The 56,870-nt window shown below is 64.5% G+C and carries 50 protein-coding genes (1 of these 50 running past the window's edge); 22 read left to right on the forward strand and 28 right to left on the reverse strand.

From position 1 onward, the window contains the following. Window positions 1-164 precede the first annotated feature (164 nt). Window positions 165-1,262: an alkene reductase gene (locus IAE37_RS00005; protein WP_201166927.1), complete on the forward strand. Its 1,098-nt coding sequence runs from the start codon at window positions 165-167 to the stop codon at window positions 1,260-1,262. A gap of 43 nt (window positions 1,263-1,305) precedes the next feature. Here IAE37_RS00005 and IAE37_RS00010 read toward each other — a convergent pair whose 3' ends face one another. The 16 genes from IAE37_RS00010 to IAE37_RS00085 all read right to left on the reverse strand — a co-directional run bounded on the left by IAE37_RS00010 (window position 1,306) and on the right by IAE37_RS00085 (window position 19,075). Continuing rightward, a complete protein-coding gene (locus tag IAE37_RS00010) occupies window positions 1,306-2,286 on the reverse strand; it encodes an LLM class flavin-dependent oxidoreductase (protein WP_201166929.1) in 981 nt (326 codons plus the stop codon). Between the two features lie 99 nt (window positions 2,287-2,385). Then, entirely contained in the window at window positions 2,386-3,297 is a 912-nt protein-coding gene (locus IAE37_RS00015) for a LysR family transcriptional regulator (RefSeq protein WP_201166931.1), read from the reverse strand. 126 nt (window positions 3,298-3,423) lie between these two features. Continuing rightward, window positions 3,424-4,518, reverse strand: coding sequence for a metal-dependent hydrolase (locus tag IAE37_RS00020; RefSeq protein ID WP_201166933.1), 1,095 nt, complete (start codon window positions 4,516-4,518; stop codon window positions 3,424-3,426). A gap of 89 nt (window positions 4,519-4,607) precedes the next feature. Next, complete coding sequence (locus IAE37_RS00025; protein WP_201166935.1) at window positions 4,608-5,858, reverse strand: OprD family porin; 1,251 nt, start codon at window positions 5,856-5,858, stop codon at window positions 4,608-4,610. A gap of 55 nt (window positions 5,859-5,913) precedes the next feature. Next, window positions 5,914-7,113, reverse strand: a complete 1,200-nt coding sequence (locus IAE37_RS00030; protein WP_201166936.1) for a benzoate/H(+) symporter BenE family transporter — start codon at window positions 7,111-7,113, stop codon at window positions 5,914-5,916. Window positions 7,114-7,243: 130 nt separating this feature from the next. After that, window positions 7,244-8,158 (reverse strand): catechol 1,2-dioxygenase, encoded by a 915-nt coding sequence (gene catA / locus IAE37_RS00035; protein ID WP_201166938.1) that lies wholly within the window; start codon window positions 8,156-8,158, stop codon window positions 7,244-7,246. Window positions 8,159-8,191: 33 nt separating this feature from the next. Then, complete coding sequence (locus tag IAE37_RS00040) at window positions 8,192-9,514, reverse strand: MFS transporter (protein WP_201166940.1); 1,323 nt, start codon at window positions 9,512-9,514, stop codon at window positions 8,192-8,194. A gap of 53 nt (window positions 9,515-9,567) precedes the next feature. Beyond that, complete coding sequence (locus IAE37_RS00045; RefSeq protein ID WP_201166942.1) at window positions 9,568-10,329, reverse strand: 1,6-dihydroxycyclohexa-2,4-diene-1-carboxylate dehydrogenase; 762 nt, start codon at window positions 10,327-10,329, stop codon at window positions 9,568-9,570. A 183-nt stretch (window positions 10,330-10,512) separates the two neighbouring features. Next, window positions 10,513-11,523, reverse strand: coding sequence for a benzoate 1,2-dioxygenase electron transfer component BenC (gene benC, locus IAE37_RS00050; RefSeq protein WP_201166944.1), 1,011 nt, complete (start codon window positions 11,521-11,523; stop codon window positions 10,513-10,515). A 70-nt stretch (window positions 11,524-11,593) separates the two neighbouring features. Next, complete coding sequence (gene benB, locus IAE37_RS00055) at window positions 11,594-12,079, reverse strand: benzoate 1,2-dioxygenase small subunit (protein ID WP_201166946.1); 486 nt, start codon at window positions 12,077-12,079, stop codon at window positions 11,594-11,596. Further along, window positions 12,076-13,440: a benzoate 1,2-dioxygenase large subunit gene (gene benA, locus IAE37_RS00060; RefSeq protein ID WP_201166948.1), complete on the reverse strand. Its 1,365-nt coding sequence runs from the start codon at window positions 13,438-13,440 to the stop codon at window positions 12,076-12,078. The genes benB and benA overlap by 4 nt, the downstream gene beginning before the upstream one ends. A gap of 103 nt (window positions 13,441-13,543) precedes the next feature. After that, on the reverse strand, window positions 13,544-14,500 hold the full coding sequence (locus tag IAE37_RS00065) for an AraC family transcriptional regulator (protein ID WP_201166950.1): 957 nt from the start codon (window positions 14,498-14,500) through the stop codon (window positions 13,544-13,546). Between the two features lie 163 nt (window positions 14,501-14,663). Then, window positions 14,664-15,716, reverse strand: coding sequence for a GlxA family transcriptional regulator (locus IAE37_RS00070; protein WP_201166952.1), 1,053 nt, complete (start codon window positions 15,714-15,716; stop codon window positions 14,664-14,666). Window positions 15,717-15,829: 113 nt separating this feature from the next. Then, a complete protein-coding gene (proX, locus tag IAE37_RS00075) occupies window positions 15,830-16,858 on the reverse strand; it encodes a glycine betaine/L-proline ABC transporter substrate-binding protein ProX (protein WP_201166954.1) in 1,029 nt (342 codons plus the stop codon). Between the two features lie 64 nt (window positions 16,859-16,922). Beyond that, window positions 16,923-17,876 carry a glycine betaine/L-proline ABC transporter permease ProW gene (gene proW, locus IAE37_RS00080; RefSeq protein WP_201166956.1) on the reverse strand — a complete coding sequence of 318 codons (954 nt, stop codon included), beginning with the start codon at window positions 17,874-17,876 and terminating at the stop codon, window positions 16,923-16,925. A gap of 38 nt (window positions 17,877-17,914) precedes the next feature. After that, window positions 17,915-19,075 (reverse strand): quaternary amine ABC transporter ATP-binding protein, encoded by a 1,161-nt coding sequence (locus IAE37_RS00085; RefSeq protein WP_201166958.1) that lies wholly within the window; start codon window positions 19,073-19,075, stop codon window positions 17,915-17,917. A gap of 356 nt (window positions 19,076-19,431) precedes the next feature. Between IAE37_RS00085 and IAE37_RS00090 the strand changes: the two genes are divergently transcribed. Further along, the gene (locus tag IAE37_RS00090) at window positions 19,432-20,439 is read left to right on the forward strand and encodes a LysR family transcriptional regulator (RefSeq protein ID WP_201166960.1); all 1,008 of its coding nucleotides are present in this window, start codon (window positions 19,432-19,434) and stop codon (window positions 20,437-20,439) included. A 38-nt stretch (window positions 20,440-20,477) separates the two neighbouring features. On the opposite strand, the gene IAE37_RS00095 is transcribed toward IAE37_RS00090, so the two are convergent. Continuing rightward, window positions 20,478-21,209, reverse strand: coding sequence for a hypothetical protein (locus IAE37_RS00095; RefSeq protein ID WP_201166962.1), 732 nt, complete (start codon window positions 21,207-21,209; stop codon window positions 20,478-20,480). Between the two features lie 222 nt (window positions 21,210-21,431). Next, complete coding sequence (gene hisN, locus IAE37_RS00100) at window positions 21,432-22,223, reverse strand: histidinol-phosphatase (RefSeq protein WP_201166970.1); 792 nt, start codon at window positions 22,221-22,223, stop codon at window positions 21,432-21,434. A 161-nt stretch (window positions 22,224-22,384) separates the two neighbouring features. Here hisN and IAE37_RS00105 point away from each other — a divergent pair, with 161 nt between their 5' ends. After that, a complete protein-coding gene (locus IAE37_RS00105) occupies window positions 22,385-23,698 on the forward strand; it encodes a hypothetical protein (RefSeq protein ID WP_201166972.1) in 1,314 nt (437 codons plus the stop codon). A gap of 90 nt (window positions 23,699-23,788) precedes the next feature. Next, window positions 23,789-24,679: a universal stress protein gene (locus IAE37_RS00110; RefSeq protein ID WP_201166973.1), complete on the forward strand. Its 891-nt coding sequence runs from the start codon at window positions 23,789-23,791 to the stop codon at window positions 24,677-24,679. A gap of 18 nt (window positions 24,680-24,697) precedes the next feature. On the opposite strand, the gene IAE37_RS00115 is transcribed toward IAE37_RS00110, so the two are convergent. The 3 genes from IAE37_RS00115 to ptrR all read right to left on the reverse strand — a co-directional run bounded on the left by IAE37_RS00115 (window position 24,698) and on the right by ptrR (window position 27,171). Beyond that, window positions 24,698-25,219, reverse strand: coding sequence for an acyloxyacyl hydrolase (locus IAE37_RS00115; protein ID WP_201166975.1), 522 nt, complete (start codon window positions 25,217-25,219; stop codon window positions 24,698-24,700). 204 nt (window positions 25,220-25,423) lie between these two features. Next, window positions 25,424-26,170: a phytanoyl-CoA dioxygenase family protein gene (locus tag IAE37_RS00120; protein ID WP_201166984.1), complete on the reverse strand. Its 747-nt coding sequence runs from the start codon at window positions 26,168-26,170 to the stop codon at window positions 25,424-25,426. 134 nt (window positions 26,171-26,304) lie between these two features. Then, complete coding sequence (ptrR, locus tag IAE37_RS00125) at window positions 26,305-27,171, reverse strand: putrescine utilization regulator PtrR (RefSeq protein WP_201166986.1); 867 nt, start codon at window positions 27,169-27,171, stop codon at window positions 26,305-26,307. 105 nt (window positions 27,172-27,276) lie between these two features. Between ptrR and IAE37_RS00130 the strand changes: the two genes are divergently transcribed. Beyond that, on the forward strand, window positions 27,277-28,662 hold the full coding sequence (locus IAE37_RS00130; protein WP_201166988.1) for an aldehyde dehydrogenase family protein: 1,386 nt from the start codon (window positions 27,277-27,279) through the stop codon (window positions 28,660-28,662). Window positions 28,663-28,775: 113 nt separating this feature from the next. Here IAE37_RS00130 and IAE37_RS00135 read toward each other — a convergent pair whose 3' ends face one another. Next, a complete protein-coding gene (locus IAE37_RS00135) occupies window positions 28,776-30,689 on the reverse strand; it encodes an AAA family ATPase (protein WP_201166990.1) in 1,914 nt (637 codons plus the stop codon). A gap of 146 nt (window positions 30,690-30,835) precedes the next feature. Then, on the reverse strand, window positions 30,836-31,732 hold the full coding sequence (locus IAE37_RS00140) for a helix-turn-helix domain-containing protein (RefSeq protein ID WP_201166992.1): 897 nt from the start codon (window positions 31,730-31,732) through the stop codon (window positions 30,836-30,838). A gap of 151 nt (window positions 31,733-31,883) precedes the next feature. On the opposite strand from IAE37_RS00140, the gene IAE37_RS00145 reads away from it, so the two are divergent. From IAE37_RS00145 to IAE37_RS00155, 3 genes are read left to right on the forward strand one after another with little or no spacing between them, the layout of a single operon-like run. Next, window positions 31,884-33,242: a glutamine synthetase family protein gene (locus IAE37_RS00145; RefSeq protein ID WP_201166995.1), complete on the forward strand. Its 1,359-nt coding sequence runs from the start codon at window positions 31,884-31,886 to the stop codon at window positions 33,240-33,242. A gap of 52 nt (window positions 33,243-33,294) precedes the next feature. Continuing rightward, a complete protein-coding gene (locus IAE37_RS00150; RefSeq protein WP_201166997.1) occupies window positions 33,295-34,383 on the forward strand; it encodes a polyamine ABC transporter substrate-binding protein in 1,089 nt (362 codons plus the stop codon). 15 nt (window positions 34,384-34,398) lie between these two features. Then, window positions 34,399-35,694, forward strand: a complete 1,296-nt coding sequence (locus tag IAE37_RS00155; protein ID WP_201166998.1) for an NAD(P)/FAD-dependent oxidoreductase — start codon at window positions 34,399-34,401, stop codon at window positions 35,692-35,694. 104 nt (window positions 35,695-35,798) lie between these two features. On the opposite strand, the gene IAE37_RS00160 is transcribed toward IAE37_RS00155, so the two are convergent. The 3 genes from IAE37_RS00160 to IAE37_RS00170 all read right to left on the reverse strand — a co-directional run bounded on the left by IAE37_RS00160 (window position 35,799) and on the right by IAE37_RS00170 (window position 38,473). After that, window positions 35,799-36,104, reverse strand: coding sequence for a helix-turn-helix domain-containing protein (locus IAE37_RS00160; RefSeq protein ID WP_201167000.1), 306 nt, complete (start codon window positions 36,102-36,104; stop codon window positions 35,799-35,801). After that, complete coding sequence (locus tag IAE37_RS00165) at window positions 36,101-36,469, reverse strand: type II toxin-antitoxin system RelE/ParE family toxin (protein WP_442967747.1); 369 nt, start codon at window positions 36,467-36,469, stop codon at window positions 36,101-36,103. Before IAE37_RS00165 ends, IAE37_RS00160 begins: the two co-directional genes overlap by 4 nt. A gap of 72 nt (window positions 36,470-36,541) precedes the next feature. Continuing rightward, the gene (locus IAE37_RS00170) at window positions 36,542-38,473 is read right to left on the reverse strand and encodes an acyltransferase family protein (protein WP_201167002.1); all 1,932 of its coding nucleotides are present in this window, start codon (window positions 38,471-38,473) and stop codon (window positions 36,542-36,544) included. Window positions 38,474-38,701: 228 nt separating this feature from the next. Between IAE37_RS00170 and IAE37_RS00175 the strand changes: the two genes are divergently transcribed. Beyond that, window positions 38,702-39,382: a DUF3313 domain-containing protein gene (locus tag IAE37_RS00175; RefSeq protein WP_201167004.1), complete on the forward strand. Its 681-nt coding sequence runs from the start codon at window positions 38,702-38,704 to the stop codon at window positions 39,380-39,382. 54 nt (window positions 39,383-39,436) lie between these two features. Here IAE37_RS00175 and IAE37_RS00180 read toward each other — a convergent pair whose 3' ends face one another. Beyond that, window positions 39,437-40,813 carry an L-serine ammonia-lyase gene (locus IAE37_RS00180; protein ID WP_201167006.1) on the reverse strand — a complete coding sequence of 459 codons (1,377 nt, stop codon included), beginning with the start codon at window positions 40,811-40,813 and terminating at the stop codon, window positions 39,437-39,439. A gap of 146 nt (window positions 40,814-40,959) precedes the next feature. On the opposite strand from IAE37_RS00180, the gene IAE37_RS00185 reads away from it, so the two are divergent. Beyond that, on the forward strand, window positions 40,960-41,892 hold the full coding sequence (locus IAE37_RS00185; protein ID WP_201167007.1) for a LysR substrate-binding domain-containing protein: 933 nt from the start codon (window positions 40,960-40,962) through the stop codon (window positions 41,890-41,892). A gap of 107 nt (window positions 41,893-41,999) precedes the next feature. On the opposite strand, the gene IAE37_RS00190 is transcribed toward IAE37_RS00185, so the two are convergent. Next, window positions 42,000-43,694 (reverse strand): sulfatase-like hydrolase/transferase, encoded by a 1,695-nt coding sequence (locus IAE37_RS00190; protein ID WP_201167009.1) that lies wholly within the window; start codon window positions 43,692-43,694, stop codon window positions 42,000-42,002. A gap of 382 nt (window positions 43,695-44,076) precedes the next feature. Between IAE37_RS00190 and IAE37_RS00195 the strand changes: the two genes are divergently transcribed. The 12 genes in view from IAE37_RS00195 to IAE37_RS00250 are tightly spaced (at most 19 nt apart) and all read left to right on the forward strand, a layout consistent with a single transcriptional unit that may run on beyond the window. Then, window positions 44,077-45,429: a UDP-glucose dehydrogenase family protein gene (locus tag IAE37_RS00195; protein WP_201167011.1), complete on the forward strand. Its 1,353-nt coding sequence runs from the start codon at window positions 44,077-44,079 to the stop codon at window positions 45,427-45,429. Beyond that, complete coding sequence (locus IAE37_RS00200) at window positions 45,426-46,490, forward strand: NAD-dependent epimerase (RefSeq protein WP_201167013.1); 1,065 nt, start codon at window positions 45,426-45,428, stop codon at window positions 46,488-46,490. Before IAE37_RS00195 ends, IAE37_RS00200 begins: the two co-directional genes overlap by 4 nt. Beyond that, window positions 46,487-47,233: a sugar transferase gene (locus tag IAE37_RS00205; protein WP_201167015.1), complete on the forward strand. Its 747-nt coding sequence runs from the start codon at window positions 46,487-46,489 to the stop codon at window positions 47,231-47,233. Before IAE37_RS00200 ends, IAE37_RS00205 begins: the two co-directional genes overlap by 4 nt. 1 nt (window position 47,234) lies before the next feature. Continuing rightward, on the forward strand, window positions 47,235-47,882 hold the full coding sequence (locus IAE37_RS00210; RefSeq protein WP_201167017.1) for a CpsD/CapB family tyrosine-protein kinase: 648 nt from the start codon (window positions 47,235-47,237) through the stop codon (window positions 47,880-47,882). Between the two features lie 19 nt (window positions 47,883-47,901). Beyond that, window positions 47,902-48,921, forward strand: coding sequence for a polysaccharide biosynthesis/export family protein (locus IAE37_RS00215; RefSeq protein ID WP_201167019.1), 1,020 nt, complete (start codon window positions 47,902-47,904; stop codon window positions 48,919-48,921). Window positions 48,922-48,936: 15 nt separating this feature from the next. Further along, entirely contained in the window at window positions 48,937-50,511 is a 1,575-nt protein-coding gene (locus IAE37_RS00220) for a GumC family protein (RefSeq protein ID WP_201167021.1), read from the forward strand. Beyond that, on the forward strand, window positions 50,508-51,608 hold the full coding sequence (locus IAE37_RS00225; protein ID WP_236409708.1) for a glycosyltransferase family 4 protein: 1,101 nt from the start codon (window positions 50,508-50,510) through the stop codon (window positions 51,606-51,608). The genes IAE37_RS00220 and IAE37_RS00225 overlap by 4 nt, the downstream gene beginning before the upstream one ends. Beyond that, window positions 51,605-52,975, forward strand: coding sequence for an O-antigen ligase family protein (locus IAE37_RS00230; RefSeq protein ID WP_201167023.1), 1,371 nt, complete (start codon window positions 51,605-51,607; stop codon window positions 52,973-52,975). Before IAE37_RS00225 ends, IAE37_RS00230 begins: the two co-directional genes overlap by 4 nt. Continuing rightward, window positions 52,972-53,937, forward strand: a complete 966-nt coding sequence (locus tag IAE37_RS00235) for a glycosyltransferase family 2 protein (RefSeq protein WP_201167025.1) — start codon at window positions 52,972-52,974, stop codon at window positions 53,935-53,937. Before IAE37_RS00230 ends, IAE37_RS00235 begins: the two co-directional genes overlap by 4 nt. After that, entirely contained in the window at window positions 53,930-55,066 is a 1,137-nt protein-coding gene (locus IAE37_RS00240; protein ID WP_201167032.1) for a glycosyltransferase family 2 protein, read from the forward strand. Before IAE37_RS00235 ends, IAE37_RS00240 begins: the two co-directional genes overlap by 8 nt. A 10-nt stretch (window positions 55,067-55,076) precedes the next feature. Continuing rightward, on the forward strand, window positions 55,077-56,087 hold the full coding sequence (locus IAE37_RS00245) for a polysaccharide deacetylase family protein (protein WP_201167041.1): 1,011 nt from the start codon (window positions 55,077-55,079) through the stop codon (window positions 56,085-56,087). Beyond that, on the forward strand, window positions 56,084-56,870 hold the 5' portion of the coding sequence (locus tag IAE37_RS00250) for a lipopolysaccharide biosynthesis protein (protein ID WP_201167044.1). 518 nt of this gene lie beyond the right edge of the window; the window shows 787 of its 1,305 coding nt (coding positions 1-787); the start codon lies at window positions 56,084-56,086; its stop codon lies beyond the right edge, outside the window. The genes IAE37_RS00245 and IAE37_RS00250 overlap by 4 nt, the downstream gene beginning before the upstream one ends.

Below are 56,870 nucleotides of genomic sequence, written 5' to 3' on the forward strand. Positions count from 1 at the left end.
ACCCCCCCCCCCACCCGCCGCCCCCCGTGGGGCGGGGTTTACCCCGCGAATGGGGCTCGACAGACGCCTCCATTGGGGACCCGAACGCCAGGATCCCGGTCCCCCCTTTCCCGAATCATCCCGGTATCGTGCGCGCCATTGGTTTTCCCAACTCTGGAGCGACGATGAAACTCTTCCAACCCCTGCAGATCGGCCCGCTGACCCTGCCCAACCGTGTGTTCATGGCCCCCCTCACCCGCCTGCGCAGCCTGGAACCGGGCGACGTGCCCACGCCCTTGATGGCCGAGTACTACCGCCAGCGTGCCAGCGCCGGCCTGATCATCACCGAGGCCACGCAGATCTCGTTCCAGGCCAAGGGCTACTCCGGCTCGCCGGGCATCCACAGCGCCGAGCAGATCGCCGCCTGGCGCCAGGTCAACGAAGGCATCCATGCTGCCGGCGGCCACAGCGCCGTGCAGGTCTGGCACACCGGCCGGGTGTCGCACACCTCGCTGCAGCCGGGCGGTGAGGCCCCCGTGGCGCCGTCGGCACTGCTCGCCGATGCCCGCACCACCCTGCGTGATGAGCACGGCACGCTGATGCGCGTCGAGACCTCCACACCGCGCGCACTGAGCACCGATGAAATCGCCGGTATCGTCGCCGACTTCGGCCAGGCCGCCGCCAATGCCCGCGACGCCGGTTTCGACTTCATCGAACTGCACGCCGCCCACGGCTACCTGCTGCACCAGTTCCTCACCCCAAGCGCCAACCAGCGCGAGGACCAGTACGGCGGCAGCGTCGAGAACCGCGCACGCATCGTCCTCGAGGCGGTCGATGCCGCCATTGCCGCCTGGAGCGCCGAACGTGTGGGCATCCGCGTGTTCCCCCTGGGCGGCTTCAATGGCATCGACAATGGCGAAGACCAGGAGGCGGCGGGCCTGTACCTGATCGGCGAGCTGGCCAAACGCAACCTCGCCTACCTGCACCTGTCCGAGCCGGACTGGGCCGGTGGCAAACCGCTGCGCGACGAATTCCGCGAGGCGATCCGCGCAGCCTACCCCGGCGTGATCATCGCTGCGGGCGCTTACACTGCGGAAAAAGGCGAAGACCTGATCGGCCGTGGCCTGATCGATGCCGTGGCTTTCGGGCGCAGCTTCATCGCCAACCCGGACCTGGTGGAGCGCTTGCGCGAGAAGGCGCCGCTGAACGAACATCGGGCGCAGTTCGACTATGCCAATGGGCCTGAGGGTTATACCGACTACCCGACACTCAAGCGCGCGTGAGTGAACTGGGGCCGCAAAGCGGCCCCAATAATTACGGTCGCGCTCAGGTCAGTTCGGCCAGCGCCTGCGCCGCATAGGCATGTGAACGCAAGCGCGCCAACGGATCGTGGATCCGGCAATCGATCATCAACTCATCCGCGCCCGTCTGCGCAATCAGTGACCGCAACCCTTCCCGGACCCGCGCCGGGCCGCCGGCGATGGTGCACGCCATGACCTGCTCCAACACTGCCCGCTCGTGGCCTGGCAAGCCTTCGACGTAACCTTCCTGGGGCTTGGGCAGCAAGCCGAAGCGCCCGACGTGCAGGTCCAGCATCCATTTGCGGTGCGAGCTGGCCTGGTAATCGGCCTCGGCATCGCTGTCGGCGGCGAACAGGTTCACCCCCACCATCACATAGGGCTTGGCCCATTGCGCGGACGGTTGGAAGTTGGCCCGGTAATGAGCGACGGCCTGCAACAGGTAACGCGGCGCGAAGTGCGAGGCAAAGGCATAGGGCAGACCCAGCTTGGCCGCAAGGTCGGCGCCGAACAGGCTAGAGCCGAGAATCCACACCGGCACCTCATGACGGCCCGGCACACCGTGCACCTGGCGTTTGCCGTTATCGGCCAGGTAGTCGCGCAGCTCGGCGATGTCCTGGGCGAAATCGCGCTCCGGGGCGGCGCCACGCAGCGCCCGCACGGTCGGGCCAGAGGTACCGGGTGCACGCCCCAGGCCCAGGTCGATGCGGCCCGGATGCAAGGTATCGAGGGTGCCGAACTGCTCGGCGATCACCAAGGGGGCATGGTTGGGCAACATGATGCCACCGGCACCGACGCGGATGTGCCGGGTGGCGTTGGCGATCTCGTTGATTACCAGGGACGTGGCGGCCGAACCGATGCCGGGCATGTCATGGTGCTCGGCGATCCAGTAGCGGCTGTAGGCGTGCTGCTCGACGTGGCGGGCGAGCTGGCGGGATTCCTCGATCGCGTCGGCGAAGGTCTTGCCTTCACCGATCATGACCAGGTCCAGTACGGACAGGGCTGTCATGGGGTCTCCAGATGGATTATCAGTGACGCCAGTTTCCAGGCTGTGGCGCCAGGGATAAACCCTGTATCAGGCCCCATATACGGGCCTGGAAGTCCCCAATCAGTCTTCCCAGGGCACGCCCTGCTCCCAGCTAGCGACAAGCAGATCGATGAAGCCGCGCACCCGTGGCGACAGGTGCCGCTTGCTGGGGTACACCACGCGGATCGGGTCTGCAGGCGGCCGGAAGGCGTGCAGCACCTCCACCAGGGCTCCGGCGCGCAGGTCGTCGCCAGTGATGTAGGTCGGCAGGTGGATCAGGCCGAAGCCAGCCCGCGCGCCGTCGAGCATCGCTTCGGAGCTGTCGATGTTGAGGCGCCCGGGTTCCTCGCACAGGTGCAGGCCTTCGGCGGTGTGAAAACGCCAGGGCATGGATTTTTCGCCAGCCAGAAAGGCGATCTTGTCATGCCCGTAGAGGTCCGCCGGTACCTGTGGCACGCCATGTTCGCGCAGGTAGTCGGGTGAAGCGCAGGTGACGAACTGCTGCCAGGCGACGGTGCGGGTCAGTAGCTGCGAATCTTCCTTCGGCGCGCCGATCCGCACCGCCACATCGACGCCTTCCTCGACCAGGTCGACGAAGCGGTCGGTGAAGCGGATGTCGGCCCGCAACTCCGGCCACTGCTTGAGATAGGCATCGAGGATCGGCAGCACATGGCGCTGGCCGAACGACAGCGGCGCGGTCAGGCGCAAGGTGCCGGTGGGCTTGCCCCGGCGCTGGGCCATGGTGGTTTCGACCTCGTCCAGGTCATCGAGGATCTGCCGCCAACGCTCGTAGGCCACCTGCCCCTCGTCGGTCAGGCTGAGCTTGCGCGTGGTGCGATTGAACAGGCGCACCGCCATGCGTGCCTCCAGCCGGGCGATGCTCTTGCCCACCGCCGAACGGGTCAGGCCCAGGCTCGCGGCTGCCGCGGTGAAGCTGCCAGCCTTGGCGGCACTGACGAAGGCGGCGATATCGCCAAAGCGGTTGGGTTCCATTACAACTCCTGCGGATCATCGAGACCCGCTTAGATGGGTGCGTTTGCCGCCATTGCAAGGCGCGATGTGCCCAGGTCAGGCGTTTGAGCAATAGCAGGGGTTGGTCTGGCCCGCCGACTACATGCTTCAGCGACCGCGTTCGGCGCGGCCGCCGGAGAGCGCCGGTCGGTCCTGCCGTGCCGCCCAGGCCGCCAGGGGCAGCGGTGGCTGCTGGGTGAAGATGCGGCGCCAGATCAGCAGCATGTCCTGGCCATCGAACAGTCCGCCGACCCGCGGCCAGGCCGAGGGCGTATGGGCAACCCAGTGCCCCTGTGGATCGCGCTGGGCCATGGCGAAACGGAAGGTATAGCTCCCCGGCAAGCCCATGCGCAGATCGGTGACCACCAGCGCATCGCCGACTTCGTCATAGCGCAGCCAGTCATCGGTGAACCAGCGCAGGCGCTCGTGCAAGGGCACGCCGGCCAAGGCGCGTGCGGCTTCGAGGTGGCGCGGCAGGCGCAGCATCTCCGGTGGTTGGCGGTCGAGCGGGCTGCTGATGGCCTCGTAGTAGTCGCCTTCCGGCGTCTTGGCCAGTACCCGCCAGACCAGGCTGTTGAAGGCGATCGGTACGGCGCGCACGTCACTGACGGCGATACCCTGCTCGGCGAACGCCGCCTGCAGGCGCTGCTCGGCCATGATTCGCCCGGCCAGGCCGAAGCCCAGGTACGCCGTGCTGAACAGCAGCGCCAGGCTCAACCCGCGCAGCGCCTTGCCGGTGGCGCCCTTCACCGCCGCATAGGCCACAGCCAGCAACAACGGTACGGTGTACACCGGGTCGATGATGAACACCGCGGCCCAACTGAGTGGGGTCATCTGCAGCGGCCACAACAACTGGGTACCGTAGACCGTGAACGCATCCAGCAGCGGATGGGTCACCAGCACCAGCCAGAACGCCACGAATAACCTGGGAAAGGTGTAGCCTTTTTCAGGCCAACGCGTGCGCCCCAGCCAGTTGACCAGCCAGGCGAGCAACATGGCCAGGCCGGTGAGGACGAAAATGGAATGGGAAAAGCCCCGGTGGTAGGTCATCTGCGACACCGGATCGGCATAGCGGACAATCACGTCGAGGTCAGGCACGGTGCCCAGCGCCGCGCCGTAGGCGAGCGCACGGCGGCCCTGGATGCGACCGAGCACGGTGCCCTGGAGGGCGGCACCGAGAACGGCTTGGGTGATGGAGTCCAAGGGTAGGTTTCCTGAGTGTTCGGTGGAGGAAACCTACCGCTCGAAGCCCGGCGGTGCAAATGCCGGTGTGTGGCAAAGGGTGTGCTGGATCAGAACAGCTTCCAGGTATACACCAGGGTCACTCGGTTCTCGTCGATGTCGCTGCGATAGTTGGACCGCGCCATGGCATTGCGCAGGCGAATGCCCAGGCCCTTGAACACCCCTCCCTGCACCGCGTAGCCCAGCTCCAGGTCACGCTCGCGGTCACGGCCTTCGAAGCCCTGCCCGGTGTCGACGTTGTTGCCCTTGAGGTAGCGCACGGTGGCCGTGAGCCCCGGCACGCCCATGGCGGCGAAGTTGTAGTCGTAGCGTAACTGGTAGGAACGCTCGTCGGCGGAAGCGAACTCGTAGGTCGGCACCTCGTTGCCCAGCGGCGCGATGTTGGCGAACACCCGGGGAAAAGCGCTTTCGCCGTACATGGCCTGATAGCCGGCATGGAAACTGTGGCCGCCAAGCCTTGCGGTGAACAGCGAGTAGAACGCCTGGTTGTCGATGCTGCCGAGCAAGGCGTCGCCGTCTTCGCGAGCGTTGAAGTAACCCAGGTTGGCGCTGAGCACCCAGTCACCGACCGGCTTGCTGTGCTTGAGGCCGACGAAGCCCTGGTGGTAGATGTCTTCCAGTTGCCCGTACCACAGGCTCAGGCTGCTCTGGTTGGCGTTGAAGGCGTAGTCGCCACCTACGTAGTTGAAAGCGTCGCTTTCGGCCTGGCGCTGCGGGACGTGGCCGAGCATGGCGTTCATCTTGCCGTCGCCGGCCTCGTTGCGCAGATGCGTGGAACTCAGGTGCCCTGCTTGCACGGTCAGACCCTGCAACTCGGCCGAACTGATGCTGACGCCCTGGTAGCTCGGCGGCAACAGGCGGATATCGCTGAAGGTCAGCACCGGCAGGTTGGGCTGCAGCTCGCCGGCGCGCAGCTCGGTTTTCGACACCCGCGCCTTGAAGGTCGGTGCGATGCGGCTGTATTCACTGGCGGCGCGCCCGTCGCCATGCACCGGCAACAGGCCGGTGTTGACCCGGTCCGGGCTGCTGTCGAGGCGAATGCCCAGCAACCCCAGGGCGTCCATGCCAAAGCCAACCGTGCCGGGCGTGTAGCCGGACTTGAAATCGAGGATGAAGCCTTGGGCCCACTCCTCGGCCTTGGATTGCTGGTTGGCACCGACGATATCGGAGAAATCGCGGCTGAAGTAGTAATTGCGCGCGCTCAGGCTCGCGGTGGCATCCTTGAAAAAGCCGCTTTCGTCGGCAAGCAGCGGTTGGCTGAGCAGGCTCAGCCCAATGGCAACGCAGGGGGTATGGTTCATTCCGAAGCTCTCTGGATCTTGTTTTTATGGATGAAGCGAATGGAATGGCGCGAGCTCATCGTGTGCGGTGTGGCACCTCCTGGGGTTGCGGGCGGCGCAAACGTAGCAGGCCATGGGCAAGCAGCCCGAACAGCAAGCCCCAGAAGGCTGCCGACAGGCCGAGGAAGGACACCCCGGATGCGGTGACCAGGAACGTGAACAGGCCGGCATCGCGCTCGCCAGGCTCGGCCAGGCTGCGCGTCAGGGCTTCGCTGATCGCGCCATACAGGGCAAGCCCGGCCAGGGCAGCGATCAGCGCAGCGGGAAATGCGGCGAACAGCGACATCAACGTGGCTCCGGCCACCCCCAGTACGAGGTACAGGGCGCTGCCGGCGAGCGCTGCGACATAACGGCGGCGCGGGTTTTCGTGGGCTTCGTGGCCGGTGCACAGGCTGGCGGTGACGGCGGCCAGGTTAAGGCCATGGCAGCCAAAGGGTGCGAGCAAGGCGCCGGCCACGGCGCTGGCGCTGATCAATGGGCTGGCAGGCGTGTGGTAGCCGGCGTTGCGCAACACCGCCATGCCCGGCATGAACTGCCCGGTCAATGCCACCAGCACCATCGGCAAGGCCAGGCTGAACACTGCGGGCAGGCTGAACTGCGGCACGATCAGTTGCGGCGATGCCAACGCCAACACCAGCGCCTCGCTGCGAAACGCGCCGCTGGCCAGCGTCACCAATGCGCCCACGCACAGCACCGCCGCCACCGCATAGCGCGGCTGCACCCTGCGCATCAGCACGTAAGTGACGAACATCGACAGCACCAGCAGCGGCTGCACCGGTAGCGCTCGGAACACTTCGATGCCGAAGCTGAACAGGATGCCAGCCTGCATGCCGGCGGCGATGGAGCCCGGCAAGCGGGCGATGATGCGGTCGAAGGCCCCGCTGATGCCGATCAGCAGCAGGATCAGGTTGGCTACCAGGTAAGCACCCACCGCCTGTTCCAGGCCCAGGTGCGGCAAGGCGGTGACCAGCAGCGCCGACCCGGGGATCGACCAGGCGATCACCACGGGAACGCGATAGTGCAAGCTAAGCAGCGCGCCGAGCACGGCGCTGCCCATGGAGATGGCCCACACCCAGGAAGACAGCAGGCCATGGGACAGGCCAGCGGCTTCGGCGGCGTGGAAGATGATGACCAGTGGGCCGGCGTAGGAAATCATCGTGGCGATGCAGCCGGCGACGATCGCCGACAGGGAACAGTCCTTGGTCAGGCTTTTCATGGGCTTCTCGCAAGACGTTGGCCAGCCTAGGGGCTGGCTCTTGTTCTGGTGTCGCCTGGTTCGCGGGTAAACCCGCGCCTACAGGGCGGTGTAGCAGCGGATTTACCCGCGAATCAGGCGACGCGGCGGCTCAGGCCTCCTGCAGGGCCCGCGGCCGGCCGCTACGCTGTTCTGCGCTACTGCCCTGGGCCTTCTGCAACTGGAAGTCGAACTTCAGCTCGGCACGACGGCCGTCGGCGCCTTCGTGGAACACCACCTCACCCACCAGGCCATCACGGGTGGCATAGGCGAAGTCGTCCCACAGGTACTTGTCGCCCGAGAGGTTGATCTGCGTGGTCAGGTGCCGGTAGCCCGGCGCGGAAATGAAGAAGTGCACGTGCGCCGGGCGCTGGCCATGCCGGCCGAGCAGGTCCAGGCACTCCTGGGTCGGACCCTGCGGGTCACAGCCATAGCCGGACGGCACGATGGTGCGCGCACGGTAGCGGCCTTCGGCATCGGTGACGATGCGCCGGCGCAGGTTGTATTCCGATTGGCTCTGGTCGAAGAACGAATAGGTCCCTCGGGTATTGGCGTGCCACAGGTCGACGGTGGCACCTGGCAGCGGTTGACCTTGGGGGTCGAGCACCTGGCCTTCGAGGAACATGACGGTGGCCACGCCCTCCTCGCTGCCATCATCCATGCGCACCTCGCCTTGTGCCAGCGGCGCGCCGGCCACGTACAGCGGGCCTTCGATGGTCCGAGGGGTGCCACCGGTGAGGCCTGCTTCAGCGTCCTTGGCATCCTGCAGCAGGTCGAGGAAGTGCTCGAGGCCCAGGCCAGCCACGAGCAACCCGGCCTCGCCCCGCCCGCCCAGGCGGTTGAGGTAGTCGACGGCGAGCCAGAACTCGTCCTCGGTGATTTCCAGGTCCTCGATCAGGCGCGCGCTGTCGTGCAGCACGCGCAGGATGATCTGCTTCAGTCGCGGGCTGCCGTCGTCATTGCCGAGGCCGGCAGCTTGATCGAAGAACGACTGGAGGTCAGCGGTGTGGGAGATTTTCACGGTCATGGGAGTTGCCTCGTAATTATTCTTTGCCAAGGCTCAAGCCGCGGCTGCCAAGGCCTGGCGCCGGCCGCTGGCCAGGTGCACGGCCATGGCCAGCGCGGCGATTGCGCCGGGGATGGCGAATGCCAGGAAATTCAGTTGCAGCGGCAGGTTGATGCCCATCAGCGCCCCGCCCAGCAGCGGGCCGACGATGGCGCCGTTGCGGCCGATGCCCGAGGCCCAGCCCAAGCCGGTGGAGCGCACCGCCAGGCCGTACATCTGGGCGGCACCGGCATACAGCAGGATCTGGGTGCCAATGGTGGTGGCGCCGGCGATGAAGATCAGCAGATACAGCACCGGCATCGGGCTGTTGACGCCGAGCAGGCTGATCGACAGCGCCGCGGTGATGAAGAAGGCGACCTTGACCTTGACCAGGTTGTAGCGATCGCCCAACCAGCCACCGAGGATGGCCCCGGCCATGCCGCCAAGGTTCAGCGCCAGCAGGAACGACAGGCTGGAGCCCAGGCTGTAGCCGGCGTTGGCCATGAGCTTGGGCAGCCACGAGCTGAGTGCGTAGACCATCAGCAGGCAGCAGAAGAACGCCAGCCACAGCGCCAGGGTGCGCACCGCCAGGCCATTGCGGAACAGCTCCAGCACCGATGCGCCACCGCCCTTGCGGTCGGCCGCCTGCAGCGCGTCGTCATCGCGCACGTCGCACTGCGGGTCGAGGCGTTTGAGCAGCGCGCGGGCCTCCTTGAAACGCCCCTTGCGCACCAGGAAACCAACGGATTCGGGGAGGTAGTAGAGAATCACCGGCAACAGCAACAGCGGCACGGCCGCAGCGAAGAACATCGATTCCCAGCCAAAACGCGGCAGCATGAAGATGCCGACACCGGCCGAGAGCATGCCACCCAGCGAATAGCCGCTGAACATGATCGCCACCAGGGTGCTGCGCAGGCGCTTGGGTGCGTATTCGTTCATCAGCGCGACCGCGTTAGGCATCAGGCCGCCACAGCCGAGCCCGCCGATGAAGCGGTACACGCCGAACTCGCTGGGGCTGCTGGCGAAGCCGTTGAGGATGGTCGCGCCAGAGAACAAGGCGAAACAGATGGCGATCCCTTTCTTGCGCCCAATACGGTCGGCCAGACTGCCGAACGCCAAGGCGCCGAACATCATGCCGAACAGCGCATAACTGCCCAGCGCGCCGGCTTGCAACGGGGTCAGGCCCCATTCCTTCATGATCACCGGCAATACCACGCCGTAGATGAACAGGTCATAGCCGTCGAAGATCAGCAGCAGGCCGCACCAGGCCATGACCATCCAGTGGAACGGGGTGAAGCGGGCGTTATCGATGATCGGGTGTACGTCAAGGGTTCGCATGGCATCTGTCTCTCTTGTTCTTGTTGTTGAAGAAAACCTTGCCGGGGTGGTGCTCAGCCGAGATCACCACCACCTACCGGCAGGGTCACGCCGGTGATGTAGGACGCCTCGTCGGAGGCCAGGAACAGGATCGCGCCGACCTGCTCGTCGATGCTGCCGTAGCGATGCATCAGGCTGCTGTCGAGGGTCTGGTCGACGATCTGCTGGTACCAGACCTTTTCCTGCTCGGTCTGCTCGGCGCTGTTGCGCGGTACACGCCGGGGAGGTGCCTCGGTACCTCCAGGCGCGGTGGCGTTGACGCGAATGCCACGCCCGGCGGTTTCGAACGCCAGGCACGCGGTCAGGGCGTTGACGCCGCCCTTGGCCGCGCCGTAGGGCACGCGGTTGACGCCACGGGTGGCGATGGATGAAACGTTGACGATGGCACCGCTGCCCTGTTTGAGCATGTGCGGTAGCGCGGCGTGGCAGCACCATAGGGTCGGGAACAGCGAGCGGCGCACCTCGGCCTCGATCTGCTCCACTTCGTAGTGCTCGAACGGCTTGGCCCAGATGGTGCCGCCGACGTTGTTGACGAGGATGTCGAGGCGGCCGAAGGCTTCGACCGCAGCCGCCATGACCTGGGCGCAATCGGCATGTTGCTCGAGGTCGGCGGTCAGGGTCAGCATGCCCTCGCCGGCCAGTTCGTGGACCAGTTCGGAGCGGTCCACCGCCACCACCTTCGCGCCTTCGGCCTTGAGCCGCCAGCACACGCCCCGGCCGATGCCTTGGGCGGCACCGGTGACCAGGGCGATCTTGCCTTGGAATCTGTTGTTCATGTCCATTTCTCCAGTCCGCTGCGTTCCCTGTAGGAGCGGGTTTACCCGCGAATGCGTCCGGCCAGACAAAGCGCTGTACCTGGTGGCCTCTTCGCGGGTAAACCCGTTCCTACAAAGGGCGGTGTATTGCTCGAAGAAAAAAGGCTGCACACGCCCGCACAGCATGGGCAGCCCCAAGGAAACTCAGGCTGCTGCGGCAAACTTCTCGTAGTAGAAATTCGCCGGGGTCAGGCCCTGTTCACGAATGTACTGGCTGACCGCCTCGACCATCGGTGGCGGGCCACACAGGTAGACGTCGACATCGCCGTCGTTGAGGTGGCCAGGGGCGATGTGCTGGGTCACGTAGCCCTTCTGCGGATACTGGCTCTCGGGGTTGGCCACGCAGGCGCTGAAGGTGAAGTTGGGGATGCGCGCAGCCAGGGCCTCGAGGCGTTCCATTTCGACCAGGTCGAAGTCGTTGGTGACCCCGTAGATCAGGTGCAGCGGATGCTCGCTGCCCTGCTCGGCGACCTTCTCGAGCATTGCCGTGAACGGCGCCAGGCCCGTACCGCCTGCCAGCAGCAGCAACGGGCGCTGGATCGGCCGCAGATAGAAGCTGCCCAGGGGGCCGGCCAGGCTCATGCTGTCGCCGGCCTTGGCCAGGGTGGTCAGGAAGCTGCTCATCAGCCCGCCCGGCACGTTGCGGATCAGAAAGCTGACCTCGCCATCCTTCTGCAGCGAGCTGAAGGAGTAGGCACGGCTCTGGTCGCTGCCCGGCACCTGCAGGTTGACGTACTGGCCCGGCAGGAACGCCAGCTTGCCCAGGGCGTCGCCCTTGATCGATAGGGCGATGGTGCTTTCGGACAGCTGACGCACTTCGCTGATGGCCGCCTCGAAGCTGGCCTGCTCGGTCTTGCATACCTGGGACGAAGCCGGGATACGCACCACGCAGTCGCTTTCGGCGCGCATCTGGCAGGTAAGAACGTAGCCCTCGGCGATCTCGTCCTCGCTCAGGGCGTCCTCGATGAAGTTGTCACCCAGGTCGTAACGGCCGGACTCGGCTTTGCACTTGCAGGTGCCGCATGCACCGTCACGGCAGTCCAGGGGGATGTTGATGCCTTGGCGGTAGGCGGCATCGGCCACGGTTTCGAAGCCGGTGGCCTCGATGAAGCGGGTCACCCCGTCTTCGAAATTCAGTGCGATCTGGAAGCTCATGTTGCACCTCGCGGGCGAACCTGGCCACGGCGCGCCATCTGGCACACCGGGCGGCTCGCGTTACCTCGGATCAGATGTGATAGATGTCGATGACCTGACGCACGTAGTCGTTCTTCAACACCACCTTCTTGGCCTTGATCAGCGGTTGCTCGCCGCGCAGGTCCAGGGTGTAGAAGCTGCTACCGAAATAGCTGTCGGTGGTCTTGTAGCGGAAGCTCAGGGTGTGCCAGTTGAAGCGCACCTTGCAGTAGCCTTCGCCTTGCTCGACGATCTCGATGTTGCTGATGTTGTGCGACGTGCGGGTGTCGGGCATGGTCGCGCTGGAGCGCTCGGTCTTGATCCGGAAGACCCGGTCTTCGAGGCCGCCACGGTTGCCGTACCAGATCAGCGAGATTTCGCTTTGCGGGTCTTCGGTCAGGGTGTCGTCATCGTCCCAGGACGGCATCCAGAAGCTCGCATCAGCGGCATACAGCTCCAGCCACTGGTCCCACTCGGCATCGTCCAGGTGGCGCGCTTCGCGGAAGAGGAAGTCGCGCACGGTTTCGTAGAGGCTCATTGCACGGCCTCCACGGGAATCAGCTGCTGTTGCTGGTCCTGCTTCAGCGCCTCGATCATGGTGTCCTGCCAGTACTTGTGCTGCAGCACGAACAGGCCTTCATCCTCGGTGCGTACGCCTGACAGCAGCGGCTGCAGTTCGATCTCCTTGGCCGCCTCGTCGGCGCCTTCGACCCAGTGGGCCGCGCCGCGCGACATGTCATTCCAGCCAGTGCCGCCGCCGTAGCCGGTCTGGCAGGAACGGAATTCCTCCAGATCGTCCGGGGTCGCCATGCCGCTGACGTTGAAGAAGTCCTCGTACTGGCGAATGCGCTGGGCGCGGGCATCGCTGCTCTCGCCCTTGGGCGCGATGCAGTAGATGGTGATTTCGGTCTTGTTCACCGAGATCGGCCGAGCGATGCGAATCTGCGAGCTGAACTGGTCCATCAGGTACACGTTCGGGTACAGGCACAGGTTGCGCGAATTCTCGATCATCCAGTCGGCGCGCGCCTGGCCGAAGTCGGCGGCCAGTTGCTCGCGACGCTCGTAGGCAGGACGGTCCTCTGGGTTGGCCCAGCGCGTCCAGAGCAGCAGATGGCCGTGATCGAAGGAATAGAAGCCACCGCCCTGCTTGGCCCAGGCGCCCGCGCTCATGGTCTTGATCTCTTCACCCGCTTCGCGCTGCTTGCGCTGGTTCTGGGTGGCGGCGTAGTTCCAGTGCACGGAGCTGACGTGGTAGCCGTCGGCACCGTTTTCGGCGGTGAGCTTCCAGTTGCCTTCGTAAATGTAGGAACTGGAGCCGCGCAGCACCTCAAGGCCTTCCGGCGACTGGTCGACGATCATGTCGATGATCTTCGCCGATTCGCCCAGGTGCTCGACCAGCGGCTTGACGTCGGCTTTCAGGCTGCCGAACAGGAACCCGCGATACGACTCGAAGCGGGCGACCTTGGTCAGGTCGTGGGAGCCGTCGCAGTTGAAGCTGTCGGGATAGCCGGCATTGCTCGGGTCCTTGACCTTGAGCAGTTTGCCGCTGTTGTTGAAGGTCCAGCCGTGGAACGGGCAGGTATAGCTGGACCGGTTGCCGCGCTTGTGCCGGCAGAGCATGGCGCCGCGGTGGCTGCAGGCATTGAGGAAGGCGTTGAGCTCCCCGTCCTTGTTGCGCGCGATGAAGATCGGTTGGCGCCCCATGGTCAGGGTGATGAAGTCGTTTTTCTCGGGGATCTGGCTTTCGTGGGCCAGGTAGATCCAGTTGCCCTCGAAGATGTGTTTCATCTCCAGGTCGAACAGGCGCGGGTCAGTGAACATTTCACGCTTGCAACGGTAGACGCCCTTCTCGCGGTCGTCCTCGAGCATGGCATTGAGGTAGTCGAATCCCAGGGACATGGCCAGGGCCTCCATTGTTATTGTTCAGGCCATGTCAGGTTAGGGATTATCGACCAGGGGCAATATCCGCTGCGTGCACAGTGCTATCCATTTTGTGCAAGCTTCAGCGCCGGTGCTTGAACGTCTCCGAAGGCAGCTCGCCAAAGCGCTGGCGATAGGTTTCGGAAAACCGGCCCAGGTGCAGGAAGCCATAGTCCATGGCCAGCTCGGTGACGCTGCGTACCGCGCAGCTGGCATCGCTGAGGCAGGCATGCACGCGTTCGAGCTTGCGCTGGCGCACGTATTGCTTGGGGGTGGTGCTCAAATGGCGGTCGAACAAGGCGTACAACGAACGCAGGCTCATGTTCGATTGCTCGGCCAGCACCTCGGCAGTCAGCTCCAGCTTGAGGTTGCGGTCGATGTAGTCGAGGATCCGCTCCAGGCTGGCACCGGGCGTGCCCAGGCCTTCGCGGCTGATGTTGGTGTTCATCAGCGTCAGCAGCTTGCTGGCGACGATCTGGCTGTAGTGGCCCTGCACGCGCGGTAATGGCTCGGCCACTTCGGCTTCCTGGCAGACCATGGCCAGCAGGTTGGAGAACCCGTCCAGCTCTTCCAGGCGGTAGTGGTTGCGCAGAAAGCGCACGCCACCGGCCGGGCGCTGCCAGCGCTGTTCTTCGCAGATAGTGTCGAGCAGGTGCGTCGGCACCTTGAGGATGAACTTCTCGCAGTCTTCGGAATAGGTCAGGTCGACCGGATCGTCCGGGTTGATCAGCAGCAACTCGCCCGGCACCAGGTGATGCTCACGCTGGTGACCGCGCCACAGGCAGCTGCCATTGAGCAGGATCTGCAGGTGGTAGATGGTCTCGAGCGCGGGCGAGGTCACCCGCACGCTGCCGCCGTAGCTGATACGGCACAGGTCGAGTTCGGCGAATTTGCGGTGGCTCAGGCTGGACTGCGGGCGGGTACTGCGCGACAACCCGATGCAATGCTGGCCCAGGTGCCGGTTCACATAGTCGGAAACGGCATAGGGGTCGGCGTGATGGAACACGCTACTGCGCTCGCTCAGCAGGCGGCTTTCCATAAGGCAGGCACTCGGCTTTTGTAATTTTGTTTTATGTAATTTTTTTAGTCTACGCGAGTACACAGTATGTAAAAGCGAAACGAGGAGCAATGCGACCAAGGGATTCGCGGGGCGAATAGCGGACGACGCCCCGCCAGCAATGTCCGATTATCGAACAAATGGTTCATTCCACCAGCGCCGCCCTACCCGCCCACCCCTGGCTGCGCGCCCGATACTGGCGCGGGGCGATGGCGAACAGCTCGCGAAAGCGCCGGTAGAAATGCGGAAAACTGACGAAACCACTGGCCACTGCCACCTCGGTCAGGGATTTGCTGGTGTGCTGCAGCAACTGCCTGGCATGGGTCAGGCGCAGCTCCAGATAGTAGCGTGGCGGCGTTGCCTGCACGTGCCGGCGGAACAAGCGCTCCAGGTGTCGCCGGGACAGCCCCGCATGTTCGGCGATCTCGTCGATGCCGATCGGGTCCTCGATGTTGGCGTGCATCAACTCCAGGGCCAGGCGCACCCCGCGCGGCACGCTCGGGTCCAGCTGCGGCGCCGCCGCCAGCATGTCACTGGGCACGCGGGCGCGATCGCAGGCCAGCATCTGCTCCACCGCACGACGCAGGCCGGCGCCGCCCTGCTGCTCGAGCCAGGCCAGCATCAGGTCGAGCGCGCTGCTGGCGCCGGCACAGCTCATGCGCCTTGGGTCCAGCACGTGGGCCTGGCGGCTCAGGCGTACTTTCGGGAACAACTCGCCGAGCATCGCCCGGCCATCGGGGTGGAAGGCGCACTCATGGCCGTCGAGCAAGCCGGCCTCGGCGAGGAAGTACGGGCCGTTCCATAGGCCACCGAGCAGACATCCGGTGTGGTCGGCCTGGCGCAGCTTGTTGCGCAGTGCCGGCGCGGGTTCCAGGCGCACACGGAAACCGCCGCACACCAACAGGCAGTCAAGGCCCTGCACCTCCAGGTCGGCCAAGGCGGTATCGACCGGCAAGGCGATGCCCAGATCGCTCACCACCTGGGCACCCTCGCCCACCACCTGGATGTGGAACAGCGGCGTGGCGCTCATCAGGTTGGCGGTGACCAACGAATCCATGGCGGCGGTGAACGCCATCATCGAGAAGTGCTCGCGCAGGACGAAGGCCACCCTGCGGCACGTCAACGGCAGCACGGCGCGGCCAGCGGGGTCGAGGTGGGCCAGGTTGGTGTTCTTGAGGATGCTTTCGAAGTGGCTCATGGGTTGGCTCTACTGCGGTGCTGCCCCATTCGCGGGTAAACCCGCTCCTACAGGATCGTGACACCTGTAGGAGCGGGTTTACCCGCGAATGGGGCGGCGCTGATGGAACTGGATTACTTGCTGGCCTGGGTCGCCGCCGCACGCGATGCCTGCAGCCACTCGTCGAACTGCTGACGGTGCGCGGCCACCCATTCCTTGGCATGGCGGGTGATGTCGGCGGGCTTCTTCTCGCCGTTTTGCATCTTGAGGTTCTGGTTGCTCTCGTCATCGGTGCTGATCTGCACCAGCGACAGGAACTTCAGTGCTGCCGGGTTCTCCTCGGCGAAGTCCTTGTTCAACACGGCCACCACCTTGTCGATGGCAAAGCCCAGGTTCTTGCCGTGGTAGGTGGTATCGACGTCGTTATTGCCGTCAGGCAGGTCGGTTTTCGGGACTTCCAGCCAGACCACATCCCTGCCCTCGACCAGCACGCTGGCGATCCACTGTGGCACCCAGGTGAAATACAGGATCGGCTTGCCTTCCTTGTAGCGGGTGATGGTGTCGGCCATCAGGGCGAAGTACGAGCCCTGGTTGACGGTGACGCTCTTGTCCAGGTCGTAGGCCTTCATGTGGTGGGAAATCACCAGCTCGCAGCCCCAGCCCGGGTTGCAGCCGGTCATGTCGGCCTTGCCGTCGCCGTCGGTGTCGAAGAGCTTGGCGATCTCGGGTTTCTTCAGGTCGGTGATGTACTTGATGTTGTATTGGTCGGCGGTTTTCTTGTCGATCAGGTAGCCCTGGGCGACGCCTGGGAGGATGTTGCCGGTCTTGACCATCACATCGTCACCACCGGCCTGCTGGTAGAACTTGTCGTGAAGCTTCTCCCACAGATGTACGGTGAAGTCGGCATCGCCATTGGCCAGGGCCACCATCATCACCCCGTACTCGGTTTCCTTCGGCTCCTGGACGTTGTAGCCCAGCTCGCGCAGGCCTTCCATCGCCACCTCTCCGCGGAAGCGCTCCTCGGCGATGGAGGGGAAGATCGGCGTCACCTTGACCCCGTCTCCCGGTTTGTCCGCCGAGGCCTGGGCGAACAGTGAAACGGCGACCAAAGCCAGGGCGCTGGCGGATTTCAGGATGCTGCGGGTGAACAGGGATTCGTGCATCGTCGCGTACCTTCTTCTGATTTTTATCTTCAAATACGGCAGATCGAACGTGTTGCAGGGGTGTTCAGGCAGTCTTGCGCCGCCCTTGTGGTTGACCCGCGCCACACAGGCGCAGCACCAGGCCTACGGGGCCGGTGTGGTACCAGCGCAGGCTCGGGTCGGCGCTGCTGCGCGCGCCCATGGCCTGGGTCAGGCGGTCGAGGAAGATCGCCAGCAGCACCAGGCCGACGCCGCCGACCGTGGCCAGGCCCATGTCCAGCCGGCCGATGCCGCGCAGCACCATCTGGCCCAGGCCACCGACGGAAATCATCGAGGCGATCACCACCATCGACAGCGACAGCATCAGGGTCTGGTTGAGGCCGGCCATGATCGTCGAGGTGGCCAGCGGCAGTTGCACCCGGGTCAGCATCTGCCGTGGCGTGCAGCCGAAGGCGCGGGCCGCCTCGATCTTGTCTTCCGGCACCTGGCGAATGCCCAGGTTGGTCAGGCGCACCAGTGGCGGCAAGGCGAACACGATGGTCACCAGCACCCCCGGCACGTTGCCGATGCCGAACAGCATCACCACCGGCACCAGGTAGACGAACGCCGGCAGGGTCTGCATGGCGTCGAGCAGCGGCCGGATGATGCTTTCCAGGCGGTTGCTGCGGGCGCAGACGATACCCAGCGGGATGCCGATGACCGCGCAGAAGAACACCGAGGTCAGCACCAGGGCCAGGGTGGTCATCGATTCGGACCAGACGCCGATCAGCCCGAGCAGGGTCAGGGTGACGAAACAGAGAATGGCCATGCGCTTGCCGGCCAGCTGCCAGCCGAGCAACGACGAGAGCAGGATGCCGATGGTCGGCGGGATGCTCTGCAGGGTGAATTCGATGCCATTGAGCACCTGGTCGATCGGCCAGCGAATGGCGCGGAACACCTCGCGGAAGTTGTGCACGAGGAAATTGAGGGTTGCGGTGACCCAGTCGCCGAGCGGGATGGTGGCCGCCTGGAAGGGGTCGAGAAGGCTGAAATCGGACATGAGGGCGTACCTCTTTTCTTATAGGCCAGCGGGCACGGTTAGTTGCGGCTCAGGGTCTGCAGCAGCTCGTTTTTCGACAAGGTGCCTCTGAAGGCTCCCTCGCGGTCGAGCACCGGCACCGGGTACGGCAGGTCGGCCGCGATGCCGAGCACCTCGTGCAACGGCGTGTCGGTATAGACGGGGCGCTGCTCGTGCAGGCTGTAGCGATCGCTGGCGGTGGCGCCGTTGGCGTCAGTGTCGACCACCCCGAGCAACTGCCCGCGGTCGTCGACCAGGTAGCCGAACGGCACGCCAGCCTTGAAGCTCGGCGCCTTGCCGTTGACCTTGCACACCACCGCCGGGTCGAACTTGGCCACATCGCCGGCCTTGAGCACCCGCGAGCTGTCGAAGGCCTTGAAGAAGGTGCGCACGTAGTCGTTGGCCGGCTCGTTGATCAGTTGTTGCGGCGTGCCGATCTGCACCACGCGCCCGCCCTCCATGATCGCGATGCGATGGCCGATGCGGATGGCTTCCTCGATATCGTGGGAAATGAAGATGATGGTGCGCTGCTGCTCGGCCTGCAGGCGGATCAGCTCGCCCTGCATCTCGCTGCGGATCAGCGGGTCGAGGGCCGAGAAGGCTTCGTCCATGAGCAGGATCGCCGGGTCGTTGGCCAGGGCGCGGGCCAGGCCGACGCGTTGCTGCATGCCACCGGACAGCTGGTGCGGGTAGCTGTGCTCGTGGCCGGCCAGGCCGACCTGGCTCAAGGCTTCGCGGGCACGGCTGTGGCGCTCGGATTCCGGCACGCCGGCGATTTCCAGGCCGAAGGCGGTGTTTTCCAGCACGCTCATGTGCGGCATCAGGGCGAAGGACTGGAACACCATGCCCATTTCCTTGCGCCTGACATCGAGCAGGGCCTTGTCGGACAGGCCGGTGATTTCACGGCCGTTGAGGTGGATGCTGCCGGAGGTGGGTTCGATCAGACGGTTGAACAGCCGCACCATGGTCGACTTGCCGGAACCGGACAGGCCCATGATGACGAAGATCTCGCCACGCTTGACGGAAAAGCTTGCATCGAACACGCCGACGACGTGGCCGGTCTTGCTGAAGATCTCGTTCTTGTCGGCCCCGTTACGGAGCATCTCCATGGCCATATTCGGGTTGGGCCCGAATACCTTGAAGATGTTATTGACCGAAAGAATCTCATCGGCATCGCTCATACGACCCTCTTTATTATGCTTATAAACCAATCCATCAACATCGCACTTTCAATAAGGCGGGTAGAGATCAGTGCGAGTACGCTTGGCAGTCGGTTCGAATCCGAACCTGAGTCAACACCGGCACGCAGAATGTCCTGCTTCAAATTATTCGACATCGAGTTGTCAATGCCGCGCCGTAGTTTTTAAGTTAGGCCCTGATCCGCAGAGGGTCCAACGACATTTGTAACGCCCAAACCATTACCTGAAGTTATCAATCGACCTGCAAGCACGGTGCTAGACCGCCGCGCATTTACCGCCAGGCGTGCAACAGGCTAGAGTGATCGACCAGGCCAGCCGAAGGATTCAGCCCCACCACCATGGTCAGACACTCCGAACCCGATCAGACACTGATCAAGATGCCATCCCTGCGGGCGGTGAAGGTTTTCGTGGCCGCCGCCAAGTACCAGAACTTCACCCGCGCCGCCGAGGCGCTGTGCGTCACACAGGCAGCGGTAAGCCGGCAGATCCGTGAGCTGGAGACGTATCTGGGCGCCGAGCTGTTCGCCCGGGTGGGCCGTGCGGTGGAATTGACCGTGGCGGGGTCGATCTTCTTCGATGCCGTGCAACTGTCGTTCGTCAACATTTCCCAGGCCGCCGAACGTATCCGCAGCAACAGCAACGCCAAGCATGTGGTCACCCTGTGCTGTTCGCCGGCATTCGCCGCCCTGTGGCTTGGCCCGCGCCTGTCGGCGTTTTTCGACGACAACCCGGACATCGACATCAACCTGGTGACCACGCAGAACTTCCTGGCCATGGAGCCGGGGGTGCGTCCGGACATCTACATCACCAAGCTCGGCAGGATCCAGACCGGCTACAGCTGCCACCCGCTCAACCATGACGTGATCTACCCGGTGTGTACCCCACAGTACCTGGCCCAGCACCCGCAGTTGCGTACCCTGGAAGGCCTGCGCGACGCATCCCTGCTCAACCTCAGCCCCTATGGCCGCTCGCAGGTGGCCGAGCACGTCGACTGGAACGTCTGGCTGGCCTTCCATGACATCGACCTGAACAGCCGGGCCAATGGTGCGGCGCATTTCTTCAACGCCAACGACTACAACCTGCTGGTGCAGTTCGCCCTGAACCACCGCGGGGTGGCGCTGGGCTGGCACCACTTGGTCCAGCCCCTGGTCGCCCAGGGTTTGCTGGTGCGCCCGGTGGCGGAGCAACTGGTGCTCAAGGACACCTTCCACTTCCTCGCTTTCAACGACGACAAGGAGCACGACTCGAGTTGCCGGCGGTTGCGCGAGTGGCTGCTGGAGCAATTCGCACCGTTGCTGGCGGAGTTGAGACACAGTTTGCAATCATCGCAGGCGCCCGCTCAGTAACCACTGAGCAGTCAGAGCCAGGCAGACGCCAGCCCCCGTCACTGCACCGGCAGGAAGTTCATCAGCAGCAGGCTCTGGGCATAGTTCAGCCCGATCCGCCGATACCGCTCGTCCAGCAACTCGGCCAACAAGTCCAGGCGTGCGACGATCTTGCCGAACTCCACCGCGAAACTGAGGTTGCTGCCCTCCTCTGAAATTTCGTTGGAAAACAGCAGCAACACGCCGTTGGCGTCCTGGCGCTGACTGAGCATCCAGGTGGCCTTCTCGATATTGCGCGCGGCGTTGCTGATGAACAGTGGGTCGATGGTGTCGGTCATGTAGAACTCGGTGCGCCCGCCGTGGGCAGTGATCAGCATGCTGCCGATGGCATAGATGAACGCACCGACGCGGTCACCGCGAAACTCCGGGCTCAAGGCATAACTCAGGGCGGCCAGGTCACGCCGGTCGCCCAGCTGCGGCAATGGTTGGCGCTGCTCGATGGCCAGGCGGATCTGGCGCTCGGCGGTGGTGGCATCGAGGTAGCCGGAGAGTTTCCATTGGTTGGGATTGCGCAGGTAGAGCTTGTTCATCAACAGATACAGGCTCTGCAGATTGTCACGCATGGCCAGGGTGGCCATGCGATCGACACTGGTCTGGAACAGTTCGCTGGGCTTGCCGTTGCCGAACTGGTTGACGATGTCGCGGCCCTGCTCCTGGGTGCAGGCCCCGAGGCAGAGAAAGGTGGCCACCAGGATCAGGCGGCGTGGAAAGGATGACGTGCTTGCAACCATTGATCCGGGTCGAAATCGGCGGCCACGCTGGGGGTCGGCGCGGCCTGGCCATTCATAGAGCCCGGAAATTCGAAAAAGTGCGATGGCCGTGGGTGTTCGATCGTAGCGGCCCTTTCGCGGGCAACCCCGCTCCCACAGGATTTCACTGCATCCAGGGCCTCTGCGGTACCTGTGGGAGCGGCGGTTCGCCGCTGCGACTTGCCCCCGAAGAGGTCAGTACGGTTACATGCCGTGACGCAGCATCTCCACCACTTGCGCATGCAACACGGGGTCGCCGCAGGCCACCACGCACCCACCATTTTGCGCCGAACTGCCGTCCCAAGCGGTGATAACCCCACCCGCTCCCTCGATGATCGGCATCAGTGCCTGTACGTCATATGGCTGCAGGCTCGCTTCGACGATCACATCGACAAACCCCGAAGCCAGCATGCAATAGGCATAGCAATCCCCCCCATAGCGCATCAACCGTGCCTGCTTGGCCACCGCCTCGAATGCCGACTTGCGCGTCGGGGTGTCGAACATGTCCGGCGTGGTGCACATCAGCGTCGCCGCCGACAGCTCGGCGCAGGCGCGGGTCTTCAGCGCCGTACTGCCTCGCCAGGCGCCCTCCGGCGTGCCGACGAAACGCTCACCGGTAAAGGGCTGGTTCATCACCCCGACCACCGGCCGCTCGCCGTCGTTCAGAGCGATCAACGTGCCCCACAGCGGCAGCCCGGTAATGAACGCACGAGTGCCATCGATGGGGTCAAGCACCCAGGTCAACGGGCTACTGCCCACCGCCACGCCGGCTTCCTCGCCGAGGATGCCGTGCTCCGGGTAACGTGCCTGGATCAATGCGCGCATGGCGTCCTCGGCCGCCTTGTCGGCCACGGTCACCGGGTCGTACAAGCGCCCGCCCTTGTCCTCGACATCCAGGCTGGCACGGAAGTACGGCTCGATGGCCAAGGCGGCGGCATCGGCCAGTTGCTCGGCGAAGGCGCGGAATTCGCCGATCTGGTCAGCGCTCAGGGGCATGGGGCAAGACTCTTGGAAATGACGGGCCCGCATCATAACCGAGAATCCACGGCAGGATCGCCTGACAAGCGCTTGAACCGCCTGGCCTGGCATTTTTGCCAGTATTGCCAGTTTGCTGATCGCTATAGATTGATTGCTTCTCGACGATTGGGGGCAAGGCAATGGCGCGCAGACAAGCTGGCACAATCGACACGTCCTATGGAGCTAACGGTAGCGCGGACATTCCCGCCGAGCGTCCCCATGATCCAGCCAACGTTTCACTGCAGGTCGAGCCCTCAATCAGCGATGGCAACGGCAATCTGGTCTTCTTCGGCTATAACCCTGGGGACTCGGATTGTGGCTTGTTTACCCGAATTCTGGTCAATGGCCAATGGGACAGCGCGACTGGCCATGTGCCGATAGCGGTGGCAGGCAGCCTGCACCTACCGGACGAAAGCCTACGGTTCAGGTCTCTTCTCGCGATCACCGTCGACGGGCGACCGACCTACTATGCAGCAGGGTCTCCGACCTACTTCGACTATGAACAAGGTCGATTCCTCAATTATCTGGGCATCAGTCGATTCGACCAGGACTTCCAACCGGTAAAAACCTTCGGCGAGGATGGCCATGCCTTGCCAGAACCAGGGCAGCCCTGGGAAATGAGCCGAAGAACGGTCAATCGACCAAACGCGGCGTTCTATAGCGCGGAGAACCCCTTGGCAATGTCCGCCGGCCTGCTACGCACGATCTTCCCTTGCACCGTCGGCGATGAAGACGATGAAGTGACGCACAGCTGGCTGGCCACCTTGCACCCAAACACGGGCGAGCTGGTGGAGGCACTGGGCGAGCAGCGCAATCGCTCCACATTGCCCTTGAGCGACCGTGGCGCAATGCCGTTGAAGGTGCTGCGGGCGCACTTCTTCGAGGATGGCGGTTTCGTCGTGATCGCGCATCGAGGCGATGACCACGTGATACTTCAGCGCTACAACGCACACGGCATGCCCATCGAAGAGTTCGGCGATCAAGGTCAAAGGGATCTGTTCCCCTACCAAGGCAGCATGAGGCTGGGTATGGGCTATCGAAACGGGCGAATCGTGGTCTCCAGGGCCATGGAAATGCAACTCACCGAACCGACCACCGTGTATGCCTTCACCGATGACGGTGACAACGACCCGGCATTCAACAATGGCCAACCCGTCACGCTTTCCAGGGACGACAAGGGCTTGGCGCTGGGCCAACTGGTCATAGACGAGCACGATCGGATCGTGCTGGGTGGCGCTCATTTGACGGCGGTTAACGTCGGGGAACTCAACGTTTTCCGCCTCACCAGGGCTGGCCTCCTGGACCCCGAGTTTGGCAACGGAGGCCTGTTCGAGGGAGGAAGCGAATTTCGTACGGCAAACAAGTTGTTCCTGAATCAGGATGGTATTCGCATCCTGACGTTGTTCCCCACTGAAGGGTATTTTCTGGAGCGGGTGCTGAAACTCCACAATTGAGCCTGCGCGCATCGGGCGCAGCCGGGTCTAAACTGAACAAACCAGAACACATGGCAAGAACCGGGGGGCTGCCGCACGTGGAGGTGTGAGATGAGCCAGTTCAAGCGTTTGTTCGTCATGCTCGGCCCGCAGATGCGCCATACGCCTGCCCTGCAGCGCGGCGTCGCGTTGGCGCAGACCAGCGGTGCGCTGCTCGACCTGAATGTGTTCGTCGACGAGGTCGACACCTTTGGCCTGATGAACGATGGCCGCGAGCGCGAGCGGCTGCTCGAACACAACCGCCAGTGGCTGGCCGACGAAGTCGAGCAACTGCGCAACGACGGTCTCGACGTGTCCACCGAGATGCGCCTGACCCGCGACCCGCTGGCCAGTGTGCTGGAGCAGGTCGAACGCCTGGGCTGCGACCTGCTGGTCAAGGACGTGCAACATGAGCCGATACTCAAGCGCTTGCTAGTGACCCCGCTGGACTGGCAACTGCTCAAGGAAAGCCCGGTTGCCGTGCACCTGGTCAGCGATATCCGCCTGCCGCTGCCCCGGCAGATCGCGGCGGCGGTCGACCTGCACTCTGTCGGTGACGGCGAGCACCTGGATGATCAGGTCATCGCCAGCGCCCATGCCCTGGCCCTGCAGTGCAATGCCGAGCTGCACCTGCTGCATGTGTGCGATGCGGCGAAGACCCATATTGCCGATTTCGGTGCCGGCACGGTGACCATGCCGGGTTTCGATGGCAGTGTGCGCTCGGCCCAGCGCACGGCGTTCAACCACCTGGGTGACCGCCACCAGGTGCCGCTGGAGCGCCGGCACTTTCTCGAAGGCCCGGCGACCCGGGCGATCGCTCAGTACGTCAGCCATGAGCGTGTCGATGTGATCGTGATGGGTAGCCATCGGCACGATGCCTTGCACACGTTCCTGGGTGGGACCACCGCGCATGTGGTGGAGCATCCGCTGTGCAATGTGCTGGCGATCAAGGCAGTGCGCTGAGCCTCTGCTAAGCCGCTCTCAGAAACCTCTGCTGTAGAACAGCGAGTACGACTCGATCCCGTCGTTGGGCTGCTTGATCCCGGCATTGGAGTAGTGCATCGCCCGCAGGCCGATTTTCTGATCCCCCGGCAGCTTCAAGCCGAAACCGATGCGGTCTTCGAAGTTGACTGCCGAGCCCAGGCGCTGGTCACCGACGTCGGTCTTGGAAAAGGCGGCCAGGCCGATGCCCGCTTCGATGTAGGGGGTATAGGTGAAGCCGCTGAATTCATAGGTGAACACCGGGCTGAACGACAGCGAGTGGGCGCCGCTGGCCTCACCGCCTTCCCAGTAGGTGTAGCCTGCGTCCCAGTAGCCGGTGACGTAGCCGGTATCGCTTTGCAGCCACTTCTTGTCCCAGTCGAATGACATGCCGAGACGGTAGGTCATATCCCCCTGGCCAGTGACGCCGATGGCGCCGGACACCTGTGCAGCCTGGGCCAGGCCTGCTCCAGCCAAGGCCAACATGGCTACGGCCAGCGAAGCGGCAAGACGGGTTTTCATCGATGACTTCTCCTGATGGTCACGGGCAGGTCGCCATAGGGCGGCTAAGCCTGCAAGCAAATGGGGGCTCGTGCCCCTCGTCTTCTCGGCAGCCGATGCATAATCGACCACCTTGTAATACTTTTCTGATTATTGTCCAGATAATCAGAAAGTTAAAACGTTTTGCCATCTTATTGCTACCGTGCCCACCAGCCTCCTCGTCCTTTAGTCGTATTCTGCCTCCTCGTGGTCGCCCAGCAACCGCCGTTGCCGCGGTGTGGCCTCTTCCAGCACCTGCGGATTGAAGCGCCAGTCGAGGTACGGCGAAAATTTCTGTGCCACCATGCGCCGTCCGTAATGCACCTGCAGCATGTCGCGCTGACGGGCCGCGCTGCAATTGGCGCCACCGCTGTGCCAGATATCGCTGCGAAACACCAATGCGTCTCCGGCCTGGCACAGCACCGCGCGCGCTTCCAACCCCCGCCAGCTGTCTTCGCCAGGCTGGGGAGCACGCCCCGCACGGTGGCTGCCCGGCACAACCCAGGTCGGCCCGATGCCATGGTCGATGTCACTGAGGTACACCTGCGCCGTGAGAATCTGCGCCGGTGGGCTGAAATCGCCCCGCTCGCTCAGCCACGCCGGCAACTCCATGGGCAGATGGTCCAGGTGCAGGCCAGTGCCGGTATAACCCGGGTGGCTACGCCAGGCGGTCTGGCCGATCACATGGCAGTCCCGGCCCAGCGTCGCTTCCGCCAGTTCGATCAATGGCGGCAGGTCGAGAAACGGCAACCACAGCGGGTTGCGGTTGAATACGCACTTGTAGTGTTCCAGCAGCCCCTGGTAGTCCCAGTGGACCGGTTGCAGGTCATCGATGGCGCAGCGCAGCAAGGCGATGCGCAAAGGCTCCAACACACCAGGCAGCACCACATAACCCTGGTCTTCCAGCGCTTGCAGCTGCATGTCCAGACTCATCGCGATACGCTCCTCGAAGCCCTGGAGTACAAATGTACCCCAGAGGATGGTGTTCGCCCCCTCCCAGGGGATGGCTTACCTATTATCTGATGCGCTGTCGTGACCGGTGTTCGCCCGGACACATGGTCGGGTGCCTACGCCGCGCGTCGCTCCTCGAGCAGCTTGACGAACATGCTCAGGCTGCGCGAAACGGTGCCGCGGCGCCATACCAGCCAGGTCTTGAGGTAGCGAAAGTCCTCCGACATCGGCCAGGCGCTGACCGTGCTGCAACCGGGCATGTTGTCGAGCATGCTGCGCGGCAGCATGGCCAGGCCGGCACCGGCGCTGACGCAGGCAAGCATGCCATGGTAAGACTCCATCTCGTGGATCTTGCCAGGCACCGCCTGGTCCTGGACGAACCAACTCTCGAAATGGTGGCGGTACGAGCAGTTGGCCCGGAACGCATAGATGTTCGCGCCGTTGACGTCTTGGGCGCGGGTCACCGGCGGGTGGTTGAGCGGCGAGATCACCACCATTTCCTCTTCGAACACCGGCATGCCTTCGAGCGTCGGGTGCAGCACCGGGCCGTCGACGAAGGCCGCCACCAGGCGCCCGGACAGCACGCCCTCGAGCATGGTCCCCGACGGGCCGGTGGACAGGTCGAGGTCGACCTTGGGGTAGCGTTGGTTGTAGGCCGCCAGCAGCGCGGGAATACGCACTGCCGCGGTACTTTCCAGCGAACCCAGGGCGAAGGTGCCCTGGGGGTCCTCGCCGGCCACGGTCAGCCGCGCCTCATGCACCAGGTCGAGGATGCGCCGGGTGTACTCGAGGAAGTTCCACCCCGCCGGCGACAGCCGGAGGCGGCTTTTCTCGCGGATGAACAGCTGCACGCCAAGGTCTTCTTCGAGTTGCTTGATGCGGGTGGTCAGGTTCGACGGCACCCGGTGGATGTGCTGGGCGGCGGCGCTGATGCTGCCTTGTTCGGCCACGGCCTTGAAGATCTCCAACTGCACGAGGTCCACGATCATTCTCCAAACGTGAATGTTTCGCTCATTATTATTCAGTTTTCAATAAAGCCATAGCCCACTAGTCTGGCGTCACGGATCAACAACAATGAGTGCCCAGCCATGAGCGAGATCAGCAGCCTGACCCACGCCATCTCCGTCGACCCGCATAGCGGCGAGCAGATCGGCAGCTACCCCTTCGATACCGACGCCGCACTGGAAGCGGCGCTGCAACGCGCCAAGGCCGGCTATGGTCAGTGGCGCCAGGTGTCGCTGGGGCAGCGCAGCGAAGCCCTGCTCGCCCTGGCCAGCACCCTGGAAACCAAGGCCGAAGCCTTCGCCCAGATGATCAGCCGGGAAATCGGCAAGCCCATCACCCAAGCCCGTGGCGAAGTCGCCAAATGCGTCGGCCTGTGCCGCTGGTATGCCGAACATGGCCCGGCGATGCTGGCCGCGGAACCGACCCAGGTTGAAAAGGCACGGATCGAATACCGCCCATTAGGCCCGATCCTGGCGGTGATGCCGTGGAACTTCCCGATCTGGCAGGTACTGCGCGGCGCCGTGCCGGCGATCCTGGCCGGCAACACCTACGTGCTCAAGCATGCGCCCAACGTCATGGGCAGCGCCTACCTGCTGGGCGAGCTGTTCAAGGATGCCGGCCTGCCGCAGGGCGTGTTCGAAGTGCTGAACGTGACCCCGGAAGGCGTCACCCGCGCCATCAACGACCCGCGCATTGCCGCCGTGACCCTGACCGGCAGCGTGAGAGCAGGCATGGCCATCGGTGCCCAGGCCGGCGCCGCGCTGAAGAAGTGCGTGCTCGAACTGGGCGGCTCCGACCCGTTCATCGTGCTGGCCGACGCCGACCTGGACGCTGCAGTGCAAGCTGCTGTCGTCGGCCGTTACCAGAACACCGGCCAGGTCTGCGCGGCGGCCAAGCGTCTGATCGTCGAGGAAAGCATCGTCGAGGCATTCACCCAAAAGTTCGTCGAGGCGACCCGCCAGCTCAAGGTCGGCAACCCCCTGGAAGATGACACCTACATCGGCCCGATGGCCCGCTACGACCTGCGCGACGAGCTCGATGGGCAGGTCCAGGCGACCCTGGCCGAAGGCGCTACCCTGCTGCTGGGCGGCAACAAGCTCGAAGGCGTGGGCAACTTCTACGCACCGACCGTGTTCGCCAACGTGACCCCGGACATGACCGCGTTCAAGCAGGAGCTGTTCGGCCCGGTGGCGGCGATCATCAGCGCTCGTGATGCCGACCATGCGGTGGAACTGGCCAACGACAGCGATTTCGGCCTGGCCTCGACCATCTACACCGCGGACTACGCCCTGGCCGAACGCATGACTGCGGCACTGGACACCGGCGGCGTGTTCATCAACGGTTACTGCGCTTCCGACCCCCGCGTGGCGTTCGGCGGCGTGAAGAAGAGCGGTTTCGGGCGTGAACTGTCGCACTTTGGCGTGCGGGAGTTCACCAATGCCCAGACGGTGTGGCTGGATCGCAACTGACCATTCATTGGGGCTGCTCTGCAGCCCTTCGCGGGCAAGCCCGCTCCCACGGTTACGCTCTACCCTGTGGGAGCGGGCTTGCCCGCGAAGGGCCGCAAAGCGGCCCCAATATCTCAATCCCGAACCTGGTCCTTGACCCAGTCCAACATCCCCCCCGGCACGATCAACTCATGCCGCGCCCGCGAACACGCGGTATACAACCCCGCCAGCATCCTCGCCCGCTCGTTGCGATTACCTGCCGTCACCGGCGCCACCATCAGCTCCGGCGACACCATCACCCGGGCGAACTCCATGTTCTTCACGTCGCGCACGCGCCCCAGGAACAGCTTGGGTGCCTTGTCCCAGCGGTAGCGGCTCTTGGCCTTGGCAAAGTGCTCCGGGGTATAGCCCTTGCGCAGCATGTTGGCCACGGCGACGAAGGCCTTGTCATCCCCTTTGTCCTGCTCCAACGCCTGCCAGCTGGCATAGCGGAACAACATCGGGTGACGTGGCCGCGTGCCGTAGCGGTACAGCTCGATGCAATCCTCGACGAACAGTTCGAAGTCCTTGCGCGCGCTTTTCAGCAGCACGAACGGCACACCCTGGTGGGTCAGGCGCTGGAACCAGCCGAACAGCCCCCATTCGTCATCGACGATAAGCGCCGTGGGCTGTTCGGGCACCGCCACCGTGTCGAAGAAACTGACCCGCGTGTAATGCTCGGCGTTGCCGCTGAATGCCGCCTGGATCGACGCCGGGTGCGCCTGGATCAACGGGTTGAGCACGCCATCCATGGCTGGCCCGGCACGCAGCGAATGGTCGATGTAGCGTTGGCGGATGAAACCGCCATGGTGCGGACTCAGGCCGTTGAGGTTCTGCAACTCGTCACCCAGGGCGATCACCGCCTGCGGACTACGGTCGAGTACGGCCAGCATCGGCGCCGACAGCTCGTGGGCTTCGTCGACGATGACGTGGGTATAACGGCTGTCGATCACTTCCAAGGTCAACGACAACAGCTTGACCCGGTGGTAATCGCGCACCGGCAACTGGATCTCGCGGGCCGACGGCCGAATCAGCTCCTGCCAGTACAGGCGTGCCTTTTCCAGCAGCACTTCCTGGTCCAGGGGCGTGGTGCCAGGGCCGGCCCAGGGCAGATGGTGCAACTGCACCTGACTGTCGCCGCTGCGGCAGAAGCTGCGCACAGCCTTGATGCACAAACCCACCACATCCCGCGCCGCCAGCGGGCCGACGTCGGGAATACCGAGCCACTTCACCACCTGGGCATCCTGCGGGCGCCAGGACAGCTTGGTGCGGTACGGGTCGCGCAGGCGCCAACCGTTGCTGGTGAGGTCACGGTTGAGGATTTCATCGGCCAACTGGCCGAATGTCAGGGCAGTATAGGCCGCCGCATCCTTGACCCGTGCCTGCAGCGCCCGCAACTGGCCTTCGGTCAGGGCCAGCAATAGGGTGCGCTGGGGGTCGAGCAGGCGAGCGAACTGGTGGATCAGGAAGGTCTTGCCGGTGCCGGCGAAGCCCTGAACAGCTACCGACTCGTCGATGCCCGAAAGGAACTCGCGCAGCAGCCGGTTCTGCTGGTCGCTGAGTAGCAGGTCGCTGGCCAACGCCGGCACGTAGGCCGCATGCAAGGGTGTCACGCGTTGGTGGTAGGTGTCGGCGAATAGGTAATTCCACTGGCCCTCGTCGTCGAGCAGTTCATCGGCTGCGTACTCGACCTCGGCCGAGAGCAGGCCAATGCCGTTTTCGCCGAGCATGCCCAGGCCCATGGCAAACGCCTCGCGGTCGAACCGTTGCGCCACCTGAGCCTGGAAGCGTCCGGGCGCGGCACTTTCGACTTCCTGGGCGATACGCACGATCTCGGCGAAGCGCCGCTCTTGGGTATCGGCGGACACGCTGGCCGGCTGGCGTGGCAGGTTCTGCACGAACAGCAGCGCCGCCGCCTGCAGCAGGCTGGCTGTGGTAAGGAATTCGCTGTCGAGGGGCTCGCTGGCCAGGCGGTCGGCCTGGTCGCTGGGCAAAGGCAGGTAGAACATCGGGACCTCGGGTAGAAACTGCCGCGCAGGTTAGCAATTTTCCGGGGGGAATGCTGCCTGGTGTCGGCAGGCCAGGCCTATTCGCGGGTAAACCCGCTTCTACAGGGGTGGTGATGACCTGTACCGCGAAGAGGCACTGCGGGCGCTCAAACCCTGCAGCGCTTCAACGTCTCGCTCGGAAACTCCTTGAACAACTGTCGGTAGCTATCTGAAAACCTTCCCAAATGCCAGAACGACCAGCGCATGGCCACCTCTGCCACGGTCGCCCCGCCCCGCAGCAGGTCACGCCGCGCGCCGTTGAGCCTGCGCAAGCGCAGCCAATGCGCCGGCGGCATCCCGGTGAAGCCCTTGAACGCCTGCTGCAGCTGGCGCAGGGACACCCCGGCCACCTGCGCCAGTTCCACCAGGTTGAGGGTTTCCTCGGGGCAGTCCGCCGCCCACTCGCTGACCCGCTGCATGATCGCCCGCTCCTCCCCGCGCCGGCCCAGTGCACCCGCCGGCAGCCGCTGGCAGGCGTTGTCGAGGATGAACAGGCAGTCTTCCAGCAACTGCTCCGCCAGCGCTTGCCCCTGCAGCGGGCAATCGGCCTGAGCCAGGCGCGTCAGGGTGGCGCTGAGCCAACTGCCGAACAAGGCATTCTGCCCGCTGCCAAGCGGCACCATGAACAGACCCTCGAGCCGCTGAGGGTCCAGGCCATGGCGGGCCAGGAAGGCCTGGTCGAACACCACCGCCACTTCCTGGTAGTTCTCCGGCGTGATCCAGATATTGCGACTCTGCTCGTTGAGCAAGTAGAGGCTGTTGTCGATCCGGTCGAAACAGAACGCCAGAGCGCCGCTCGGGGCTCGGAAGAACTGCTCTACCCGGGTATTCAGGCGCTCTTCGTAGACCTCCACGCCGTCGAGCCCGAGGCAACGCAACTGGCCGCTGAAATGGCCCGGCGACATCTGCCGGTAATGCTGCTGCCAACCGGGGGTGGCGCGCACCTGTTCGGTCACGTCGGTGGTATGGAAAGCCTGGACCTGCAAAGCCTGTGGCGTTGTCACGCGCTGTCCTATTTGCACTCTTTTGGTGCATTGATGATCCGGAGAAAGTGGATAGATCGCCTCGGCGAGCTACGCCCAAGATAGTCTCCAGCGCGTCCCCTGGGAAGCCACCGCCCCCACCGCGTCCCTGAACCCACCCCAAGAGGTTTGTATGAACGCCCCCTTCGATCAGCTGTCCGCCTGGCTGAAAGAACACCGCATCACCGAAGTCGAATGCGTGATCAGCGACCTGACCGGCATCGCCCGCGGCAAGATCGCCCCGACCGCCAAGTTTCTGCATGAGCGTGGCATGCGCCTGCCGGAAAGCGTGCTGTTGCAGACCGTCACCGGTGACTACGTCGACGACGACATCTACTACGGGCTGCTCGACGCCGCCGACATCGACATGGTCTGCCGCCCCGACCCGGCTGCGGTGTACCAGATTCCGTGGGCCATCGAGCCGACCGCGATCGTCATCCACGACACCTTCGACAAGCAGGGCAAGCCGATCGAGCTGTCGCCACGCAACGTGCTCAAGAAGGTACTCAAACTCTATGCCGACAAAGGCTGGCAACCCATCGTCGCCCCCGAGATGGAGTTCTACCTGACCCAGCGTTGCGAAGACCCGGACCTGCCACTGCAAGTGCCGCTGGGCCGCTCGGGCCGTGCCGAAAGTGGCCGGCAGTCGTTCTCGATCGATGCCGCCAACGAATTCGATCCGCTGTTCGAGGATGTCTACGACTGGTGCGAACTGCAGGGCCTGGACCTCGACACGCTGATCCACGAAGACGGCCCGGCGCAGATGGAGATCAATTTCCGCCACGGCGACGCGCTGGACCTGGCCGACCAGATCACCGTGTTCAAGCGCACCATGCGCGAGGCGGCGCTCAAGCACAACGTCACCGCCACCTTCATGGCCAAGCCGATCACCGACGAGCCGGGCAGCGCCATGCACCTGCACCAGAGCGTGATCGACATCGCCACCGGCCAGCCGATCTTCGCCAACGCCGATGGCAGCATGAGCGAGCTGTTCCTGCACCACATCGGTGGCCTGCAGAAGTACATCCCCAAACTGCTGCCGATGTTCGCGCCCAACGTCAACTCGTTCCGCCGTTTCCTGCCCGACACCTCGGCGCCGGTCAACGTCGAGTGGGGCGAGGAAAACCGCACCGCCGGACTGCGCGTGCCGACTTCCAGCGCCGACTCGATGCGGGTGGAGAACCGCCTGCCCGGCGCCGACGCCAACCCCTACCTGGCGATCGCCGCGAGCTTGTTGTGCGGCTACCTGGGCATGGTCGAGAAACAGCAGCCCAGTGCCCCGGTGCAGGGCCGCGCCTACGAGCGGCGCAACCTGCGCCTGCCGATCACCATCGAGGACGCCTTGCAGCACATGGAAGACTGCGAGGTGGTGCGCCAGTACCTGGGCCACCAGTTCGTCGAGGGCTACGTGGCGGTCAAGCGCGCCGAACACGAGAACTTCAAGCGAGTGATCAGTTCGTGGGAGCGCGAGTTCCTCCTGCTCAGCGTCTGATCGCAGCCCATCGCTACCCCACAGCCAGAACAAGACCAAACGAGGTGTCGACATGCGTCAATTGCAACCCCTGATTCCCGCCGTACTGACTCTGCTGTTCGCTGCCGGCGCCCAGGCCGAGCCGACCGTCAGCGTATACAACTGGACCGACTACATCGGCGACACGACGCTGGCGGACTTCCAGGCCAGCAGCGGTATCAAGGTGGTGTACGACGTGTTCGACTCCAACGAAACCCTGGAGGGCAAGTTGCTGGCCGGGCGCACCGGCTATGACGTGGTGGTGCCCTCCAATCACTTCCTCGGCCGCCAGGCCCAGGCCGGCGCCTTCATGCCACTGGATCGCAGCAAGCTGCCGAACTGGAAGCATCTGGACCCCAAGCTGCTCAAGCAGCTTGAACAGAACGACCCTGGCAACCGCTACGCCGTGCCCTACCTGTGGGGCACCAACGGCATCGGCTACAACGTCGACAAGGTCAAGGCGGCCCTGGGTATCGAGCGCATCGACTCCTGGGCGGCGCTGTTCGAACCGCAGAACCTGAAGAAGCTCAAGCAGTGCGGGGTGGCCTTCATGGACTCGCCGGACGAGCTGTTCCCGGCCGTGCTCAACTACCTGGGCCTGGACCCGCGCAGCGAAAATCCCGCCGACTACGCCAAGGCCGAGGCAAAACTGCTGGAGCTGCGCCCCTACATCACCTACTTCCATTCATCCAAGTACGTCTCGGACCTCGCCAACGGTAACGTCTGCGTGGCCTTCGGCTACTCCGGCGACGTCTTCCAGGCCGCTGCCCGCGCGGTGGACGCCAAGAACGGCATCAAGATCGCGTACAGCATTCCCAAGGAAGGCAGCAACCTGTGGTTCGACCTGCTGGCCATCCCCAAGGACTCGCAGAACCCCGAGCAGGCCCTGGCCTTCATCAACTACCTGCTCGATCCCCAGGTGATCGCCAAGGTCAGCGCCACCGTGGGCTACGCCAACGCCAACCCCGACGCCAAGGCCTTCATGGACGCCTCGTTGGTGGAGAATCCGGAGGTCTACCCGCCCCAGGAGGTGCTCGACAAGCTGTACATCTCCACCACCCAGAGCCCCAAGATCATGCGCCTGATGACCCGCTCCTGGAGCAAGATCAAATCCAACCGCTGAGCCGAGTGAGCCACCATGCCCCACGCTACCCAACACACCCCGTCCTACTACGCCGCCAGCGCGCGCGACGCCACCCCTTATCCCAGCCTGGACAGCGAGCTGAGTGCCGACGTGTGCGTGGTCGGTGGCGGCCTGACTGGGGTCAATACCGCGCTGGAGCTGGCCGAGCGCGGGCTTTCGGTGATCCTGCTCGAAGGCCGGCGCATCGGCTGGGGGGCCAGCGGGCGCAACGGCGGCCAGCTGATCCGTGGCATCGGCCACGATGTCAGTGGCTTCGGCCGGTACGTGGGGCAGGAAGGCGTGGCCTACCTGAAGCAGGCCGGCATCGAGTCGGTGGCCCTGGTCGCCCGGCGTATCGCCCAGTACGACATCGCCTGCGACCTGCGCTGGGGCTTCTGCGAACTGGCCAATACCCCGACGCAGTTCGCCGCGCTGCGCGATGAACAGGAGGAACTCGCCGGCCTCGGCTACCGCCCTGAAACCCAACTGGTCGCGGCCGAGCGCCTGCACGAAGTGGTGGCCAGCGACCTGTACGCCGGCGGCCTGGTGGACATGGGCTCGGGCCACCTGCACCCGCTGGACCTGGTTCAGGGTGAAGCGCGGGTGGCCCAAGGCCTGGGCGTGCGCATCTTTGAACAGAGCCCGGTGCTGCGCATCGAGCATGGCCCCAGCGTCACGCTGCATACCGCCCGCGGCAAGGTACGCGCACAAAGCCTGGTGCTGGGCTGCAACGCCCACCTCGACGAACTGGAACCGCGCCTGAGCGGCAAGGTGCTGCCGGCCGGCAGCTATGTGGTAGCCACCGAACCACTACCCGAGGCGCTTGCCAGTACGCTGATCCCCCGCAACATGGCGCTGTGCGACCAGAAGGTCGGGCTGGACTACTACCGCCTGACCGCCGACCGCCGCCTGCTGTTCGGTGGCGCTTGTCACTATTCGGGCCGTGACCCCAAGGACATTGGCGCCTACATGCGGCCCAAGGTGCTCAAGGTGTTCCCGCAACTGGCCGAGGTGCGCCTGGACTACCAATGGGGCGGAATGATCGGCATCACCGCCAACCGTTTCCCGCAGGTCGGGCAGTTGCGCCAACACCCCAACGTGTATTACGCCCAGGGCTATTCAGGGCACGGATTGAATGTGACCCACTGGACCGCCAAGCTGCTGGCCGAAGCCATCGCCGTCGGCCAGAGCCAGGGGCTGGACGTGTTCAGCGCAGTACCCCACCTCACGTTCCCCGGTGGGCGGGCACTTCGTTCACCGCTGCTGGCGTTGGGGATGCTGTGGTATCGATTGAGGGAAGCGCTTGGCTAACCCTAAGACTTCAGATCGCATAATTCAAATATATGATTGATATAATTTGGTTTTTCTAAATTTGTTATAGCTAAATCTAGAAAACGAACAGAAGCATAAATGACTTAAAGTATTGATTCTAAACCGTTGTTTCTAATGACATTTAGCAGCTTCAAAGCCGGTCCGGCCGGACGCGTCTCGCCCTGCTCCCATTTACGTACCGTGGATGCCGACGTATGCAGATGCAGTGCAAAGACCGGCTGACTGAAATTCAGCCCCTCGCGCAAGCGCCGGATCTCCAAGGCACTGAAATCCTCCACTGGCGCCGGGCAGATCGCTTCGAAGTTGCGCAGCGTGACTTTGCTGACAGCGCCAGCTTGATGCAGTGCGTGGATATCCTCACGTAGGGATTCAATCAGTTTGCTGCTCACAGCAGATCTCCATCAGAATTCCAGCATTCAGCGCTTGCGCGAGCGCACTGGGGGGGTAAGTCGAGAAATACCTTGCCGGCGAACTGCAAGGCTTTGCGCTCATCCGGGGAAACGTCGGATTTATCGCTTTTAGCGAAGCCATGCAGGAACACATATCGAGTGCCTGCCCTCGCCGAAAGCAAGGTCCGATAGCCGCCTTGCTTACCGCCACCGTTACAGCGCACCCGCTTTTTGAAAAGCTCGCGCCCTAGGCAGGCATCGACAAGACCGCGGCGCATCTCTTCAACCGCAGCGCATAGCACCTTGTCCGACAGACGCTCGGCAACTTGCCATCGCGCGAAATCCTTGCGTTTGTACACGTCCATGTTGGCATACCTTAACCATACCCGTAACGGGCATAGTTTTCCAACAGCAGCCAAATGGGTAAATCAGCCGATTCAAATTCTCTTGTGGGAATCAGCGCTCACCACCTCGTGCTGCGGATCGCGCAACAACGAATACCCGCGTGCCAGCAACGCCTCTCCGATAAACCGCGACCCAACCCCATTGAGGTGAGCCCGGTCGAGGTACAGCAGCGTGCCGTCGATCATCGGCGAGCAGCTGCCGGCGTGGCAGATCACCTGGTCGGGGTCGATGAAGCGGATCTGCGGGAAGCGTGCATGCACATGCGCCCAGTAGTGCGGACGACTGCGCTCGGCGACCGCGCAGTCGTGGCCAAGGCCGAACATCAGCTGACGGATCGGGCAGGTCGCGCCCTTCTCGATCATCGGGTTGTCGAGGATGACGATAACCTCGCCGCTGGCCGTCACCGCCTTCTCCAGGCTGGCCTCTACCAGCCCCTGCGACGCTTCGTCCGGTGGCCAATTGCCGGCCAGTACCACATAGGGGTAGTGGTTTTGCTCGATCAGCTCGAATACCCGCTGGTTGCGCACCGCGCAGTGGTCGGCGTACACCGCCGGCATGCGGTCGCGGTAGCCGAGGATCGGCGGGCAGGAGTCCAGCGTGTAGTCCATCAGGCTGATGTTGTCGGGCCTGGCCAGCAGATCGACCATGCCGGTGAAGTGATTGGCGAAGCTGTCGCCGACCATGATGCCATCGAGTTCTGGCTTCTGTGCGCCCAGGCGGCAATCGGCGTCCGGTTCGGTGCGGTACAGAGCATTTGGCACGTGGCAGCCGCGGCGGTTCTGCGCCGGCTTGTTCAGGGTCATCGCCTCCAGGGCCAGCACCTGCGAACTGAAGCGACTGGGGAAGCCGTCGAGCATCTGGCCAGCTCCCGCCAGCACCGCCAACGCCACCACAGGTACGGCGAAACGGCGGGAGAACACCTGGGCGAACGAGAGCTGCGTACCCGAGCGCCGGAAAGGTTTTTCGACATATCGCCAGGACAACCAGGCCAGCAGCAGCGCTGAAGCCATCACCAGCACGGCAAGGCCCGCGCTCATTGGCACTTCCAGATAGTTGAGGTAAGCGATCAGCGGCCAATGCCACAGGTACAGCGAATACGACACCAGGCCGATGAACACCATTGGCCGACTGGCCAGCAGCGGTGAGCGGCCACCGCCACTGCCGGCCTGGATCAGCAACAGCGTGCCCAGGCACGGCCACATGGCGTTGAAACCCGGGAAGGTCGACTCTTCATTCAACACCCACAACGGCACGGCAATCAGCAGATAGCCCAGCGCCGTGCACGCGATCGACTGCCCTGCCCCCACCTGCGGCCGACGCTGCACATGCCAGATAGCCAGCCAGCCGCCCAGCATCAGCTCGAAGAACCGGGTCGGCAACAGATAGTAGGCGGCGGTGGCGAAGATGCCGGTGGCATACTCGGAAAACCCCACCGCCAGTATCACGCCGATGCCCAGCAACCCCAGCAGGTAACGCGGAGCGAAGCGATACACCAGCAGCACCATCAGCGGCCACACCAGGTAGAACTGCTCCTCCACGCCCAGCGACCAGGTGTGCAACAAAGGTGCTTCACTGGCATCGGCGGCGAAGTAGTTGCCGTACTTGAGCCAGATGAACAGGTTGGAAACCCCGAGCAAGGCGAACAAGGCGTTGTTGTACAGCCGCAGCAGATCCACCGGCGACAGCAGCACGCTCCCCACCAGCACGCAGGCCAGCAGTACCGTGACCAGCGCCGGCACGATGCGATTGATACGGCGCTGGTAGAAGCCTTTCAAAGAAAAGCGCCCATCGCGAAGCTCCTGGAACACCTGCGAGGTGATCAGGTAGCCGGAGATGACGAAGAATATGTCCACGCCGATAAAGCCACCAGGCAACCAGCCGGGGCTCAGGTGGTGCAGGAACACCGCAAGCACAGCGATGGCCCGCAGGCCATCGCTGTCGGAACGATAACTGTCCTGGCGCATGGGGCGAGTCCTTCGTCGGGGGCCGGATGGGGCAAAGTGCCATCCTCTAGGTGTAGCGCCCCTGAGACAATAGCGCCAAACCCCCAAGTCAAAAATTCGACGACCGGACACCAAGGCACATCAACGTATGCAAACGAGCGTCATCGAATTGACTTTGAACCTTGCCACTGGCCAAGTGTCTGGCGCCTGCTAGCGTTGTTGAGGCCACCCCTTCACGGACCCTCCCAGATGAAGAACTCACTGCCTCGCGCCACGCTACTGTGCGCCGCCCTGCTCGCCCTGGCGGCCTGCTCCAGCAACCAGGTCGACCCCAAGGACTATTCCGGTTTCCTCAAGGACTACAGCCGGCTCGAGCCCGCGAAGAGCGCATCGGGCGCGCCGGTGATGCGCTGGATCGACCCCAGCGTCAAGGCCGGTCAATACACCGAGGTATTCATCGAGCCGAGCCAGTTCTACCCCAAGCCACAGCCGACCGAGGTGATTTCGGCGCAGACGCTGCAGGAAATCACCCGCTACTTCAACGAGGCCATGCGCCGTGAGCTGGGCAGCGTGTTGACCCTGGTGAAAACGCCTGGGCCGAACACCATCGTGGTGCGCCCGGCAATTACCGCCGTGTCCACCCGTACCGAAGGCCTAAAGCCGTATGAGGTGATCCCGATCGCCCTGGTAGCGGCAGCGGTCAACACCGCCGCCGGCGGACGCGACCAGGAAACCGATGTCGCGGTAGAGGCGGCGTTCCTCGATGGCGCCACGCAGAAGGTGCTGGCCCAGGTGGTACGCAAGGGCAGCGGCAAGGCGCTGGAGAACGACACCCAGAAACTGACCCTCGACGACGTCAAGCCAGTGCTCGACGGCTGGGCGCGCGACATGCGTAACAGTTTCGTGGCGCTGAAGAGCAAGGCACGCTGAGTGACGCTTGCGATTGGGGCCGCTACGCGGCCCCAAACACGCCCCCCTTTTACCTCAGCACTCGACGAACGCCACCGCCAGCCCACCGCGTGAGGTTTCCTTGTAGTTGGCATGCATGTCGGCACCGGTGTCGCGCATCGTCCGGATCACCCGATCGAGCGAGATGAAGTGCTCGCCGTCACCGCGCAGGGCCATCTGCACGGCATTGATCGCTTTCACCGCAGCAATCGCATTGCGCTCGATGCACGGCACCTGAACCAGGCCGCCGACAGGGTCGCAGGTCAGCCCCAGATTATGCTCCAGGGCAATTTCCGCGGCATTTTCCAACTGCGCGGGCGTCGCCCCCAGCACTTCGGCAAGGCCCGCCGCCGCCATCGAGCAGGCCGAGCCTACCTCGCCCTGGCAGCCCACTTCCGCGCCGGAAATCGAAGCGTTCTTCTTGCACAGGATGCCTACCGCAGCCGCCGCCAGCAGGAAGGACACCACATCATCGTCGCAGGCCTGCGGGTTGAACTTCATGTAGTAGTGCAGCACTGCAGGAATGATCCCGGCGGCACCGTTGGTGGGTGCGGTGACCATGCGCCCACCGGCGGCGTTTTCTTCGTTGACCGCCAGGGCATACAGATTGACCCATTCCATCGCACTCAGGGTCGAGCCGATCACATTGGGCTTGCCCAGCTCTTGCAGGCTGCGGTGCAGCCGCGCGGCACGCCGCTTGACGTGCAAGCCACCCGGGAGGATGCCTTCGTTGCGCAGGCCGTTGACCACGCAGTCCTTCATCGCCGCCCAGATGCGCAGCAGCCCCTCGCGGACCTCGGCTTCGCAGCGCCAGGCGCACTCGTTGGCCATCATCAACTGGCCGACGCTAAGGCCATGGGTCTTGCATAACGCCAACAGTTCGGCACCGCTGGAAAACTCATAAGGCAGGTCCACCGCTCCCACCTCGCTCGCCGGGGCGTCGATTTCAGCCTGCTCGACGATGAATCCGCCGCCAACCGAGTAGTAGGTCTGGGTGAACAGGCAAACGTCGCCCTGGAAGGCGTGCAGGCTCATGGCATTGGGGTGGTACGGCAGGTCTTCGTCAAGCAGGCGCATGTCCCGTTCGTAAATGAAGACCAGCGGCTGGCTGCCATCGAGGATCAGGCATTGTTCCTGGCGCAACTGGGCAATGCGCGGCTCGATACTGGCCGGATCGATCCGGTCAGGCCATTGGCCCATCAACCCGAGCAGGCAGGCGCGGTCGGTCGCATGGCCGACACCGGTGGCCGACAGCGAGCCGTAGAGGCGCACTTCGACGCGGCCGACCCGGGCCAGCAGCCCCTGTTCGCGCAAGGCCTGGGCAAAGGTCGCGGCAGCCCGCATAGGGCCCACCGTGTGCGAACTGGAAGGGCCGATGCCAATTTTGAAGAGGTCGAAAACACTGATAGCCATGCTAATGCCTGACCGTGACGGCAATTTTTTACCACCACGATTCCGTGGGAAAATTTGAGGCGGAACGCCAATTGGCGCCATACTGCCCCCCACACCCTACAATGACCAACGAAACTTCCTAAGCAAGCCATTAGTAGAGCTAAACGATGCGACGCCAACTCAATGGCCAGATGTTCGTCTGGCTGCATGTGTTTTCCTGTGCTGCCCGGCACCTGTCCTTCACCCGCTGCGCCGAGGAGCTGCATATCACGCCTGGCGCGGTCAGCCAGCAGATGCGCCAGCTCGAGGACCGCCTGGGCTACCGCCTGTTCCTGCGCCGGCCGCGCGGCGTGGAGTTGAGCGCCGAAGGCCAGCGCCTTGCGCAGACGGTGGCCGAAGCCTACGGCAACATAGAGGCCGAACTGCTGCGCCTGGATGCCGGCGAAATCCGTGGCACCCTGCGCCTGCGCTCGATCCCGTCGTTCCTTGCCAAGTGGCTCACACCCCGGCTGCCGCGCTTCCAGCAACGCTACCCGGACATCGAGCTGCGCCTGGTGGCCGAGGACAGCGCCCAGGCACTGGACCCCGAGGATTTCGACCTGGCCATCGACCTCAACGACGGCAGCTACCCCGGTATGCTGTCCACGCCATTGCTGGACGAACAGATCTTCCCGGTCTGCTCACCGGCGCTGCTGCGCGGCCGCCCGCCCCTGCATGGCCCGGCGGACCTGGTGCATTACCCGCTGTTGCACGACATGACCGCCTGGCGCGGCAGTTCCGAGTACGCCGAATGGGAGTTCTATCTGGAGGGTATCGGTGCTTCTGGGCTCGATGTGCGACGCGGACACACCTTCAATCGCAACCACCTGACGATCGAAGCGGCCATTGCCGGGATCGGCGTGGCCATTGCCCGGCGCACGCTGCTCAACGACGAACTGGAGCGCGGGGCGCTGATCGTGCCGTTCGGGGTGCCCATTCCCAACCACAAGCGCTACATGCTGCACTACTCGCCGGGCGGGCTCGCCCAGCCCGGCGCACGGGCGGTGCACGACTGGCTGGTCGAGGAAGCCGGCAGTTTCAGGGCGCTGCATGGGGGGTGAGTGGGTGCTTGGCGAGGTGTGCACTTGAGATTTGTGGTGGAGCTGATATCGAGCGCCGCCCGCGCGGCGCTCGATATCAGCCGCGCCGGCCAACCCAAGACATACACTCAGCGCACCGCCGTCACCCCCTGGTCCGGCCCAGGCGTCACCACCTGCCCCAGGTCGATGTGGCGGAAATCCGGCTTGGCGCCCAGCCGCGCATTGAACCGCACGTTGAAGGTGAACGGATCGTCCGTCACCTGGTCCAGCGCCTTGCCATACACCGTCGCCACTCCAGCCCGGTCATAGCCCATCAAGCCGAGCAAGGTCGGGAAGATGTTGTAGTGACTGGAAGCATTGCGGTTATGCGCCAGGTGCGTCTGCCAGTCCAGGGTCTTGAGCCCCTGCCCCTGGATCACCAGCAACGGCACCAGCCCCTCCTCTGCCACTGGGTCGCTGTCGCAGTGGGTGTTCAACCCAGGGTTGCCGCGCTCATGCAGGTCCTGGCCATGGTCGGAGGTATAGATCACCACTGCCTGGCTCAGGTCGCCTTCGGCGAACAGGCGCCGGAAGAACTCGCCAACGTTCCATTGCAGGCTGTTGCGGTAACTGTTGCGGTACAACAGCCAATCCTGGGGCCGCCCGTCGAAGCCATCGCGGGTGCCGATGTCGGTCACGTCGGTGAAGCGCCCGCGAGGCAACGCCGGCCGGTACGTCATGAAGTCGTCGGGGTATTTGTCGTGCACGGGAAAATGCGCGCCGACCTTGTTGATCACGATCAGTTGCGGCTTGCCGTCGGCGAGCAGCGTCACCAGGCGCGCCACTGCGGCCATGTCGCGCTGCACCACCGGGGTGTCGTCGAACTGGATGAACTGGTCGATGTCACGCTTTTCCGTCTCGGTCATCAGGTTCTGCAGGTGCCCGCCGGTGCGCTGGCCGTCGATGTAGACCGTACCCAGCCCCGCCGCCTTGGCGTATTGCCAGATCGATGGCTGGGTCGAATTGATGCGCAGGTAATCTTCGCGCGTACCGCCGTAGCGCAGGGTCACGTTGGTGTCGGCGCTGCAATTGGCGACCGAGGCTGCATAGCCGAAATTGATGATGTCCACGCCCGGCTGGGCGCGGTTCAGGTGACTGTCGACGCCGGCCGGGGTGTTGATGTCCAGGTAGTTGCCGGCGATGCTTTCGTCGATCACCAGCACGATGTCGCGAGCCAGCGGCGCCGTCGGGCGTGCCAGGCTCACTGGCTGGCGGGGGCCGACACTGTCGTGCACGGCTTCATAGCCCATCAGGCTCAGGTACGCCAAGGGCGTGTACATCACCGGCAGGCCACGGGCGCCCTCGCCCGCGCGAATGAACAGGATCGCCACCAGCAGGGCCAGCGCCAGCACCGGCGAAGCGATCGACAGCCACCCCGGCAAGCGCGGCGCAGGCCCGGGCCGCAAACCAACGCCAAGCAACAGCAGCCCGGCCTTGGCCATGGCCAGGGCAATCGCATGGTGGTACTGCTGCAGCGCCTCCTGGACGAAGCCCCCGGCATAGACCATGGACACGAATGCGCTGTAGGTCATGTACGAATCAGTGATGCGGGTGTAGGCATCGATGAACACCGAGCTCAGCGCAAACAACAGGGCCAGCATCCAGCGCAATGGACTCGGACGGATCCAGGCGCCCAGCAACAATGCTACCGCCAGCACTCCGAACACGCCGACATACAAGAACAACGGCAAGCCCACACCCAATGCCGTGATGCGCTCGGCATAAAGCCCGTGAAAACTCGCTAGATAGCCGAGCAATAGTACGATTTTGATACACCCACGCATGCTCGGCTCCTCGAAGTCATCGCTTTTCACTCCAACCGTAGCATCCCTGAAACAATTCACAAGCCCTTAAAAGTCAATTTTCCGGCGATATCATAACGCCAGAATTTGGCGCTCAAAGTGTCTCATCCTTGGCACTCTCTATTACTCACAGACCAAGCATGATGCGGCCTACGACCGTTCATCGGTTATCCGATCGGCCATTTGCCACTAGCTTTCAACGCTAAACCCCGGATTGGCAAAGGGTTGCTGGCAGTTGGCCGCATTGCTCAGCGCTTGTAAATGCGACGAAACATGCCATTGCTTTGACGCAAATCCAAATCGCTGAGCTATACCGAATTCACATCTGTTTCATCCCCCTTACTCATCCATCGAGGCGATGCGCATGGACGTGAGCGTTTTTGGCACCGGTTATGTCGGTCTGGTACAAGCGGCAGCCCTGGCGGATGTCGGGCACCGCGTGCTCTGCGTGGACGTGGATACCCACAAGATCAACCAGTTGCGCCAGGGCGTACCGCCGATCAGTGAACCCGGTCTGTCGGAACTGCTGGAAGACAACATCCGCGAAGGCCGGCTGTCATTCAGCACCCAGGCCAGCGATGCGGTGAGCCACGCTGAGCTGATCTTCATCGCCGTGGGTACCCCGCCGGACGAGGACGGCTCGGCCGATCTGTCCCACGTGCTGGACGTCACCCGGCAGATCACCGAGCTGATGGAGGGCGACCGCACCCTGATCGTCAAGTCCACCGTGCCGGTGGGCACCGCCGACCAGGTGCTGGTGCTGGCACGTGATGAGTTGCAGCGCCTGGGCAAGGCCCAGTTGCAGGTACGGGTGGTGTCCAACCCGGAATTTCTCAAGGAAGGCAGCGCCCTGGCCGATTGCATGCGCCCCGACCGCATCATCGTCGGCACCCGCGATGCGGTGGCCCACGACCAGCTCGCCGAGCTCTACGCGCCGTTCTGCCGCAACCACGAAAAACTCATGTTCATGGACAACCGCAGCGCCGAGCTGACCAAGTACGCCGCCAACGCCATGCTCGCCACGCGCATCAGCTTCATGAACGAACTGGCCAACCTCAGCGAGCGGCTGGGCGCCGACATCGAGGCGGTGCGCAAGGGCATCGGTTCCGACCCGCGCATCGGCTACCACTTCATCTACCCCGGCTGCGGCTTCGGTGGCTCGTGCTTCCCCAAGGACATCAAGGCCCTGCTGCACACCGCCGAGCACAGCGGCATGCCGCTGCGCTTGCTGCAGAGCGTCAACGACGTCAATGACCAGCAGCGCCAGGTGCCCTTCGCCAAGCTCAAGCAGCGTCTGGGTGGACAACTGGCCGGCAAGTCCATCGCCCTCTGGGGCCTGGCCTTCAAGCCCAACACCGACGACATGCGCGAAGCGCCCAGCCGCTACCTGATGGAAGCGCTCTGGGCCGAAGGCGCCACGGTGCGCGCCTACGACCCCGAGGCGATGGACGAATGCCGGCGACTGTACGGCTACCGTGACGATCTGCAACTGTGCGCCACCCGCGACGACACCCTGCAGGACGCCGACGCCCTGGTGATCTGCACCGAGTGGAAGAACTTCCGCGTGGTCGACTTCACCCTGCTGGCCAGCAAACTGCGCGAACGGGTGATCATCGACGGGCGCAACCTCTACAACCCCGAGCATGTCGCCGCCCATGGCCTGCTCTACAGCGGCATTGGCCTGCGTCAGGTCACGCCCCCGGTAGGCGCGCCATGAAGGTGCTGGTGACCGGTGCGGCCGGTTTCATCGGTGCCCACACCTGCCTGCGGCTGTTGCGTGATGGCCACCAGGTCCTGGGGTTGGACAACTTCAACGACTACTACGACCCCAGCCTCAAGCATGACCGGGTGCGCTGGGTGCGTGAACAGGCCGGTGACCTGGCGGTCCATCACCTGGACCTGGGCGATCGCGACGGCGTGGCCCGGCTGTTCGCCCTCGAGCGCCCCGACGTGGTGGTGCACCTGGCCGCCCAGGCTGGCGTGCGCTATTCGTTGCAGAACCCGCAGGCCTACGTCGACAGCAACCTCGCGGGCTTTCTCAACATCCTCGAAGGCTGCCGGCGCCACCCGGTACAGCACCTGCTGTACGCCTCGTCCAGCTCGGTGTACGGCGCCAACCAGCGCACCCCGTACCGGGTCCAGGACGCGGTCGACCACCCGCTGTCGCTGTATGCCGCCACCAAGAAGGCCAACGAGGCCATGGCCCACAGCTACAGCCACCTGTTCGGCGTGCCCTGTAGCGGCCTGCGTTTCTTCACCGTGTACGGCCCGTGGGGGCGCCCCGACATGTCGCCCATGCAGTTCGCCACGGCGATCACCCAGGGCCGTGCGATCCAGCTATTCAACCATGGCCGCCACCAGCGCGATTTCACCTACATCGACGACATCGTCGAGAGCCTGGTGCGGCTCGTCCCGCATCCGCCAAGCGCAGACGGCCACTGGGATGCACTGCAACCGGACGCGGCAACCAGCCACGCGCCGTGGCGCCTGTTCAACATCGGCGGGCAACGCCCGGTGGAACTGCTCGACTACCTGGCGCTGCTGGAAAAGCACCTGCAGCGCGACGCCAAGATCGAGCTGCTGCCGCTGCAGCCAGGCGATGTGCTGGCGACCTGCGCCGATGCCACCGCATTGGATCAAGTCACTGGCTTTACCCCACGCATTTCACTGGATGAAGGGCTCAGGCGATTCGTCGCCTGGTTTCAAGGCTACTACTCGCCCAATGGCCCCCAGGCCAACCGCTCAGGCGAGCAGACCGATCAACGGAGGGCGGTATGACAGGACAACCCAGAAGCGCGCAACTGCAGGCGCTATACCAGGACAAACGGATGGACCCGGCCCATCGACAACGCATCGATGCCGCCATCCACATGCAAGGCCGCGGCTGGTTCACCGGCCGTATCGGTGGCCGGCCCTGGACCTTGTCGCGCACCAACCGCGCGCTGTCGTGCCTGGCGGCGCTCGGCCTGCTGCTGTTGCTGTCGCCGGTGTTCCTGGTGCTCGCCCTGCTGATCAAGGGCTCCAGCGCGGGCCCGGTGTTCTTCGTGCAGCAGCGCACCGGCTACCGCGGCCGGGTGTTCGGCATGTTCAAGTTCCGCACCATGGTCGCCAACGCCGAGGCGCTGAAGGAGTCGGTGCGCCACCTGAACAAGCACGGTGCCGACGCCATCGACTTCAAGATCGACAAGGACCCGCGCATCACCTCGGTGGGCAGTTGGCTGCGCCGCAGCAGCCTCGACGAGCTGCCCAACCTGATCAACGTGGTCACCGGCGACATGCGCCTGGTCGGCCCACGCCCCACCTCGTTCAACGCCTATCGCTACAAGGACAACCACCTCGCGCGGTTGTCGATCTACCCCGGCATGACCGGCCTCTGGCAGATCTCCGGGCGCAGCAACATCGACTTCGACCAGCGCGTCGAACTCGACCTCAGCTACATCAACGAACAGAGCCCCGTGCTGGATATGAAGATCCTGCTCAAGACTCCGTTCAAAGTCTTCACTGGCCACGGAGCAAGTTGAGATGGACGGTTCTACTTCGAGAAGCCTGAGTGTCGCCACACCGAGCGAGACCAACCTCACCGCCACTGTCCTGGACCTCGACCAGCGCACCCTGCTGCTGACCGCGGCCAATACCGGCAGCGGCACCAGCACCAGCAGCCTGGTATTCGCCAACCAGTTGGCGATGATGAGCGCCGGCAGCGTGTTGCTGATCGACAGCAGCAACACCGGCAACAACCTCAGCCAGCAGTTGGGGCTGGGCAAGTTGCGCGGGTTCACCGACCTGTTGTTCGACCAGGATACCCCGCCACTGGCCCAGGACTGCATCGTGCGCCTGGCCGACCAGCCGTTCGACATCCTCCCCGGCGGCACCTTCCGCCGTGGCCGCGAGCGCCTGGACCCGGAGCGCCTGCGCATCCTGCTGCAACAACTGAGCGACCACTACCGCTTCGTGGTGATCGACGGCGAGGCCGTATACGCCAGCGCCGACAGCCTGGTGATCGGCACCCTGGTCGACGGCGTGATCCTGGTGGTGTGCGCCGAGGAAACCCGCTGGGAAGTCGCCCAGGCTGCGGCCCAACGCCTGACCCAGGCGGGTGCGCGGTTGATCGGCAGCGTGTTCAACAAGCGCAAGTACTACATGCCCAAGTGGCTGTACGACAACCTCTAGGCCGGTACAGGAGAAGACCATGAAATACCCATCGATCGCCCTGTGCCTGCTCGCCCTGGGCGGCTGCGCCAGCCAGGGCAGCCGCGAGATGCCGGTGCAGATCCTCACCGCGCCGTCGGCCGAGAGCCAGGCCACCGAAGTGGCCAAGCGCGAACAGGTGCTGCGCCCGCAGGACGTGCTGGAAGTTATTTTCCACATCCCCAACAGCTCTTCGGGGGTGTACCGCATCCAGTCCGGCGACACCGTCGACCTCAACTTCATGGCCGCCAGCGGCCTCAACGGCAGCCAGCTGGTGCAGCCCGACGGCACCATCACCTTGCCCAGCACCAACGCCCCGGTACGCGTCGAGGGCCTGACCACCGCCGATGCAGAGGCCGCCATCCGTGATGCCTACCGCAACAAGCGGGTGTTCCAGAACAACCGTGACCAGGTCACCGTGCGGGTGCTCAGCCCGATGACCAGCGAAGTCCAGTTGAAGAACACCCTGACCCACCCCGGCACCGGCATGAGCCGCGACATCACCGTAGGTAGCGATGGCCGCGCGACCTTCCCGGAAATCGGCTCGGTGCCGCTGCAAGGGATGACCGTCAACCAGCTGCGCGACTACCTCAACGAACGCTACGCCAGCCTGCCTGGGCACATGACCGTCGACGTGCTGCTCAAGTCCACCGCCGGCAACGAGATCTACGTGCTCGGCGAAGTGGGCCAACCCGGCGCCTTCCCGATCCGTCGCCCGGTCTCGGTGCTCGAGGCGCTGACCCTGGCCCGTGGCCCGACCCTCAAGGCCAAGCTCGGCTCGGTGGTGATCATGCGCCGCGAGGGCAACACCGTCCACGCAGTGAACTACAACGTCGACAAGGCCTTGGCAGGCGGTAGCCAGAACCTCGCCTACCTGCAGCCCGAAGACATGCTGTACGTGCCCAAGACCAAGCTCGCCAGCGCCGCCGAGCTGTCCCGGCAACTGGCTGACGTGGTGTTGTTCCAAGGCTGGGGCTTCAGCTTCAGCTACCGCGTCGACGACAAAGACAGCGACAACTGACAGGGGGAGCCCGGCATGATCACGCAACCGAAAGAAAACTACGTGCATGAGTTCTTCCGCATCTTCTTCGCCAACCGCCAATTGGTGAAGCGGGTGTTCCTGGTCTTCGCGGTGATCGCGGTGCTGTTGCCGTTGCTGCTCAAACAGAGCTACGACATCACCGCCGAGGTCATCGTGCAGTCCAAGAAACTCTCGCAGAGCGACACCAGCTCGGCCCTGGCCCAGGAGGCCGACCAGTTCATCCCGCCGTCGCTGGCCGACATGGAAACCGAGAGCAACATCCTGCGTTCGCCCACGTTGATCCGTGAAACCATCAACCAGCTGCGCAAGGAAGGCCACTACCAGACCGAACCGGGCCTGCTCCAGCGCACCCTGTTCACGCCGCTGCACGACGCCGTGGTAGCGCCGGTCGGGCGCCTGTTCGGCAGCAAGCCGGAGGACGCCCGCGACACCGAACTGGACGCGCTCACCGAGCAGGCGATCAAGGGCCTGACGGTCGAGACCCTGCCCGGCTCGAACGTCATCTCGGTGGTGTACAGCGCCGAGGATGCCAAGCTCGGCACCCTGTTCGTCGCCCGGCTGCTGGACAACTTCCTGAAAAACCGCCAGGACCTGCAGTCCAACGAACTGCCCGAGGCGTTCTACGAGCAGAAGAAACTGCATTACCAGGCCCGCCTTGGCGACCTCGAGACCCAGCGCCTCAACCTGCTGACGGCGATCGGCTCGTCCGACCCGAAGGAAGAGATCACCTTCCGCCTCAATGCCATCAACACCGAGGAGCAAGCGCTCAACCTGCAACGTGATCGCCAGCTGCAGAACAGCCAGTGGCTCGATTACCTGCGGGCCAACATGGCCACCGCCAGCAAGGCCAGGATGTTGGACTACGCCTTCCCGTACACCTTCACCACCACCGTCGACAACGTGGCGTTCGAAGACCGCGAGATCAAGCAGCTCGGTGAGCAACTGACCACCCAGACGGCCCGCTACAACGCCGACCTGACCGTGTTCCAGCCAGGCTCCGAGCAAATGCTGCTGGCCCGCGAGCAGATCGCCAAGCTGCGCGGCCAGTTCCTCAAGATCGTCGACAACCGCATCCGTGAACGCCAGCAGGACCTGGCCGTGACCCAGCAGGTGATCGAGCAGAAGACCCAACGCATCGCCGAGTACAAGGACCGCATCCACCAACTGCGCGAGACCCAGAGCAAGACCCGCCAGCTGGATACCGAGATCGAGGCGTTGCACAAGGCCTTCTCCACTTACGCCCAGCGTTACGAAGAAAGCCGTGGCCAGGGCCTGCTCGATGGCAGCCAGTCCAACGCGCGAATCCTCAGCGCACCGTACGAACCGACCGCCGCAGCGTTTCCCAAACCTGGCCTGATCATTCCGTTCGGTTTGTTGACCGGCCTGCTGCTGGCGATCGCCATCGTCTACGTGCGTGAGTTCTTCGACCACCGCTTCAAGCACCCGGCGCAGCTCACTCATCAGCTCGACCTGCCAGTGCTGCTGGTGATCAACGACCAGACCCCGGCCCTGCCCAACCCGCACAAGACCTGGACCGTGCCGCGCCTGGTGCACTGGGTGCGCAATTGAACGCCGCCGTGCAGGGCTGCGCCCGGCCTATCCTGCACCTGCTGAGCAGCGGCGGGTTCTACGGCGCCGAGCGCATGTTGCTGGACCACTGCCTGGCGACGCCCGGCCGGCATCGGGTGCTGTTTCTCGATGCTCCGGCCGAGCTGGTCACGCGGTTTCGCCAAGCAGGTGTGGACAGCCACACCTGCGCGGGCCTTGGCGAGCTGCTGGCGCACCTGCGCCGGCTGCGCGCCGAGGGCGTGCTGATCAACAGCCACAACTTCAAGGGGCTGCTGTTCGGCTGGTTGGCGGCGAGCCTGCTGCGCCTGCCGATGGTCGCCACCCAGCACGGCTTCACCCCACGCAGCCGCAAGCAACGTTTCTATACCTGGTTGAGCCTGCAGTTGTGCCGCACGCCAACCATTGGCCAGGTGGTCTGCGTGGCGGAAAGCATCGCCCGCATCCACCGCGACGCCCGGGTGCCGGCGCGCAAGCTGGAGGTCATCCCCAATGGCCTGCCCGCCTCGGCCCAAGCTGCCGGCAAGCGCAACTGGGGCCAGCGGGGCGACCCCTGGCTGGCAGCCTACGTCGGCCGCCTGAGCCACGAGAAAGGCCCCGACCTGTTCCTCGATGCGCTGATCCCGTTGTGCCAACGCTTTCCCCAGGCCCACGCGGTGATGCTCGGCGAAGGCCCGGAACGTGAGCTGCTGCAGGCGCGCATCGATGCCGCAGGGCTCGCGGGTCGTATCACCCTGCCCGGTTTCCAGCGCGACATGCACCCGTGGATGGCGCGCCTGGACGCCCTGGTGATCAGCTCACGTACCGAAGGCACGCCGATGATCCTGCTCGAAGCCATGCAGGATGGCGTGCCGGTGGTAGCGTTCGGCGTCGGCGGTATTCCCGACGTGATCGAGCATGGGCGCAGCGGCTTGCTGGCCACGCCACTGGCGGTGGACGAACTCGGCGGGCACCTGCGCGCCCTGCTCGAAGACCCGGCCCAGGCCGAGGAACTGGTGGCCAGCGCCCGCCAGACGCAACGCGAACGCTACCACCTGCCGACCCTGGCACAGCGCTGGGCCCGGGTCTACCGGGGCTCGCCAAAGGAGGTTGTCGCATGATCATCCCGCTGTCGCTGGTGGGCCTGGTCGGCCTGCTGTGCCTGGGGCTGCTGGCCAGCCCCTATCCGTACCTGGCACCCGCCGGGGTACTCGGCCTGGCCGGGGTCCTGGTGTTGTATCGCAAGCCAGCCTGGGGCCTGCTGGCGATCGCCACCCTGGTCCCCCTGGAAGGCCTGCTCAAGGACAACCTGTTGTCCGCGGCCAAGCTGGTGGGCATCGGCCTGGTGCTGATCCTCAGCTTGCAGCTGGCCATCCGCCAGTTGCCCAGTGAGCGTTTGCGCAGCAGCCATTGGCGGCTGCTGATCCCGTTCATGGTCCTGTACCTGCTGAGCCTGTGGACCAGCGACAACCTGCAATTGTCGGTCGGCCACCTGCGCGAACTGCTGGTGGGCCTGGTGGTGTTCGTCATCACCCTGTTGGCCGGACGCGACCTGAATCTGCCCATGCTGGCGCGGCTGGTCACCCTCAGCGTCTGCGTGATCTGCCTCTTCGCACTGTTTTCCACCCAGTACCAGGAGCAGGGCCGCGCCTCGGCAATGCTCGACCCCAATGCCTTCGCCCTGTTGGTGACCATCGCCCTGCCCATGGCCCTGTGGCTGGCGATCAAGACCCGTCCACTACCCCTGCGGCTGTTCTGGGTGGCCTGCTGCCTGCTGTTGCTCGTCGGCATGACCAAGACCGAGTCACGCTCGGGCCTGGTGGTGCTGATGATCAGCCTGGGCATCGTGCTGTACAACTACCGCGAGCAGCTGGCGCACATTCGCCCACGCCACCTGGGCTTCGCCATGCTCGGCCTGGCCATCCTCCTGCCGCTGGGAGCGGCGGTGATGCCGGCAGGCTACATCGAGCGCATCCAGACCCTGGTGCAACTCAAGAGCGGGGTCAACGCGCACAAGGACGAATCCCTGGGCCGGCGTTCCTCCTACCTGGTGGTCGGCAAGGAGATGATCAGCCACAGCCCGGTGCTCGGCACCGGCCCCGGCACCTTCCCCCTGCATTACGCGCAAACCGGCTTTTCCAAAGCCTTCGCTGGCTTCAGCGCCAAGACCACCGACCTCTACCGGCGCGCCCACAACACCTACCTGGAAGTGTTCACCGAACTGGGCCTGCCGGCCGGGCTGCTGTTCGTCGGGATGATCGCCCTGGCCGTGCGCAACTTCTGGCACGCCCGCGCCGCCTGGCGTGCCAGCGGCGACCGCGACACCGCCGACCTGATGACCCACTTGACCATGAGCATGCTGGCCATCGGCTTGTTCCTGATGTTCCTCAGCGTTCCGGCGCACAAGTACCTGTGGCTGATGCTCGCGTTGTCGAGCGTGGTGGTGCGCCAGGCCAGTGAGCCAATGAAACGGGAGGCCGCGCGATGACCCTGGTCAGCATCGTCATCCCGATGTTCAACGAGGCCCGCCACATCGGCCGCACCCTCGACGCGGCGCGCCGCGCTGCCCGCTACGCCGGGGTGGACTGCGAACTGGTGGTGGTCGACAACGGTTCCAGCGACAGTGGCCCGCAGATCGCCGTGCAGCACGGCGCCAAGCTGCTGAACCGGCCCCGGGTGGCCATCGGTGCCCTGCGCAACCACGGCGCCCAGGCCTGTACGGGCGATTGGCTGGCGTTTCTCGATGCCGATATCGAGGTCCCCGGCAACTGGCTGAGCCTGCTGCTCGACCTGCAGCGACGCGGCGAAGGCGATGTGTTCGCCCTCGACTGCGACACGCCGCGCCAGGCGCCCTGGTTCGCCTATGCCTGGCAACGCCGTACGCTACGCGCCGGGCAGACCGTGCAGGACTGCAACTGGCTGCCCACCCCCAACCTGCTGATGCGCCGCCGCTGGTTCGAGCAGGTGGGCGGCTTCGACGAGCGCCTGCGTACCGGCGAAGACAAGGACTTCACCCTGCGCCTGAGCGAGGCTGGTGCACGCCTGCGCGTGCTGCGCCAGCCGGTGGTGCTGCACTGGGGCTTCGAAGGCAGCTGGGGCGAATGGCTGGGCAAGGAAATGTGGCGCCAGGGCAGCCATCTGCAGTTGCTGCGCAGCCATGGCCTGAGCCTGCGCCTGCTGCGTTTCCCGCTGCTGTCGCTGGCCGTCTGGGGGCTGGACCTGCTGGCCCTGTCGGCGTTGCTCGACGGCTTCGCCCACCTGGCCTTGGCGTTCCTGCTGCTTGGCGCCCTGCCCGCCTTGGGCCTGGCGCTGCGCCAGAGCCTGAAACACCGCGACCCGCTGCTGAGCCTGCAACTGTGGGGCCTGCACTGGTTACGCCTGCACCTGGCCGGAGCGGCCTTCGTGCTCAGCCTGTTCAACCGCAACGCAAGGAGGCCCGCCCGTGGCTGAAGTCATTTTCTGGCTGTGCCTGCTTCTACCCCTGTACGCCTGGGTCGGCTACCCGCTGCTGCTGAGCCTGGCGGCACCGTTGTTCCCCCGGCGCCGCCTTGCGCCACTACCGCCCCAGCGCGTGAGCGTGGTGATCGCCGCGCACAACGAAGAGCGCCATATCGAGCACAAGCTGCGCAGCGTGCTCGGCCAGGACTACCTGGCTGCCGAGCTGCAGGTGATCGTCGCCAGTGACGGCTCCAGCGACCGCACGGTGGAGCTGGCCCGTGGCGTGCGTGACCCGCGCGTGCAGGTGCTGGACCTGCCACGCCTGGGCAAGACCGCCGTGCTCAATACCGCCGTCAGTACCTGCCGCGGCGATATCCTGGTGTTCACCGACGCCGACAATCAATGGGCCGGCGACACCCTCGGCCTGTTGTTGGCGCCGTTCGCCGACCCCGAGGTCGGTGGCAGCGCCGGGCACATGATCATCCCCAATCCGGGCAAGGGCCTGAGCCTGGGCGACAGCCTGTACCGGCACTATGAGGCCTGGCTGCGCAAGGTCGAGAACCGCACCGGTTGCATGGTTTCTGCCGACGGTGCTCTGCTGGCCGTGCGCCATGAGCTGTACCAGGCGATTCCGCCCCAGGTCAACGACGACTTCTTCATCAGCACCTGCGCGCCGGCCGCTGGCAAACGCATCGTCTATGTGCCCGAGGCGGTGGTCATCGACCAGGGCGTCGACGAGGCCGGCAAGCAGTTTCGCCGCCGCCAACGCGTCACGGTCGGCGGCCTGCAGAGCCTGGCTGCCCGCAGCAAACTCCTCAACCCGCTGCGCCACGGCCTGTACGCCATCGCCCTGATCAGCCACAAGCTGATCCGCCGGCTGGCGCCGGTGCTGTTGCTGCCGCTGTTGCTGGCCAATCTGTGGCTGGCCGCCGAGCCCGGCCTGTATCGCGTGACCCTGGCCGCCCAGCTGCTGGGCTACGCCTTCGCCATCGCCGGCCTGCTCGACGTGCGCCACCGCCTGCCCAAGCCGTTTCGCCTGGCGGCCTTCGTCCTGGTGACCCTGGCTGGCATGTGCGTAGGGCTGTGGCAGTTCCTGCGCGGGCAGGGCTACAGCCAATGGAACCCGGACCAGAATCGATGAGCAGCCACCCATGCCGATAAAGACCCGAATCAAGCAGGCCAGCGGTTGGCTTTACTTCAAGTCGCCCAAGGGCCGTGCCGAACTGCGTGGCGCCGGGGTGATCCTCATGCTGCACCGGGTGCTGGCCGACGACGCCAGCGCCGCGTTGCCCCACCGCAACGAGCTGTGTGTCGGCCCCAAGGCCTTCGAGGGCTTGCTGCGCTGGCTGCCCAGGCACTTCGACTGCGTCAGCCTGATGGACCTGCTCGATGACCACGCCAGCCCCCGCCGTGAAGGCCGACCCAAGGTGGCCCTGACCTTCGACGATGGCTGGCGCGACAACGCGCTCAACGCCTTTCCGCTGCTGCACAAGCACCAGGTGCCCGCGAGCATCTTCCTGTCCACCGACTTCATCGGCAGCCGCCAACGCTTCTGGTGGGAAAGCGTCGGCGAAACCTTGTGGGGCAGCCATGGCGAAGCACCGCGCAAGCACCTGACCGAACAGCTGCGCAAGCTCGGCAGGCCGCTGCCGGCCGCCTACTTCATGACCGAACGCCCGCAGGCCCGCAGCCAGGCACTGGCGCATTACCTGCAAAGCCTCAAGAGCCTCAGCCAGCCGGCCCTGCAATTGCTCACCGATGCTTGCCCGGCCGAATCCATGCCCCAGGCCATGGACTGGCAGCACGTGCAGGAACTGGAGAGCTCCGGCCTGGTCCGCTTCGGCCCTCATGGTGCCAGCCATGCCCTGCTGCCACAGCTTGACGACCATCGTCTGGACGAGGAACTGCAACGCAGCCAAGCTGCTTTGCAGGCAGGTTGCCGCGATCCGCTGCCAGTGTACTGCTACCCCAACGGCGATCACGACGAGCGGGTGCGCGCCCGCGTCGCGGCGCATCGTTACCCGTTCGCCCTGAGCACCCGGCCTGGCATCTGCCGCGGTTATGACGACCCGCTGGCACTGCCGCGCATCGGTGTCAGCCAGCGCAACGCCAGCCGTCCCATGCTGCTGGCCTGGCGCATGAGCCGAGGAGGCCGCGCATGAGCCGCGACAGCTACCTGCGCCATTTGCTGCTGAGCATGGGCACCAAACTGGCGATGATCGCCCTGCGCCTGCTGCGCAACGTGCTCCTGGCGCGCATCCTCGGCCCCAGCGAACGCGGCCTGTTCGCGCTGCTCAGCACCCTGCCCGACCTGATCAGCGCCGCCACCAGCGGCGGCCTGAACAGTGCGGTCGGCTACCAGGCGGCCAAGCAGCGCGACATGGGCCTGCTGCTGACCCAGGTGCTGGTCTATGGCTGCCTGCTGGCCGCCGTGCTGACCTTGGCGTGCGTGTGGCTGGTGCGCCAGTTCGGCGCCGACCTGGAAGTGACCGTGCAACTTGGCCTGCTGGCCTGGCTGTTGCTGCTGGCAGTGCCGATGACCGTGCTCAAGAGTGGCCTGCTGACCTTGCACAACGCCAGCGGCGGCGTCGGTGCCTTCAACGCCCTGCGCCTGAGCGAGTCGCTGGCGCCGTTGCTGTTGTTCGTCGGGCTGTTCTGGATGTGGCACGAACATGCCCTGGAAGCCGCCCTGATCAGCTGGCTGGCGGGCATCGGCCTGGTCCTGCTGCTCGGTCTCTGGTGGTTGCGTCGCCAGCACGGCCTGGGCTTGAAATGGGACCGCAGCGGCCAGCGCGAACTGCTCAGCTACAGCGCCAAGAGCCACCCGGACCTGTTGTTCCAGCAACTGATCCTGCGCTCGGACTACCTGTTCATCGGCGCCATGCTCGGCAGCACCGCACTGGGTCATTACGCCATGGCCAGCGCTGCCGCCGAACTCCTGTTGA

Source organism: Pseudomonas sp. S31, from assembly GCF_016648105.1.
In the GTDB taxonomy this organism is placed as follows: domain Bacteria; phylum Pseudomonadota; class Gammaproteobacteria; order Pseudomonadales; family Pseudomonadaceae; genus Aquipseudomonas.

What these genes read in the sequence shown, in the direction of transcription:
- hisN (WP_201166970.1), bottom strand. Translation starts at nt 22,223, where the DNA reads ATGCCCCTGAGCGCTGACCAGATCGGCGAATTCCGCGCCTTCGCCGAG.
- IAE37_RS00145 (WP_201166995.1), top strand. Translation starts at nt 31,884, where the DNA reads ATGAACGCCCCCTTCGATCAGCTGTCCGCCTGGCTGAAAGAACACCGC.
- proX (WP_201166954.1), bottom strand. Translation starts at nt 16,858, where the DNA reads ATGCACGAATCCCTGTTCACCCGCAGCATCCTGAAATCCGCCAGCGCC.
- IAE37_RS00030 (WP_201166936.1), bottom strand. Translation starts at nt 7,113, where the DNA reads ATGAAAAGCCTGACCAAGGACTGTTCCCTGTCGGCGATCGTCGCCGGC.
- IAE37_RS00085 (WP_201166958.1), bottom strand. Translation starts at nt 19,075, where the DNA reads ATGAGCGATGCCGATGAGATTCTTTCGGTCAATAACATCTTCAAGGTA.
- IAE37_RS00110 (WP_201166973.1), top strand. Translation starts at nt 23,789, where the DNA reads ATGAGCCAGTTCAAGCGTTTGTTCGTCATGCTCGGCCCGCAGATGCGC.
- benA (WP_201166948.1), bottom strand. Translation starts at nt 13,440, where the DNA reads ATGTCCCTGGGATTCGACTACCTCAATGCCATGCTCGAGGACGACCGC.
- IAE37_RS00190 (WP_201167009.1), bottom strand. Translation starts at nt 43,694, where the DNA reads ATGCGTGGGTGTATCAAAATCGTACTATTGCTCGGCTATCTAGCGAGT.
- IAE37_RS00220 (WP_201167021.1), top strand. Translation starts at nt 48,937, where the DNA reads ATGATCACGCAACCGAAAGAAAACTACGTGCATGAGTTCTTCCGCATC.
- IAE37_RS00010 (WP_201166929.1), bottom strand. Translation starts at nt 2,286, where the DNA reads ATGACAGCCCTGTCCGTACTGGACCTGGTCATGATCGGTGAAGGCAAG.
- catA (WP_201166938.1), bottom strand. Translation starts at nt 8,158, where the DNA reads ATGACCGTGAAAATCTCCCACACCGCTGACCTCCAGTCGTTCTTCGAT.
- IAE37_RS00015 (WP_201166931.1), bottom strand. Translation starts at nt 3,297, where the DNA reads ATGGAACCCAACCGCTTTGGCGATATCGCCGCCTTCGTCAGTGCCGCC.
- proW (WP_201166956.1), bottom strand. Translation starts at nt 17,876, where the DNA reads ATGTCCGATTTCAGCCTTCTCGACCCCTTCCAGGCGGCCACCATCCCG.
- IAE37_RS00245 (WP_201167041.1), top strand. Translation starts at nt 55,077, where the DNA reads ATGCCGATAAAGACCCGAATCAAGCAGGCCAGCGGTTGGCTTTACTTC.
- IAE37_RS00120 (WP_201166984.1), bottom strand. Translation starts at nt 26,170, where the DNA reads ATGAGTCTGGACATGCAGCTGCAAGCGCTGGAAGACCAGGGTTATGTG.
- IAE37_RS00230 (WP_201167023.1), top strand. Translation starts at nt 51,605, where the DNA reads ATGATCATCCCGCTGTCGCTGGTGGGCCTGGTCGGCCTGCTGTGCCTG.
- benB (WP_201166946.1), bottom strand. Translation starts at nt 12,079, where the DNA reads ATGAGCCTCTACGAAACCGTGCGCGACTTCCTCTTCCGCGAAGCGCGC.
- IAE37_RS00150 (WP_201166997.1), top strand. Translation starts at nt 33,295, where the DNA reads ATGCGTCAATTGCAACCCCTGATTCCCGCCGTACTGACTCTGCTGTTC.
- IAE37_RS00005 (WP_201166927.1), top strand. Translation starts at nt 165, where the DNA reads ATGAAACTCTTCCAACCCCTGCAGATCGGCCCGCTGACCCTGCCCAAC.
- IAE37_RS00175 (WP_201167004.1), top strand. Translation starts at nt 38,702, where the DNA reads ATGAAGAACTCACTGCCTCGCGCCACGCTACTGTGCGCCGCCCTGCTC.
- IAE37_RS00135 (WP_201166990.1), bottom strand. Translation starts at nt 30,689, where the DNA reads ATGTTCTACCTGCCTTTGCCCAGCGACCAGGCCGACCGCCTGGCCAGC.
- IAE37_RS00115 (WP_201166975.1), bottom strand. Translation starts at nt 25,219, where the DNA reads ATGAAAACCCGTCTTGCCGCTTCGCTGGCCGTAGCCATGTTGGCCTTG.
- IAE37_RS00200 (WP_201167013.1), top strand. Translation starts at nt 45,426, where the DNA reads ATGAAGGTGCTGGTGACCGGTGCGGCCGGTTTCATCGGTGCCCACACC.
- IAE37_RS00130 (WP_201166988.1), top strand. Translation starts at nt 27,277, where the DNA reads ATGAGCGAGATCAGCAGCCTGACCCACGCCATCTCCGTCGACCCGCAT.
- IAE37_RS00155 (WP_201166998.1), top strand. Translation starts at nt 34,399, where the DNA reads ATGCCCCACGCTACCCAACACACCCCGTCCTACTACGCCGCCAGCGCG.
- IAE37_RS00040 (WP_201166940.1), bottom strand. Translation starts at nt 9,514, where the DNA reads ATGCGAACCCTTGACGTACACCCGATCATCGATAACGCCCGCTTCACC.
- IAE37_RS00195 (WP_201167011.1), top strand. Translation starts at nt 44,077, where the DNA reads ATGGACGTGAGCGTTTTTGGCACCGGTTATGTCGGTCTGGTACAAGCG.
- IAE37_RS00185 (WP_201167007.1), top strand. Translation starts at nt 40,960, where the DNA reads ATGCGACGCCAACTCAATGGCCAGATGTTCGTCTGGCTGCATGTGTTT.
- IAE37_RS00025 (WP_201166935.1), bottom strand. Translation starts at nt 5,858, where the DNA reads ATGAACCATACCCCCTGCGTTGCCATTGGGCTGAGCCTGCTCAGCCAA.
- IAE37_RS00165 (WP_442967747.1), bottom strand. Translation starts at nt 36,469, where the DNA reads ATGGACGTGTACAAACGCAAGGATTTCGCGCGATGGCAAGTTGCCGAG.
- IAE37_RS00215 (WP_201167019.1), top strand. Translation starts at nt 47,902, where the DNA reads ATGAAATACCCATCGATCGCCCTGTGCCTGCTCGCCCTGGGCGGCTGC.
- IAE37_RS00105 (WP_201166972.1), top strand. Translation starts at nt 22,385, where the DNA reads ATGGCGCGCAGACAAGCTGGCACAATCGACACGTCCTATGGAGCTAAC.
- IAE37_RS00045 (WP_201166942.1), bottom strand. Translation starts at nt 10,329, where the DNA reads ATGAACAACAGATTCCAAGGCAAGATCGCCCTGGTCACCGGTGCCGCC.
- IAE37_RS00095 (WP_201166962.1), bottom strand. Translation starts at nt 21,209, where the DNA reads ATGGTTGCAAGCACGTCATCCTTTCCACGCCGCCTGATCCTGGTGGCC.
- IAE37_RS00180 (WP_201167006.1), bottom strand. Translation starts at nt 40,813, where the DNA reads ATGGCTATCAGTGTTTTCGACCTCTTCAAAATTGGCATCGGCCCTTCC.
- IAE37_RS00090 (WP_201166960.1), top strand. Translation starts at nt 19,432, where the DNA reads ATGGTCAGACACTCCGAACCCGATCAGACACTGATCAAGATGCCATCC.
- IAE37_RS00205 (WP_201167015.1), top strand. Translation starts at nt 46,487, where the DNA reads ATGACAGGACAACCCAGAAGCGCGCAACTGCAGGCGCTATACCAGGAC.
- IAE37_RS00065 (WP_201166950.1), bottom strand. Translation starts at nt 14,500, where the DNA reads ATGGAAAGCCGCCTGCTGAGCGAGCGCAGTAGCGTGTTCCATCACGCC.
- IAE37_RS00235 (WP_201167025.1), top strand. Translation starts at nt 52,972, where the DNA reads ATGACCCTGGTCAGCATCGTCATCCCGATGTTCAACGAGGCCCGCCAC.
- IAE37_RS00170 (WP_201167002.1), bottom strand. Translation starts at nt 38,473, where the DNA reads ATGCGCCAGGACAGTTATCGTTCCGACAGCGATGGCCTGCGGGCCATC.
- IAE37_RS00070 (WP_201166952.1), bottom strand. Translation starts at nt 15,716, where the DNA reads ATGAGCCACTTCGAAAGCATCCTCAAGAACACCAACCTGGCCCACCTC.
- benC (WP_201166944.1), bottom strand. Translation starts at nt 11,523, where the DNA reads ATGAGCTTCCAGATCGCACTGAATTTCGAAGACGGGGTGACCCGCTTC.
- IAE37_RS00210 (WP_201167017.1), top strand. Translation starts at nt 47,235, where the DNA reads ATGGACGGTTCTACTTCGAGAAGCCTGAGTGTCGCCACACCGAGCGAG.